Source organism: Mycobacterium sp. 663a-19, from assembly GCF_035616495.1.
In the GTDB taxonomy this organism is placed as follows: Bacteria; Actinomycetota; Actinomycetes; order Mycobacteriales; family Mycobacteriaceae; genus Mycobacterium.
This window is the reverse complement of record NZ_JAPJAV010000010.1, coordinates 107,886-163,414: the sequence shown is the minus strand read 5'-3', so window position 1 is coordinate 163,414 and position 55,529 is coordinate 107,886. Positions and strand designations below refer to the sequence as shown.

Annotated in this window: 53 protein-coding genes, 3 pseudogenes and 1 riboswitch (2 of these 57 cut by a window edge); of the genes and pseudogenes, 37 read left to right on the top strand and 19 right to left on the bottom strand. The window is 70.0% G+C overall.

Annotated features, from left to right (window positions below; genetic code table 11):
- Positions 1-729, bottom strand: the 5' portion of a protein-coding gene (locus OQ968_RS18725; protein ID WP_324680565.1) for a thioesterase family protein. Its footprint begins 105 nt before the window's first position; 729 of the gene's 834 nt are visible here — the first part of the coding sequence; the start codon lies at positions 727-729; its stop codon lies off the left edge, out of view.
- A gap of 33 nt (positions 730-762) precedes the next feature.
- Between OQ968_RS18725 and OQ968_RS18720 the strand changes: the two genes are divergently transcribed.
- Entirely contained in the window at positions 763-2,301 is a 1,539-nt protein-coding gene (locus OQ968_RS18720; RefSeq protein ID WP_324680564.1) for a class I adenylate-forming enzyme family protein, read from the top strand.
- The gene (locus tag OQ968_RS18715; RefSeq protein WP_324680668.1) at positions 2,298-5,510 is read left to right on the top strand and encodes an acetyl-CoA carboxylase family protein; all 3,213 of its coding nucleotides are present in this window, start codon (positions 2,298-2,300) and stop codon (positions 5,508-5,510) included. The genes OQ968_RS18720 and OQ968_RS18715 overlap by 4 nt, the downstream gene beginning before the upstream one ends.
- A gap of 21 nt (positions 5,511-5,531) precedes the next feature.
- Here OQ968_RS18715 and OQ968_RS18710 read toward each other — a convergent pair whose 3' ends face one another.
- Positions 5,532-5,861: a PE-PGRS family protein gene (locus tag OQ968_RS18710; protein ID WP_324680562.1), complete on the bottom strand. Its 330-nt coding sequence runs from the start codon at positions 5,859-5,861 to the stop codon at positions 5,532-5,534.
- Positions 5,862-5,993: 132 nt separating this feature from the next.
- On the opposite strand from OQ968_RS18710, the gene OQ968_RS18705 reads away from it, so the two are divergent.
- From OQ968_RS18705 to OQ968_RS18695, 3 genes are read left to right on the top strand one after another with little or no spacing between them, the layout of a single operon-like run.
- Positions 5,994-6,758, top strand: coding sequence for an SDR family oxidoreductase (locus tag OQ968_RS18705; RefSeq protein ID WP_324680560.1), 765 nt, complete (start codon positions 5,994-5,996; stop codon positions 6,756-6,758).
- Positions 6,755-7,960 carry an acyl-CoA dehydrogenase family protein gene (locus OQ968_RS18700; protein WP_324680558.1) on the top strand — a complete coding sequence of 402 codons (1,206 nt, stop codon included), beginning with the start codon at positions 6,755-6,757 and terminating at the stop codon, positions 7,958-7,960. Before OQ968_RS18705 ends, OQ968_RS18700 begins: the two co-directional genes overlap by 4 nt.
- Positions 7,957-9,066 (top strand): acyl-CoA dehydrogenase family protein, encoded by a 1,110-nt coding sequence (locus OQ968_RS18695; protein ID WP_324680556.1) that lies wholly within the window; start codon positions 7,957-7,959, stop codon positions 9,064-9,066. The genes OQ968_RS18700 and OQ968_RS18695 overlap by 4 nt, the downstream gene beginning before the upstream one ends.
- 13 nt (positions 9,067-9,079) lie before the next feature.
- Here the strand turns inward: OQ968_RS18695 and OQ968_RS18690 are convergent, their stop codons facing one another.
- The 3 genes and pseudogenes from OQ968_RS18690 to OQ968_RS18680 all read right to left on the bottom strand — a co-directional run bounded on the left by OQ968_RS18690 (position 9,080) and on the right by OQ968_RS18680 (position 11,984).
- Complete coding sequence (locus tag OQ968_RS18690; protein ID WP_324680554.1) at positions 9,080-10,444, bottom strand: HNH endonuclease signature motif containing protein; 1,365 nt, start codon at positions 10,442-10,444, stop codon at positions 9,080-9,082.
- A gap of 160 nt (positions 10,445-10,604) precedes the next feature.
- Positions 10,605-10,952, bottom strand: a pseudogene (locus OQ968_RS18685) (PAS domain S-box protein); the annotation flags it as partial.
- Between the two features lie 291 nt (positions 10,953-11,243).
- Positions 11,244-11,984 carry a dienelactone hydrolase family protein gene (locus tag OQ968_RS18680; protein ID WP_324680552.1) on the bottom strand — a complete coding sequence of 247 codons (741 nt, stop codon included), beginning with the start codon at positions 11,982-11,984 and terminating at the stop codon, positions 11,244-11,246.
- A gap of 42 nt (positions 11,985-12,026) precedes the next feature.
- Between OQ968_RS18680 and OQ968_RS18675 the strand changes: the two genes are divergently transcribed.
- From OQ968_RS18675 to OQ968_RS18645, 7 genes are all read left to right on the top strand, one after another.
- Positions 12,027-12,827: a thymidylate synthase gene (locus OQ968_RS18675; protein ID WP_324680550.1), complete on the top strand. Its 801-nt coding sequence runs from the start codon at positions 12,027-12,029 to the stop codon at positions 12,825-12,827.
- Positions 12,824-13,321 carry a dihydrofolate reductase gene (locus OQ968_RS18670; RefSeq protein WP_324680548.1) on the top strand — a complete coding sequence of 166 codons (498 nt, stop codon included), beginning with the start codon at positions 12,824-12,826 and terminating at the stop codon, positions 13,319-13,321. Before OQ968_RS18675 ends, OQ968_RS18670 begins: the two co-directional genes overlap by 4 nt.
- Positions 13,322-13,416: 95 nt before the next feature.
- The gene (locus OQ968_RS18665; protein ID WP_324680666.1) at positions 13,417-14,118 is read left to right on the top strand and encodes a cell division protein DivIVA; all 702 of its coding nucleotides are present in this window, start codon (positions 13,417-13,419) and stop codon (positions 14,116-14,118) included.
- Complete coding sequence (locus OQ968_RS18660; protein WP_324680664.1) at positions 14,115-15,338, top strand: winged helix-turn-helix domain-containing protein; 1,224 nt, start codon at positions 14,115-14,117, stop codon at positions 15,336-15,338. Before OQ968_RS18665 ends, OQ968_RS18660 begins: the two co-directional genes overlap by 4 nt.
- Positions 15,339-15,343: 5 nt before the next feature.
- Positions 15,344-16,096 (top strand): FAD-dependent thymidylate synthase, encoded by a 753-nt coding sequence (gene thyX, locus OQ968_RS18655; protein ID WP_324680546.1) that lies wholly within the window; start codon positions 15,344-15,346, stop codon positions 16,094-16,096.
- Positions 16,097-16,167: 71 nt separating this feature from the next.
- Entirely contained in the window at positions 16,168-17,070 is a 903-nt protein-coding gene (gene dapA / locus OQ968_RS18650) for a 4-hydroxy-tetrahydrodipicolinate synthase (protein WP_324680544.1), read from the top strand.
- Positions 17,071-17,074: 4 nt separating this feature from the next.
- Entirely contained in the window at positions 17,075-18,751 is a 1,677-nt protein-coding gene (locus OQ968_RS18645; RefSeq protein WP_324680542.1) for a ribonuclease J, read from the top strand.
- A gap of 92 nt (positions 18,752-18,843) precedes the next feature.
- On the opposite strand, the gene OQ968_RS18640 is transcribed toward OQ968_RS18645, so the two are convergent.
- Genes OQ968_RS18640 through OQ968_RS18630 form a run of 3 tightly spaced genes read right to left on the bottom strand, consistent with a single transcriptional unit; the run spans position 18,844 to position 20,860 of the window.
- On the bottom strand, positions 18,844-19,725 hold the full coding sequence (locus OQ968_RS18640) for an SAM-dependent methyltransferase (protein WP_324680540.1): 882 nt from the start codon (positions 19,723-19,725) through the stop codon (positions 18,844-18,846).
- A 2-nt stretch (positions 19,726-19,727) separates the two neighbouring features.
- A complete protein-coding gene (locus tag OQ968_RS18635) occupies positions 19,728-20,549 on the bottom strand; it encodes a mycofactocin-coupled SDR family oxidoreductase (protein WP_324680662.1) in 822 nt (273 codons plus the stop codon).
- Entirely contained in the window at positions 20,546-20,860 is a 315-nt protein-coding gene (locus tag OQ968_RS18630; protein WP_324680538.1) for a putative quinol monooxygenase, read from the bottom strand. The genes OQ968_RS18635 and OQ968_RS18630 overlap by 4 nt, the downstream gene beginning before the upstream one ends.
- Before the next feature lie 32 nt (positions 20,861-20,892).
- On the opposite strand from OQ968_RS18630, the gene OQ968_RS18625 reads away from it, so the two are divergent.
- The gene (locus OQ968_RS18625) at positions 20,893-23,490 is read left to right on the top strand and encodes a DNA translocase FtsK (protein ID WP_420715949.1); all 2,598 of its coding nucleotides are present in this window, start codon (positions 20,893-20,895) and stop codon (positions 23,488-23,490) included.
- Positions 23,491-23,538: 48 nt separating this feature from the next.
- Here OQ968_RS18625 and OQ968_RS18620 read toward each other — a convergent pair whose 3' ends face one another.
- Positions 23,539-24,054, bottom strand: coding sequence for an amino-acid N-acetyltransferase (locus tag OQ968_RS18620; protein WP_324680536.1), 516 nt, complete (start codon positions 24,052-24,054; stop codon positions 23,539-23,541).
- An 84-nt stretch (positions 24,055-24,138) separates the two neighbouring features.
- On the opposite strand from OQ968_RS18620, the gene pgsA reads away from it, so the two are divergent.
- The 4 genes from pgsA to pspM all read left to right on the top strand — a co-directional run bounded on the left by pgsA (position 24,139) and on the right by pspM (position 26,885).
- On the top strand, positions 24,139-24,699 hold the full coding sequence (pgsA, locus tag OQ968_RS18615; protein WP_324680534.1) for a CDP-diacylglycerol--glycerol-3-phosphate 3-phosphatidyltransferase: 561 nt from the start codon (positions 24,139-24,141) through the stop codon (positions 24,697-24,699).
- Between the two features lie 102 nt (positions 24,700-24,801).
- Entirely contained in the window at positions 24,802-25,140 is a 339-nt protein-coding gene (gene clgR / locus OQ968_RS18610; protein WP_324680532.1) for a transcriptional regulator ClgR, read from the top strand.
- 85 nt (positions 25,141-25,225) lie between these two features.
- Positions 25,226-26,056 (top strand): phage shock protein PspA, encoded by an 831-nt coding sequence (gene pspA / locus OQ968_RS18605; protein ID WP_324680530.1) that lies wholly within the window; start codon positions 25,226-25,228, stop codon positions 26,054-26,056.
- Positions 26,057-26,072: 16 nt separating this feature from the next.
- Positions 26,073-26,885: a phage shock envelope stress response protein PspM gene (gene pspM, locus OQ968_RS18600; protein ID WP_324680529.1), complete on the top strand. Its 813-nt coding sequence runs from the start codon at positions 26,073-26,075 to the stop codon at positions 26,883-26,885.
- 6 nt (positions 26,886-26,891) lie between these two features.
- Here pspM and OQ968_RS18595 read toward each other — a convergent pair whose 3' ends face one another.
- Both OQ968_RS18595 and OQ968_RS18590 read right to left on the bottom strand, forming a co-directional pair.
- Positions 26,892-27,290, bottom strand: coding sequence for a DUF5313 domain-containing protein (locus OQ968_RS18595; protein ID WP_324680527.1), 399 nt, complete (start codon positions 27,288-27,290; stop codon positions 26,892-26,894).
- Positions 27,291-27,295: 5 nt separating this feature from the next.
- On the bottom strand, positions 27,296-27,727 hold the full coding sequence (locus tag OQ968_RS18590) for a limonene-1,2-epoxide hydrolase (protein WP_324680525.1): 432 nt from the start codon (positions 27,725-27,727) through the stop codon (positions 27,296-27,298).
- Positions 27,728-27,770: 43 nt separating this feature from the next.
- On the opposite strand from OQ968_RS18590, the gene OQ968_RS18585 reads away from it, so the two are divergent.
- Both OQ968_RS18585 and OQ968_RS18580 read left to right on the top strand, forming a co-directional pair.
- Positions 27,771-28,937, top strand: coding sequence for a glycosyltransferase (locus OQ968_RS18585; RefSeq protein ID WP_324680523.1), 1,167 nt, complete (start codon positions 27,771-27,773; stop codon positions 28,935-28,937).
- A gap of 22 nt (positions 28,938-28,959) precedes the next feature.
- Positions 28,960-29,154: a DUF3046 domain-containing protein gene (locus OQ968_RS18580; protein WP_420715948.1), complete on the top strand. Its 195-nt coding sequence runs from the start codon at positions 28,960-28,962 to the stop codon at positions 29,152-29,154.
- A gap of 1 nt (position 29,155) precedes the next feature.
- On the opposite strand, the gene OQ968_RS18575 is transcribed toward OQ968_RS18580, so the two are convergent.
- Positions 29,156-29,845 (bottom strand): (2Fe-2S)-binding protein, encoded by a 690-nt coding sequence (locus tag OQ968_RS18575; RefSeq protein ID WP_324680519.1) that lies wholly within the window; start codon positions 29,843-29,845, stop codon positions 29,156-29,158.
- Positions 29,846-29,878: 33 nt separating this feature from the next.
- Positions 29,879-30,024: riboswitch (cobalamin riboswitch) on the bottom strand.
- A 166-nt stretch (positions 30,025-30,190) separates the two neighbouring features.
- Between OQ968_RS18575 and recA the strand changes: the two genes are divergently transcribed.
- From recA to OQ968_RS18545, 6 genes and pseudogenes are all read left to right on the top strand, one after another.
- A complete protein-coding gene (gene recA, locus OQ968_RS18570) occupies positions 30,191-32,332 on the top strand; it encodes an intein-containing recombinase RecA (protein WP_324680517.1) in 2,142 nt (713 codons plus the stop codon).
- Positions 32,304-32,819 (top strand): recombination regulator RecX, encoded by a 516-nt coding sequence (gene recX / locus OQ968_RS18565; protein WP_324680515.1) that lies wholly within the window; start codon positions 32,304-32,306, stop codon positions 32,817-32,819. Before recA ends, recX begins: the two co-directional genes overlap by 29 nt.
- Before the next feature lie 73 nt (positions 32,820-32,892).
- Positions 32,893-33,045: pseudogene (locus tag OQ968_RS18560) on the top strand (type II toxin-antitoxin system VapB family antitoxin); the annotation flags it as partial.
- 133 nt (positions 33,046-33,178) lie between these two features.
- Positions 33,179-33,527 (top strand): annotated as a pseudogene (locus OQ968_RS18555) (VapC toxin family PIN domain ribonuclease).
- A gap of 139 nt (positions 33,528-33,666) precedes the next feature.
- Entirely contained in the window at positions 33,667-35,172 is a 1,506-nt protein-coding gene (gene miaB / locus OQ968_RS18550; RefSeq protein WP_324680513.1) for a tRNA (N6-isopentenyl adenosine(37)-C2)-methylthiotransferase MiaB, read from the top strand.
- Complete coding sequence (locus OQ968_RS18545) at positions 35,169-35,801, top strand: hypothetical protein (RefSeq protein WP_324680512.1); 633 nt, start codon at positions 35,169-35,171, stop codon at positions 35,799-35,801. Before miaB ends, OQ968_RS18545 begins: the two co-directional genes overlap by 4 nt.
- On the opposite strand, the gene OQ968_RS18540 is transcribed toward OQ968_RS18545, so the two are convergent.
- Entirely contained in the window at positions 35,798-37,147 is a 1,350-nt protein-coding gene (locus OQ968_RS18540) for a DUF349 domain-containing protein (protein ID WP_324680509.1), read from the bottom strand. The genes OQ968_RS18545 and OQ968_RS18540 overlap by 4 nt on opposite strands.
- Before the next feature lie 352 nt (positions 37,148-37,499).
- Between OQ968_RS18540 and OQ968_RS18535 the strand changes: the two genes are divergently transcribed.
- The 7 genes from OQ968_RS18535 to OQ968_RS18505 all read left to right on the top strand — a co-directional run bounded on the left by OQ968_RS18535 (position 37,500) and on the right by OQ968_RS18505 (position 46,377).
- Positions 37,500-38,450, top strand: a complete 951-nt coding sequence (locus tag OQ968_RS18535) for a DMT family transporter (protein ID WP_324680507.1) — start codon at positions 37,500-37,502, stop codon at positions 38,448-38,450.
- A 28-nt stretch (positions 38,451-38,478) separates the two neighbouring features.
- On the top strand, positions 38,479-39,168 hold the full coding sequence (locus OQ968_RS18530) for a hypothetical protein (RefSeq protein ID WP_324680505.1): 690 nt from the start codon (positions 38,479-38,481) through the stop codon (positions 39,166-39,168).
- A 6-nt stretch (positions 39,169-39,174) separates the two neighbouring features.
- A complete protein-coding gene (gene miaA / locus OQ968_RS18525) occupies positions 39,175-40,095 on the top strand; it encodes a tRNA (adenosine(37)-N6)-dimethylallyltransferase MiaA (protein WP_324680503.1) in 921 nt (306 codons plus the stop codon).
- A gap of 4 nt (positions 40,096-40,099) precedes the next feature.
- Positions 40,100-40,984 (top strand): diaminopimelate epimerase, encoded by an 885-nt coding sequence (gene dapF / locus OQ968_RS18520; RefSeq protein WP_324680501.1) that lies wholly within the window; start codon positions 40,100-40,102, stop codon positions 40,982-40,984.
- 46 nt (positions 40,985-41,030) lie between these two features.
- Positions 41,031-42,485 carry a GTPase HflX gene (hflX, locus tag OQ968_RS18515; RefSeq protein WP_324680499.1) on the top strand — a complete coding sequence of 485 codons (1,455 nt, stop codon included), beginning with the start codon at positions 41,031-41,033 and terminating at the stop codon, positions 42,483-42,485.
- Positions 42,486-42,564: 79 nt separating this feature from the next.
- Positions 42,565-43,725 (top strand): acyl-CoA dehydrogenase family protein, encoded by a 1,161-nt coding sequence (locus OQ968_RS18510; RefSeq protein ID WP_324680497.1) that lies wholly within the window; start codon positions 42,565-42,567, stop codon positions 43,723-43,725.
- Positions 43,726-44,190: 465 nt separating this feature from the next.
- The gene (locus OQ968_RS18505; protein WP_324680495.1) at positions 44,191-46,377 is read left to right on the top strand and encodes a hypothetical protein; all 2,187 of its coding nucleotides are present in this window, start codon (positions 44,191-44,193) and stop codon (positions 46,375-46,377) included.
- A 44-nt stretch (positions 46,378-46,421) separates the two neighbouring features.
- Here OQ968_RS18505 and lexA read toward each other — a convergent pair whose 3' ends face one another.
- Positions 46,422-47,126: a transcriptional repressor LexA gene (gene lexA, locus OQ968_RS18500; protein ID WP_324680493.1), complete on the bottom strand. Its 705-nt coding sequence runs from the start codon at positions 47,124-47,126 to the stop codon at positions 46,422-46,424.
- Positions 47,127-47,452: 326 nt separating this feature from the next.
- On the opposite strand from lexA, the gene OQ968_RS18495 reads away from it, so the two are divergent.
- The 3 genes from OQ968_RS18495 (at position 47,453) to OQ968_RS18485 (ending at position 49,103) form a co-directional block, all read left to right on the top strand.
- Positions 47,453-47,947 (top strand): LysM peptidoglycan-binding domain-containing protein, encoded by a 495-nt coding sequence (locus OQ968_RS18495; RefSeq protein WP_324680491.1) that lies wholly within the window; start codon positions 47,453-47,455, stop codon positions 47,945-47,947.
- Positions 47,948-48,104: 157 nt separating this feature from the next.
- On the top strand, positions 48,105-48,569 hold the full coding sequence (gene nrdR / locus OQ968_RS18490) for a transcriptional regulator NrdR (RefSeq protein ID WP_324680489.1): 465 nt from the start codon (positions 48,105-48,107) through the stop codon (positions 48,567-48,569).
- Between the two features lie 48 nt (positions 48,570-48,617).
- Entirely contained in the window at positions 48,618-49,103 is a 486-nt protein-coding gene (locus tag OQ968_RS18485; protein WP_324680486.1) for a peroxynitrite isomerase, read from the top strand.
- A gap of 11 nt (positions 49,104-49,114) precedes the next feature.
- On the opposite strand, the gene OQ968_RS18480 is transcribed toward OQ968_RS18485, so the two are convergent.
- Genes OQ968_RS18480 through OQ968_RS18470 form a run of 3 tightly spaced genes read right to left on the bottom strand, consistent with a single transcriptional unit; the run spans position 49,115 to position 51,877 of the window.
- Positions 49,115-49,801, bottom strand: coding sequence for a PhzF family phenazine biosynthesis protein (locus tag OQ968_RS18480; protein WP_324680484.1), 687 nt, complete (start codon positions 49,799-49,801; stop codon positions 49,115-49,117).
- Between the two features lie 33 nt (positions 49,802-49,834).
- On the bottom strand, positions 49,835-50,866 hold the full coding sequence (locus OQ968_RS18475) for an alpha/beta hydrolase (RefSeq protein WP_324680482.1): 1,032 nt from the start codon (positions 50,864-50,866) through the stop codon (positions 49,835-49,837).
- Positions 50,867-50,902: 36 nt separating this feature from the next.
- Positions 50,903-51,877 carry a PAC2 family protein gene (locus OQ968_RS18470; protein WP_324680480.1) on the bottom strand — a complete coding sequence of 325 codons (975 nt, stop codon included), beginning with the start codon at positions 51,875-51,877 and terminating at the stop codon, positions 50,903-50,905.
- A 209-nt stretch (positions 51,878-52,086) separates the two neighbouring features.
- On the opposite strand from OQ968_RS18470, the gene OQ968_RS18465 reads away from it, so the two are divergent.
- On the top strand, positions 52,087-52,908 hold the full coding sequence (locus tag OQ968_RS18465; protein ID WP_324680478.1) for a trypsin-like serine peptidase: 822 nt from the start codon (positions 52,087-52,089) through the stop codon (positions 52,906-52,908).
- On the opposite strand, the gene sthA is transcribed toward OQ968_RS18465, so the two are convergent.
- Entirely contained in the window at positions 52,909-54,315 is a 1,407-nt protein-coding gene (sthA, locus tag OQ968_RS18460) for a Si-specific NAD(P)(+) transhydrogenase (protein ID WP_324680660.1), read from the bottom strand.
- A gap of 112 nt (positions 54,316-54,427) precedes the next feature.
- On the opposite strand from sthA, the gene OQ968_RS18455 reads away from it, so the two are divergent.
- A complete protein-coding gene (locus OQ968_RS18455; protein ID WP_324680476.1) occupies positions 54,428-55,492 on the top strand; it encodes a DUF4192 domain-containing protein in 1,065 nt (354 codons plus the stop codon).
- 24 nt (positions 55,493-55,516) lie between these two features.
- On the opposite strand, the gene OQ968_RS18450 is transcribed toward OQ968_RS18455, so the two are convergent.
- Positions 55,517-55,529, bottom strand: the final stretch of a protein-coding gene (locus OQ968_RS18450; RefSeq protein ID WP_324680474.1) for a metal-dependent transcriptional regulator. 677 nt of this gene lie beyond the right edge of the window; 13 of the gene's 690 nt are visible here — the last part of the coding sequence; its start codon lies off the right edge, out of view; its stop codon occupies positions 55,517-55,519.

The following is a 55,529-nucleotide window of genomic DNA, read 5'->3' as shown; positions in this document are numbered from 1 at the left end:
CACACCGGCCGTGCCGTAGTGGCTCTGGGCGGCAAGGCCTAGGAATTCGCCGTCGGGCAATCGGCTCGCGGTGACGGTGTAGTCGGCGTTGATGTAGCGCAATCCGCCTGTGCCCCAATGGGTCAGCGAGCTGGTGATGTCGCCGACGAACGCCAAACGGGTGAACGGGGTGAGCGGGTGTCCCTCCACCATGGGGCGGAACACCCGCGCCCAGGCGAACTTCTGCGAGTGGGACTGCTCCCACTCGCCCGCCGCGATGCCGGGACTGCCCTCGAGCGTGGCGCCGTACCCCCAGATGAGAAACGGCATGTCCGCTCCGAAGCCGTCGGAGTCCGCCGGCAGCGGCGGCATCTGGACCGGGGAGGACCAGACCCGCCCGTCGGGATGCTCGCCGCGCCTCAGGAACAGCGCGCTGGCCCGCGCGACGGTCGTCCCGTTCTGCACCAGCGCCCCGTCCACCAGCTTGATGCGCCGGCCCTCGCGCTGCACCGAGGTGCGGATCTGCACCGGCTCGAGCACCACCGGGCGCAACAGGTCGACCGTGAAGCGGGCGGGCTGAAACTCGGGGTCGATGCCGGATCGCTCTATCCCCCAACCCAACAGGCCGCCGACGTTCTGGCCGCCCATCGCCGCGCCCCAGGGCCCGCGCGTCAGCGGGCCCGGCAAATAAGAGTCGCCATCGACAGTGAAGAACGCCTCGGGCATGATGGCGGAATCCTCGATCGTCACCAGCATCACGATAGGACACCGGATCGTAAGGGCATGTCTGCAGTGATCGAAATTCCCAGTGACCGCAACCCCTTCCCGACGACAGGCGTCTCCCGCGACCCCGACGGCGTTCCGCACTACGCACGTCTGCCCGCGACGCTGCTGGACATGCTCGCCGAGCAGGTCGACAACCGCCCGAACGGCGAGGCCGTGGTCGAGCTCGGCGGAGGCCGGCTGACCTACCGCGAACTGTGGAACCGCGCGGCGCGGGTGGCCGGCGGGCTGCGGGCCGACGGGCTGGGCCCGGGCGATCGCGTCGCGGTGCGCTACCCGGCCGGCATCGACTGGGTGCTCGCGTTCTGGGGCACCGTGATGGCCGGTGGCGTTGCGGTGCCGGTCAATACGCGCTCCGCGCAGCCCGAGATCGAGTTCATCCTGTCCGACGCGGGCGCCCGGATGGATCTCGCGCCCGGCACCCCGCTGCCCGACGGCGAACCGCACGTGACCCACGGGCTCGGCCACGCCGACACGGCCGCGCTGTTCTACACGTCGGGAACCACCGGCCACCCCAAGGGCGTTCCGACCACGCACGAGGCGTTCCTGACCAACACCGAGAACATGCTGCGCTGCCTCGGGGAATCGGCCGACCTCGGCGACCGGCTGCGCACCCTCATCTCGGTGCCCCTGTTCCACGTGACCGGTTGCAACTCACAGCTGTTGATCGCCGCCCGCGTCGGGGGAGCGGCGGTGATCATGCCCGCGCTGAACCTCGACGAGTTGATCGCGACGCTGCCCGCCGAGCGGATCTCGTTCATGGTCACCGTGCCCGCGGTGTACTCGCTGTTGTTGCGGCACAAGGGCTTTGCCGCGGCCGACGTTTCAGGCGTGCGCTGGGTGGGATACGGCGGCGCACCGATCGCCCCGACGTTGGTGCGATCGGTGAAGGAGGCGTTCGGCCGGGCCACCGTGTTCAACGGGTACGGCATGACCGAGAGCGCCTCGCTGATGACGGTGCTGCCCGACCGCGACGCCGTCGAGCACGCCGACTCCGTCGGGTACGCCGTGCCCTCGGTGGATCTCGGCGTGATCCCGTTCGGCGAGGACGCCGGCGAGCTGACGGGCGAGCTGGTGGTGCGCGGCGCCAACGTGACCCGTGGCTACTGGAACCGGCCCGAGGCCACCGCGGCCACCATCGTGGACGGCTGGTTGCACACCGGCGACGTGGTCCGGGTCGACGATGCGGGCCGGGTGTACATCGTCGACCGGCTCAAGGACATTATCAACCGTGGCGGCGAGAACGTGTCCAGCGTCGAGGTGGAGGCCGCGCTGCTGGCGGCGCCCACCGTCGCGGACGCCTGCGTGCTGGCGGTGCCCGACGAGGTGATGGGGGAGAAGGTCGGTGCGGTGCTGTTCGGCGGCCAGGACCGGGTCGACGTGCCGGCCGTGCTCGAACACTGCCGCGCCGAGCTCGCCGACTTCAAGGTGCCGCAGTACGTCACGGTGGTCGACAGCCCGTTGCCGCGCAACCCCGGCGGCAAGCTGCTCAAGGGCAAGCTGCGCGAGCAGGTCCGGTGGGGCGACCCGCTGCGATGAGCCTGCTGATCGCCAACCGCGGCGAGATCGCGCTTCGAATCGTCCGCACCGCAACGGAACTGGGCCTGCAAACGGTCGCGGTGTACGCCGAGGACGACGCCGACAGCCCGCATGTGCACGCGGCCGACGAGGCGATCGGCCTGCCCGGCGCCGGCCCGCAGGCCTACCTGGATCACGCCGAGATACTGGCGGCCGCCAAGAAGTCCGGCGCCGGGCTGATCCACCCGGGCTACGGATTTCTGTCCGAGAACGCCGAGTTCGCCCGCGCCTGCCGGGCCGCCGGATACACGTTCGTGGGACCGGACGCCGACGTGCTCGAGCTGGCGGGCAACAAGTCGGCGGCCCGCGGCGCCGCGATCGCCGCCGGCCTGCCGGTGCTGCCCGCGACCGAGGGCCCCAGCACCGTCGACGACGTCCGGGCGTTCTTCGCGGCCCGGGACGGCGGGATCATGATCAAGGCGCTCGCCGGCGGCGGCGGGCGGGGAATGCGCAAGGTGCGCAGCGCCGATCGGATCGACGACGCCTACCGCCAGTGCGCCGCGGAGGCGCGGCTCGGTTTCGGCGATCCGGCGCTGTTCGCCGAGGCGCTCCTGGATGCTGCGCGGCACATCGAGGTGCAGGTGGTGGGCGCGCCGGCCGGGCACCAGACCCACGCGCTGGCCCTGGGCGACCGCGACTGCAGCATCCAGCGCCGCTACCAAAAGCTGGTCGAAATCGCGCCCGCGCAAGGCCTTTCGGAAACCCTGCGCCGCGAATTGCACCAGGCCGCCGCCCGGCTGTGCGCCAGGGTCGGCCTGCACGGGCTGGCCACGGTCGAGTTCCTGGTCACCGGCGACGATTACGTTTTCCTCGAAATCAACCCGCGAATCCAGGTGGAACACACCGTCACCGAGGAGACCACCGGGGTGGACCTGGTGGCCGTGCAGCTGGCCATCGCCGGCGGCGCGTCCTACTACAGGCTGGGCAACCAGCTGGGCCTGCCGGCCGGGATCGCCTCCGACGGCACCGAAGTCATCGGCGAACCGGCCGCGCGACGCGGCATCGCGATCCAGGCCCGGGTCAACATGGAGACCTTCGCCGCCGACGGGTCCGTCGTCCCGGCGGCGGGCACGCTGACGGTGTTCTCGCCGCCGACCGGGCCGGGGGTGCGCGTCGACAGCTACGGCCGTCCCGGCCTGGCCACCAGCCCGCGGTACGACTCGCTGTTGGCCAAGGTCGTCACGCACGTGCGGGGGTCGTCGTTCGCCGCGGCGGTGCGCAAGGCCCGCACGGCGCTGGACGAGTTCGCCATCGAGGGCGTTGGCACGAACGTCGGACTGCTGCGGGAGCTGTTGTCGGACAGCCAGATCCAGTCGGGTGTGGTGACGACGGGCTTCCTCGACGAGAGGCTGCCCGAACTTGCGGCCGCGGCGCTTTCCCACCAGCACGACGCCAGGGTGGCCGCGGTCGAGCTCTACCCGGGTGAGGAAGTGCTGCGCGCGCAGCTGGCCGGTACGGTGGTCGAGGTGGCCCCCGAGGGCGCGGAGTTCGGTCCCGGCGCCCAGCTGGTCGTGCTCGAGGCGATGAAGATGCAGCACGCGCTGGCGGCACCGGACGCGCTGCGGACCGCGCGCAGCCTGGTGACGCCCGGCCAGGTCGTCGGCACCGGGGACCCGTTGCTGGTCTTCACCCGGACCGGGGCCGGTGGCACCGGCGAATCTGCCGCGGCCACAACGGATCTCGATCGGCCCCGCGCCGACCTCGACGAGGTCCGCGAGCGCCACCTGCTCACCCTCGACGAGGGCCGGCCGGCCGCGGTCGCCAAGCGGCACCAGCAGGGCCGGCGCACCGCGCGGGAGAACATCGCCGACCTGGTCGACCCGGGCAGCCTCGTCGAATACGGCGCCTTGGCCATCGCCGCGCAGCGCAGCCGGCGTTCGGAGGAGGACCTGATCGCCAATACCCCGGCCGACGGCCTGGTCGCCGGTTTGGCGACCATTGGGGGCGCCGAGACGATAGTCGTGTCCTACGACTACACCGTGCTGGCCGGGACGCAGGGCATGCGCAACCACGCCAAGACCGACCGGGTCTTCGAGCTGGCCGCCCGAAAACGCTTGCCGGTGGTGCTGTTTGCCGAGGGCGGCGGTGGGCGGCCGGGCGACACCGACGTCGGCGGGCGGGCCGGGCTGGACGTGCCGACGTTCCGGATGCTGGCCGGCCTGAGCGGCCGGGTGCCGCTGGTGTCGATCGTCTCCGGCCGCTGCTTCGCCGGCAACGCCGCGCTGGCGGGGGTGTGCGACGTGATCATCGCGACCCCGGACGCCAACATCGGGATGGGCGGCCCGGCCATGATCGAGGGCGGCGGGCTCGGGGTGTACCCGCCCGAGGCGATCGGCCCGATCGACGTGCAGCGCCACAACGGCGTGGTGAGCCTGGTCGCCCGCGACGAGGCGCACGCGGTGTCGCTGGCCAAGCAGTACCTGTCGTACTTCCAGGGCGTCGTGAGCGATTGGGCAGCGCCGGATCCGCGGCTGGCCCGACATGTGGTGCCGCAGAACAGGTTACGCGCCTACGACGTGCACCGGGCGATCGAGTCGATCGTCGACATCGGCTCCGTGCTCGAGCTGCGACCCGACTACGGCGTCGGGATAGTCACCGCGCTGGTCCGCGTCGAGGGCGTGCCATATGGCTTGATTGCCAACAGCAGTCACCATCTCAGCGGCGCGATCGACGCCGAGGCGGCCGACAAGGCCGGCGACTTCCTGGCGCTGTGCGAGTCGTTTCGGTTGCCGGTGATCTCGCTGTGCGACACCCCGGGGTTCATGGTCGGGCCGGACGCGGAAAAGGAGGCGGCGGTCCGGCGGTTCGGCCGGATGTTCGTGCTGGGCGCCAGGCTGACGGTGCCGCTCGGAATGATCATCCTGCGCAAGGGTTATGGGCTGGGCGCGATGGCGATGGCCGGCGGCTCCTTCCGCGCGCCGCAATTCACCGTCGCGTGGCCGACGGGGGAGATCGGCGGCATGGGCCTGGAGGGGGCCGTGCGGCTGGGCTTCAGCAAGGAGCTCGCCGCGGCGGCCGATCCCGAGGAACGCCGGCAGTTGTTCGACAAGCTGGTGGCGGCGGCCTACGCGCACGGCAAGGCGCTGCGGGCGGCCACCACCTTCGAACTCGACGACGTCATCGACCCCGCAGACTCCCGGGCCTGGATCACCAGGCTGCCGGGAGGCTGAGGATCGAACCGGATCTAGCTGTTATGCGTGGCCGGAGCCGCAGCCGACGCCCGGCAGGCAACCCTGGCCGCCCGGCACGCCGCCGGGACCCGCGAACTGGCCGCCCGAGCCGCAGCCGACGCCCGGGACGCAGCCCTGCCCGCCCGGACCGCCGCCGGGGCCCTGGTTCTGGCCGCCGGAGCCGCAGTTGCCGTTGGCGTCACAGCCGCCGCCGCCCGGGTCGTCCTTGAACACGACGTGGGTGGGCGCGGGCCCCGTCGCCGCTGGTCCCACCACAAAAACGTCGGCGGTCGCCGTCGGCGCGGCGGCAATCGCCGCGGCAACCGCACCGGCCACCACCATTGGTTTCATGAGGGTCAATTTCGCTAACATGCGTGTCGCATACCACGCCAACACGTGTACAAAACATCTACAGGACACCGTGACCCTCCGAGCGCGGAGCCCGGCCACCACACAGTCACCAACGAGACAGAAGGCACACCGATGACCTCACTGGATCTGACCGGCCGCACCGCGATCATCACCGGCGCCTCGCGCGGAATCGGGCTGGCCACGGCGCAACAGCTGGCGGCCGCCGGTGCCAACGTGGTCCTCACCGCCCGCAAGCAGGAGGCGGCCGAGGCGGCCGCGGCGCAGGTGGGCGAGAAGGCGCTGGGCGTCGGCGCCCACGCGGTCGACGAGGACGCGGCCCGGCGCTGTGTGGAGCTCACGCTGGAGCGCTTCGGCAGCGTCGACATCCTGGTCAACAACGCGGGGACCAACCCCGCCTACGGTCCGCTGATCGATCAGGACCACGCCCGCTTCACCAAGATCTTCGACGTCAACCTGTGGGCGCCGCTGCTGTGGACCTCGCTCGTGGTCAAGTCGTGGATGGGCGAGCACGGCGGGTCGGTGGTCAACACCGCCTCCATCGGCGGCTTGCACCAATCGCCGGCGATGGGCATGTACAACGCCACCAAGGCCGCCCTGATCCACGTCACCAAGCAGCTGGCGCTGGAGCTGTCGCCGCGCATCCGGGTCAACGCGATCTGCCCCGGGGTGGTTCGCACCCGGCTCGCCGAGGCGCTGTGGAAGGACCACGAGGATCCGCTGGCCTCGTCGATCGCCCTCGGGCGCATCGGCGAGCCGACCGACGTGGCCGGGGCGGTCGCCTTCCTGGTTTCCGACGCCGCAAGCTGGATCACCGGCGAGACGATGGTGATCGACGGCGGCCTGCTGCTCGGCCCGGTGTTCGGGTTCCGGCAATGAGTTCCCAGGACTCCACCCAGGACTACGCCGCCGACCTGGACGCGCGGGTGCAGGCCCTGTTGGACGAACACGACCCCGCGACCAGCGACCCGCGCGAGTTCCTGGGCGCGCAATACGACGCGGGCATGGCCTGGGTGTACCTGCCGCGGGGTTTCGGCGGGCTGGATCTGCCGCGGAAGGCCCAGGAGCGCGTCGACGCGAAGCTGGCCGCCGCCGGCGCGCCGATCGGCGGCACCGTGAAGAACTACATCGGCATGGGCATGGCGGCGCCGACGATCGCGGCGTTCGGCACCGACGAACAGAAGCGAAAGTTTCTGCGCCCCTTGTTCACCGGCGAGCAGATCTACTGCCAGCTGTTCAGCGAGCCCGGTGCCGGATCCGACCTGGCCGGGGTCGCCACGCGCGCGGTCCGCGACGGTGATGACTGGATCGTCAACGGGCAGAAGGTGTGGACGTCGCAGGCGCAGCACGCGCAGATGGCGATCCTCGTCGCCCGCACGGACCCGACGGTGCCCAAACACTTTGGCCTGACCTACTTCCTGTGCGACATGACCCAACCCGGCGTCGAGGTGCGCCCGCTGCGCCAGATCACCGGCGAGGCGGAGTTCAACGAAGTGTTTCTCACCGACGTGCGGGTGCCGGATGCGAATCGGCTCGGGCCGGAGGGCGGGGGCTGGCGCGTTGCCACCACCACGCTCAACAACGAGCGGGTCGCGATCGGCACTCGCGCCGGAACGCCGCGGGAGGGCGGCCACATCGGCAAGGTCACCCGGGCCTGGCGAGACGAGCCCGCATTGCGCAATCCCGCCATGCACGACGAGCTGATGCGGCTGTGGGTCGACGCCGAAGTCCTGCGCCTGGCCGGCGAGCGGCTGCGGCAACAGGCGGTCGCCGGCCAGCCCGGACCGGAAGGCGCCGGCATGAAGGTGGCCTTCGCCAAACTGGCGCAGGCGATTTCGGGGTTCGAGATCGAGTTGCACGGCGAAGCGGGGCTGCGCTACGACGACTGGACCATGCGCCGGCCGGAAACCGTCGACCTGATCGGTCGCGAGCCCGGCTACCGCTACCTGCGAGCCCGCGGCAACTCGATCGAGGGCGGCACCTCGGAGATCCTGCGCAACACCATCTCCGAGCGGATCCTGGGCCTGCCGGGCGAACACCGGGTCGACAAGGACGTCGCGTGGAAGGACCTGGATCGATGAGCACCGGCGACCTGCTGTACTCCGACACCGAGGAGGCGCTGCGCGACAGCGTGCGCCACCTGTTCGCCGACCGCTGCCCAGTTGAAGCCGTGGTCAGCGCGTATGACCCGGTGCCGCAAGACTTTTCACCCGTGTGGCGGACGCTGTCCGCCGACCTGGGGGTGGCGGGTCTGCTGGTGCCCGAGTCCCTCGGCGGCGCCGGCGCGGGTGCCCGCGAGGCCGCCGTCGTCATGGAGGAGATCGGCCGGGCCGTGGCGCCGGTGCCGTTCCTGTCCAGCGGGGTGCTTGCGACGGTCGCGCTGTTGCGCGCCGGCGACACCGAGACCGTGCCCCGGCTGGCCCAGGGGTCGGCGACCGCCGCGCTGGTGGTGCCGCTGTCCACGGCCCCGGGAGATCCGATCGCGGGCGTCGGCGTCGCCGGCGACGGGCTCACCGGCTCGGTCACCAGCGTTGCCGGTGCCGCCGAGGCCGACGTGCTGGTGGTGCCGGTCGCGGCCCCGGACGGGCTCGAACTGCACACCGTCCCCTCCGACGCGCCCGGGGTCGAGGTGTCGCCGGTCCTGGCGTTGGACATGACGAGACCCCTTGCGAATGTGCGGTTCTCGGGGGCGGCGTCGTCGTCGATCGGGGCGCGGGTCGGGGCGGCCGACGCGGCCGTGACCGAGGCGCTGCAGACCGGGGCGGCCCTGCTCGCCTCCGAGCAACTGGGGGTGGCACAGTGGTGTTTCGACACCACACTCGCTTATGCCAAGCAGCGCAAGCAGTTTGGCCGCACCATCGGCTCCTATCAGGCGATCAAGCACCGGCTGGCCGACCTGTGGTTCGAGGTCGGGTCGGCGACGGCGGTGGCCCGCTACGCCGCCGACACCCGCGCCCGCGGGGACGAAGACGCGAACACCGCCGCGGCCATCGCGCAGGCCTACTGCAGCGGCGTGGCCGTGCACGCCGCGGAGGAGTGCGTGCAGCTGCACGGCGGCATCGGGATGACCTGGGAGTATCCGGCGCACCTGTATCTCAAGCGGGCCAAGAGCGACCAGCTGGCGTTCGGGTCCGCCTATCGTCACCGGGCCCGGCTGGCCGAGTTGGTGGGCCTGCCGCCGAGCTAGGCGAATCCCTGCGTCAATGGGGTTCGTCGTCGTCTTGGCCGCGCAGGAATCGTTCGGGGTGGTGGAAGCTGTTTGTTCTGGGTTGGCCGCGGTCGAGGTGTGGGGGTGGTATCCATTCGGTTTCGCCTCTTGTGTTGGTGCGGGTGGTCCAGCCCTTCTCGATGAGTCTGTTGTCCGGGCCGCAGGCCAGGCCGAGGTCGTCGATGTCGGTGCGCCGCGTGTTCGTCCATCCTTTTACGTGGTGCACTTGGCTGTGATAGGCCGGGGCATCGCAGCCGGGCTTGGTGCACCCGCGATCCTTGGCGTACAGCATGATTCGCTGGGCCGGGGAGGCCAGCCGCCTGGTGTGATACAAGGCCAGCGGCTTGGCGCCATCGAACAACGCGAGGTAATGATGGGCGTGGCCGGCCCAGCGGATCACATCCGACATGGGCACCAGGGTGCCGCCGGCGGTCAGCGCCTTGCCCGCGGCGGCCTCCAACTCCCGCAGCGTGGCGCTCACGATGATCGACACCGGCAACCCATTGTGCCGCCCCAACTCCCCGGAGGCGAACAAGCCACGCAGTGCGGCCAGCAAGGCATCGTGGTTGCGCTGGGCTGCGGTGCGGTGATCGCGGCGCACCGCCTCCTCATCCGGGGCCGCATCCACGATCGGGGTTTGGTCGTCGGGGTTGCAGGCGCCGGGGGCGGCCAGCTTGGCCAGCATGGCCTCGATCGCGGCCCGCAGCTCGGGGGTGATCATGCCGCTGATGCGCGACATGCCGTCGTATTCCTGCTTGCCCAGGATGATCCCGCGCTTGCGCGCCCTTTCCTGATCGCTGAAGTCGCCGTCGGGGTGCAGCCAGTCCATGATCCGCTGCGCGTAGCGGGCCAGCTCGTCGGGCCGGTAGTGGGCGGCGTGCTTGGCCAAATCGGCGTCGGCGGCCTCCCGGATAGACAAATCCACCTCGGCGGGCAGATGGGCAAAGAAACCGCGGATCACGCGCACGTGCCCGTCGCCGATGAGGCCCGCGCGTTGGGCGGTGGCGGTCGCGGCCAACCGCGGCGCCAACGGCTGCCCGGTCAGCGCGCGCCGCTCACCCAGGTCGTCGGCGTCGTCGATGCGCCGGGTGGCCTCGGCCCGGGTGATGCGCAGCCGGTCGGCCAGCGCGGTGCGCAGGCTGCCGCCCAACTCTTCGGCGCAGGCTTGGGCGCCGACTTGGTTGATCAGGGTGTGTTGCGGGGCGCGCAGCCGCCGCGCCGCGCATTCGAGCAGTTCCAGGGCCCGCAGTCGTTCCGGGGTCGTCAACACCTCAAAGGACAACTCGCCCAACCGGTCCAGGGCGGTGTCGAGCGCGCCGAAGACCTCGACGATCTCCTCACGACTGCTCGCACCCATACCCCCACTCTATCGAACACCTGTGCGAATCAACATCGCCAATCGCGCAATCTGTGGATAAAACCGCAACTGTGGACTAAATCGCGCCGCCGCCGCGGGTCACTCCCCGCGACGTCCGGGCCAGCGCCTCCTGCGGTAGTTCGAGGGCTTTGCGGCACAGCCAGAGCTCTTCGGTGAGGTCGTGGAAGCCGACCAGCGCGACGGTGTCGTCACGGCGCCGCATCGCCGACTTGCTCATGTTGGCCCACACCGTGTGGCCGTCCCGGTGCCGCAGCTCCACCAACCGCGGGCCGTCGGTTCCCGCCAGAGCGACCCAGTGGTCGTCGGCCGGCAGGCGGTGGAAGACGTCGTCGAAGTTCGTCGGTAGCCGCTCGTCGGACGAATAGCCGACCATCTCGCGGAACGCCCCGTTGGCGAAAAGGATGGTTCCGGCGCGGTCGACCGCCAGGGCCGGCGTGGGCAGCCGCTCCAGCACGACCAGCGCGGGCATGTCCCGCAGTGTTTCCATGGGCAGCTGACCCGGTGGCTTCGGCCGTCGTCGTTCGATGCGTTCGCCGTCCACAGTGGTGGGACCGTTGGTAGCCACGGCTCACTCCGTCATCGCGCCGACCATTCCGCTGGCAGCAAATGCTAGATTACGGCGCGTGCGAAAGTCCATAGTCCGATAGTCGAATTTGCTATTCGGCACGTGCGCAATTGTTTGCGGTGGCGGATAACGATATTGCGCGGGGCTTCTGGCGCATTTCGTTAGCTGACACAAGCGAAATTCGGTTGCTGCCGCTCTGCCACAGCAAACACGCTAGCGCGGTAGCGCCGAAGCGAAGAGGCCCGTCATCGCCGCCCAGTGCCGCTCGTCGGCCGCGGGGTCGTAGGGCGGGTTGTCCGGGACCGCGAACCCATGCGCCGCCGGGTACCACTCGATGGTGTGGGCCACCCCGGCGGCGGTCAGCGCCTTGTCGAGTTGCTCGGCGTCATCGGCCGTGAACGACGCGTCGTTCTCGGCGCCGCCGACGTACACGGTGGCGCTCATCCGGTCGGCCAGCAGGTGCGGGCTGTCTGCGCCGTCGGTCACCAGGCCGCCGCCGTGGAACGACGCCGCCGCCGCGACACGGTCGGGAACCCGGCCGGCAACCACCAACGACGTCCGCCCGCCCATGCAATAGCCGCACACACCGAACCGCTCCCCGGAAACCTCGGGGCGAGCGGCCAGGTAGTCGAAGAAGGCGGCGGCGTCGGCGGCCATCTTGTCCGGCGTGATGCTGCCGATCATGGCAAACAGCCGCCGGCGTTCCCGCTCGTCGCCGAACACGGTGGCCATGTCGAACGGGGCCCAGTCGCCGCTGCGGTAATACACGTCCGGCAGCAGCACCGCGTAGCCGAACCCGGCCAGCTTGGCCGCCATCTGGTGGAAGGTGTCGCGCACGCCGCCGGCGTCCGGGAACATCACCACGCCGGGCCGCGGGCCCGGGCCGTCGGGAGTGAACAGGTGGACGGTGCAGGTGCCGTCGTCGGTGGTGACGGCGTCTTCGATGTTCGGCATGGCACCCGTTCTACTCCTGCCGATCGACGCTAAGCTGGCCGCGTGCCGGTTCCCACACCCTACGAGGACCTGCTGCGCCTGGTGCTCGAGCGCGGCGCGGCCAAGCCGGACCGCACCGGCACCGGCACCCGAAGCCTGTTCGGCCAGCAGCTGCGCTACGACCTGTCGGCCGGCTTCCCGCTGCTGACCACCAAGAGGGTGCATTTCAAATCGGTTGTCTACGAGTTGTTGTGGTTCCTGCGCGGCGACTCCAACGTCGGCTGGCTGCGCGAGCACGGAGTCACCATCTGGGACGAATGGGCAGACGCCACAGGCGATCTCGGGCCGATCTACGGCGTGCAGTGGCGATCCTGGCCCACGCCGACGGGTGAGCACATCGACCAGATCAGCGCCGCGCTGCAGCTGCTGCGCACCGACCCGGACTCGCGGCGCATCATCGTGTCGGCGTGGAACGTCGGCGAAATCTCGCGGATGGCGCTGCCGCCGTGTCACGCGTTCTTCCAGTTCTACGTCGCCGACGGGCGGCTGAGCTGCCAGCTCTACCAGCGCAGCGCCGACCTGTTCCTGGGGGTGCCGTTCAACATCGCCAGCTACGCGCTGCTGACCCACATGATGGCCGCCCAGGCGGGGCTTTCCGTCGGCGAGTTCGTCTGGACCGGCGGTGACTGCCACATCTACGACAACCACGTCGACCAGGTGCGGCTGCAGCTGAGCCGCGAGCCGCGGCCATACCCGGAACTCTTTCTGCGCCAACGGGATTCGATCTTCGACTACACCTACGACGACGTCGTCGTGAAGAACTACGACCCGCATCCCGCGATCAAAGCCCCCGTCGCTGTATGAGCACCCTGGGCCTGGTGTGGGCTCAGTCGACGTCCGGTGTGATCGGGCGCGGCGGTGACATCCCGTGGCGGGTGCCCGAAGACCTGGCGCGCTTCAAGCAGGTGACCATGGGCCACGCGGTGGTGATGGGCCGGCGAACCTGGGATTCCCTGCCGGCGAGGGTCCGGCCGTTGCCGGGCCGCCGCAACGTCGTCCTGTCCCGCCAAACCGGCTTCGCGGTCGACGGGGCCGAGGTGTTCGGTTCGCTGGAGGCGGCCCTGGCCGCTCTCCAGACCGAGCCCGAGACGTGGGTGATCGGCGGCGCGCAGATCTACTCGCTCGCGCTGCCGCACGCCAGCCGGTGCGAGGTGACCGAGGTCGAGATCGACCTGCCGCGCGACGACGACGACGCGCTGGCCCCGGTGCTCGACGGAGCGTGGCGGGCCGAGACCGGCGAGTGGCTGCTCAGCCGCTCGGGGCTGCGGTACCGGTTTCACAGCTACTCTCGGCGGTGAGTGCTCGTGTCCGCGCCCATGGCCTGACCTGACATACTCGACGTCGGGGTCGGTCTACCGGGTTTACCAGGAGCTTCCAGGAGGGGAATTTGGCAGTGATCACCGAACCCACAAAGACGTTCACTCGCATGTTCCGGGGCTACGACCCGGCCGCGGTCGACGCCCACATCGAGGTGTTGACCACCAAGCAGAAGCTGCTGCTCGACGACGTGGAGAGTTTGCGGGCCCGGCTGAAGGAATCGGGCGATGAGGCGGCCGCGCTGCGCAAGGAGGTTGCCGTCCTCACCGACACCTCACCGTCGCCGCACGCGATGCAGAAGCGGATGGCGAAGATGCTGCGGCGCGCGGTCGACGAGGTGTCCGAGATGCAGGCCGAGGCGCAGGCCGAGGCGGAGGCACTGATCGCGGCCGCCGAGGCCGAGGCCGAGGCCACCCGGCAAAAGCGCGACGAGATGTTGGCCGACATGGCCGCCCAGCAAAAGGCCCTCGAGGCCGAGTACCAGGAAACCAAGGCGAAGCTCGAGGCCGAGTTGGCCAGCCTGCGCGACGACGCCGAGCAGGCCCGCGAGCGGCTCCTGGCCGAGGCGCGACAGCGAGCCGACCGGGATCGTGAGGAGGCCCGCCGCGCGGTGAACGCGGCGAGCCAGCAGCGGATCAAGATCCTGGAGCAACTGATGGGCGTGTACCGCGACCTGGAAGCGGTCCCGGGCGCGCTCGAGGCGGCGTACCAGGAACGCGACGACCTGCCCGACGGCAGCGCCGTGGTGCCGCTGGACGAGAAAGTCAGCGCCGGCTGAGCGCGCGGCTGACCGCCGCGCAGGCCCGGCGGATAGCCGTTGCGGCCCAAGGATTTAACGAACCGCGGCCCACGGGCCCGGTGACGCGTGCGCACCTGAAACGGCTCATTTCGAGAATCCAAGTGCTGCAACTGGATTCGGTGTCGGTGGCGGTGCGCGCACACTACGCGCCGGTGTTCAGCCGGCTCGGCCCGTACGACCGCGACGTGCTGGACCGCGCGGCGTGGGGCCCGCGCCGGGCGCGGTTGCTGGCCGAGTACTGGGCGCACGAGGCCGCGCTGATGGCCGTCGACGACTGGCCGCTGCTGCGCTGGCGGATGCGGCAATACCCGCACGGCCGCTGGGGCACCCATATCGTCAAGGCCAACCCGCGGCTGGCCGACGAAATCGTCGCCGCCGTGGCGGAACTCGGGCCCAGCACCGCCGGGCAGATCGAGGCGCACCTGGCCGGCGGCCCGCGCGGCCCCAGGGGAAGCTGGTGGGGCAGCCGCAGCGACACCAAGTGGGTGGCCGAGGCGCTGTTTTCCTCCGGGGTGCTCACCACGGCCACCCGGGTCGGCTTCGCCCGCCACTACGACCTGGTGGAGCGGGTGCTGCCGGCCGACGTGCTGGCCCGCCGGGTGGACGACGACGAGGCCATCCGCGAGCTCACGCTGCGGGCCGCCACCGCGCTGGGCGTGGGCACCGAGGCCGACATTCGCGACTACTTCCGGCTGCCCGCGCCGCGGGTCAAGCCGGCGATCGGCGACCTGCTGGCGGCCGGGGAGATCGAGCGGGTCAGCGTCGACGGCTGGTCCGCGCCGGCGTACCTGCGGGCCGGGCGGACGGTGCCGCGCGCGGACCGCGGCACCGCGCTGCTGTGCCCGTTCGACCCGTTGATCTTCTTCCGGCCCCGGGTGGAGCGGCTGTTCGAATTCGCTTATCGCATCGAGATCTACACCCCGGCAGCCAAGCGCAAGTACGGCTATTACGTGTGGCCGTTCCTGCTGGACGGCCGGCTGGTCGCGCGCGTGGACCTCAAGGCCGACCGCGGCGCCGACTCCCTTCGCGTGGTGGGCGCTTTCGGCGAGCCCGACATCTCGCGGCCCCGGGTCGCCGCGGCGCTGGCCGGCGAGCTGGAGTCCATGGCGTCGTGGCTGGGACTGGGCGGGCTCAGCGTTTCCGGGCAGGGCGATCTGGCCCCGGCGCTGCGCGCGGCCGCGCGGCACGCCTTAAGGTGAGCGCCGTGGCCGAGCTGGCGCCGATGCGCGTGCGACTGATCGCCAAGACCGAGTTCCTGGCACCCCCCGACGTGCCGTGGAGCACCGACGCCGACGGCGGTCCCGCGCTGGTGGAGTTCGCCGGCCGGGCCTGCTACCAGAGCTGGTCGAAGCCCAACCCCAAGACCGCGACCAACGCCGGCTACATCCGGCACATCATCGACGTCGGCCACTTCTCGGTGCTCGAGCACGCGAGCGTGTCGTTCTACATCACCGGCCTGTCCCGGTCCTGCACGCACGAGCTGATCCGGCACCGGCACTTCTCCTACTCGCAGCTCTCGCAGCGCTATGTCCCGGAACGGGACTCGCGGGTCGTCGTGCCGCCGGGCATGGAGGACGACCCCGAGCTGCAGGCGATCCTGGCGGCCGCCGCCGACGCCAGCCGCGCGACCTACGCCGACCTGCTGGCCAGGCTGGAGGCCAAGTTCGCCGATCAGCCCAACGCGATCCTGCGCCGCAAGCAGGCCCGCCAGGCCGCGCGCGCGGTGTTGCCCAACGCGACGGAAACCCGCATCGTGGTGACCGGCAATTACCGGGCGTGGCGGCACTTCATCGCGATGCGGGCCAGCGAGCACGCCGATGTGGAGATCCGGCGGCTGGCCATCGAGTGCCTGCGGCAGCTCGCCGGGGTCGCGCCCGCGGTGTTCGCCGACTTCGAGATCTCCACCCTGGCCGACGGCACCGAGGTCGCCACCAGCCCGTTGGCTACCGAAGCCTGAGGCTGCTCACCGGGACACGGCCGGGGCGGCGGGTACCAAATGGCTTGCCGCCGCCAGGTAGCCTGAACACCGTGAGTACCGTCGGATTCGACGCCCCGGCGCGCCTGGGAACTCTGCTGACCGCGATGGTGACGCCGTTCGGCGCCGACGGGACGGTCGACCTCACCACCGCCGCCCGGCTGGCGAACCACCTGGTGGAAGCCGGGTGCGACGGCCTGGTGATCTCCGGAACCACCGGCGAGTCGCCGACCACCACCGACGACGAGAAGCGCGACCTGTTGCGCGCCGTGCTCGAGGCGGTGGGGGACCGCGCCCGGGTGATCGCCGGCGCCGGCACCTACGACACCGCGCACAGCATCCGGCTGGCCAAGGCCGCCGCGGCCGAGGGCGCCCACGGCCTGCTGGTGGTCACCCCGTACTATTCGAAGCCGCCGCAGAGCGGGCTGATCGCGCATTTCACCGCCGTCGCCGACGCGACCGAGCTGCCGGTGCTGCTCTACGACATTCCGCCGCGCTCGGTGATACCGATCCAGACCGAGACCATCCGCGCGCTGGCCGCGCACCCGAACATCGTCGGAATCAAGGACGCCAAGGGGGATCTGCACGCCGGGGGCCAGATCATGGCCGAGACCGGGCTGGCCTACTACTCCGGCGACGACGCGCTGAACCTGCCGTGGCTGGCGATGGGCGCCACCGGCTTCATCAGTGTGATCTCGCATCTGGCGGCCGGTCAGCTGCGAGAGTTGTTGTCCGCCTTCGGTTCCGGCGACATCGCCACCGCCCGCAAGATCAACGTCGGGCTCGCCCCGCTGTGCGATGCCATGGCCCGGCTGGGCGGGGTGACGATGTCCAAGGCGGGCCTGCGGCTGCAGGGCTTCGACGTCGGTGATCCGCGGCTGCCGCAGCTGGCGGCGACGCCGGAGCAGAACGACGCGCTGGCCGCCGACATGCGTGCGGCCTCGGTGCTCAGGTGAGCAAGTGGATGTAGACCTCACCCCACCAGGTCCGCTGACCGCGGGTGGGTTGCGGGTCACCGCGCTGGGCGGCATCAGCGAAATCGGTCGCAACATGACGGTTTTCGAGCACCTGGGCCGGCTGCTGATCATCGACTGCGGCGTGATGTTTCCCACCCACGACGAGCCCGGGGTCGACCTGATCCTGCCCGACCTGCGCCACATCGAGGACCGGCTCGACGACGTCGAGGCGCTGGTGCTGACCCACGCGCACGAGGACCACATCGGGGCGATCCCGTTTTTGCTCAAGCTGCGGCCGGACATCCCCGTCGTCGGGTCGAAGTTCACCCTGGCGCTGGTCGCCGCGAAATGCCGCGAGCACCGCATCAAGCCGGTGTTCGTCGAGGTCAAGGAGGGGCAAAGCACCCGCCACGGCGTGTTCGAGTGCGAATACTTCGCCGTCAACCACTCCATCCCGGACGCGTTGGCGATCGCCGTATACACCGGCGCGGGAACGGTTTTGCACACCGGCGACATCAAGCTGGACCAGCTGCCCCTCGACGGCCGCCCCACCGACCTGCCCGGCATGTCCCGGCTCGGCGACGCCGGCGTGGACCTGTTCCTGTGCGACTCAACTAATTCCGAGCTCCCCGGCGTCGGGCCGTCGGAAAGCGAGGTGGGCCCGACGCTGCACCGGCTGATCCGGGGCGCGGAGGGGCGCGTCATCGTGGCATGCTTCGCCTCCAACGTGGACCGGGTGCAGCAGATCATCGACGCCGCCCTGGCGTTGGGCCGGCGGGTGTCGTTCGTCGGGCGATCCATGGTGCGCAACATGGGGATCGCCCGCGAACTGGGTTTTCTGCGGGTGGCCGATTCCGACGTGATCGACATCGCGGCCGCCGAGATGATGCCGCCCGACCGGGTGGTGCTGATCACCACCGGCACCCAGGGCGAGCCGATGTCGGCGTTGTCGCGGATGTCGCGCGGCGAGCATCGCAGCATCACGCTGACGTCGGGCGACCTCATCGTGTTGTCGTCGTCGCTGATCCCCGGCAACGAGGAGGCGGTCTACGGCGTGATCGATGCGCTGTCCAAGATCGGCGCCCGGGTGGTCACCAATGCCCAAGCGCGGGTGCATGTTTCGGGTCACGCCTACTCCGGCGAGCTGCTGTTCCTCTACAACGGGGTGCGCCCGCGCAACGTGATGCCGGTGCACGGCACCTGGCGGATGCTGTGTGCCAACGCCAAGCTCGCAGCCAGCACCGGGGTGCCGCCGGAGTCGATTCTGTTGGCCGAGAACGGTGTCAGCGTCGACCTGGTCGCCGGCAAGGCCTCCATCGCCGGGGCGGTGCCGGTTGGCCAGATGTTCGTCGACGGGCTGATCACCGGCGACGTCGGCGACATCACCCTGGGCGAAAGGCTCATCCTGTCTTCGGGTTTCGTCGCGGTCACCGTGGTGGTCAAGCGTGGCACCGGGCGCCCGGTCGCCGCGCCGCACCTGCATTCGCGCGGATTCTCAGAGGACCCCAAGGCGCTCGAGCCCGCCGCCCGCAAGGTCGAGGCGGAGCTGGAATCCCTGGCCGCCGCCGACGTGACCGACCCCAACCGCATCGCGCAGGCGGTGCGGCGCACCGTCGGCAAGTGGGTGGGCGAGACCTACTGCCGGCAGCCGATGATCGTGCCGACCGTCATCGAGGTCTAAACGGTCTTGGTTCGCGAAACTGTAACTGCCGACACGTTTCCCGAGAGGGAACGTCGGCAGTTACAGTCTCGCGGAGCGTTAGGTCTTTTCCGTCAGATCTTCTCCGCGTAGGCCGACCATTCCAGCTGCGACGCGGTGAGCTTGCGGCCCGCGGGCTCGACGTAGCGACTAAGAAACTCGTCGGGCCCGGCCTGCTCCACCAGCCGCCAGCCGTAATCGCCGATGAATCCGGCGACCTCGTCGGGCTGCAAGCCGAAGCGCCACAGTTGTTGGCGCTCACGGACATTGCGGTACAGGGTGCGGGTGCCGTAGCGATTCGTCCCGTCGATGAAGTCCCGGCGGACATAGGTGAACACCAATCGGCTGCCCGGGGCGGCTGCGCGCAGCCCCTCCAGGGTCCGCCGGACGCCGTCCTCGGTGAGGTATTGGGTGACGCCCTCGCAGATGAAGAACGCGCGGTAATCGGGGCGATAGCCGTGCTCGGCCAGGGCGGTGAGCAGGTCGTCGCGTTCGAAGTCCAGTGCCACCAACCGAACCGACAGCGGCGGGGCGCCGAGCGCCCTCCGGACGGCCTTGATCTTCCTGGCGATGTTGACCGGCAGGTCCACCTCGAACACCGGGATGCGGACCCGTCGGGTCAGCCGGTAGGGGCGGGTGTCGAACCCGGCGCCCAGGATCACGACCGCGTCGATGGCGTCGCCGTCGCCGAGCGCTTCGGCGAGCTTGTCCTCGATGAAGCGCTTGCGGCAGGCCATGTTGACCCACAACCCTGGGCCGGTGAACTCCGAGCCGCGAATCATCAGGCGGCGCACCGGCGCCACCCGGGTCGCGGCGACCAGCCAGCGCAGCGGGGCCGGCAGGAACAGGTCGGCCAGGTCGTCGTCGACCAGGCGGCGTCCGGGCGGCTCGTTCTGTTCCACGGCCGCCAACACCATGGGGCCGAAGGCCGTCTGCGCCACGGGGTTTCGCGCCATGGCTACTTCTTGTTCAGGAAGCCCGCATCGACCGGCAGCGTGACGCCGGTGATGTAGCGGGCCTGGTCGGACACCAGCCATGCCACCGCGTTGGCGATGTCGTCGGATTGCATCACCTGCACCGGGAGCGCGTTGCCCATGTCGGGCGGCGAATCGGAGTCGGCGACCAGCTGGGCCAGCCACTGCCGGGTGAACTCGTTGTTGATCATCGGGGTGTCGACGCCGGACGGGTGTATCGAGTTGACCCGGATATCGTGCCGGGCAAGCAGATTCGCGTACACGCGCATTAGCCCGACCACGCCGTGCTTGGCGGCGGTGTAGCCGACGGAGCCGGCATCGGCGCTGCCGATGCCGGCCAGCCCGGCGGCCGAACTGATCAGCACGATCGAACCGCCGGTGCCCTGGGAGGTCATCGTCGGTATCGCGGCCTCGACGGTGTGGTACACGCCGGTGAGGTTGACGTCGATGACGTCGCGCCAGCCGTCGGCCGATTGCATCGGGGCGATGCCGGCGTTGGCCACCACGATGTCGAGCCGGCCGAACTCGTCGAGGCCGGCCGCCAAAGCGGCCGACAGCGATTCGGGATCGCGGACGTCGCCCTGCCTGGCGACGATGCGGGCGCCGGTGTCCTCGACGAGCTTGACCGTGGCCGCCAGGTCGTCCGCGGTGGCCAGGGGGTAGGGGACGCTGGCGATCTGCTCGCACAGGTCGACGGCGATGATGCTCGCCCCGTCGGCGGCCAGCCGCACGGCGTGCGCGCGGCCCTGACCGCGCGCGGCGCCGGTGATGAACGCGACCTTCCCGTCGAGTGGCCGGCCCATCAGGCGCGCAGCTGCCCCTTGCCGGGGTCGCCCGCGGGCACCGGCTGCAGCATCTTGATGTCCGGCGCCCCGGCCAGGTGCTCCCCGGCCGCCGCGAACATCTTGCCGATCGCGGGCGCGGTGCTGTGCGCCTTGAGCGCCTCGGGGTCGGCCCATTGCTCGACGAACACGAACGTCTCGCCCGTCTCGTGCAGCGAGTAAAGCTGGCAGCCGGGCTCGTCGTGCACCTCCTCGACCGCGCGGATGAGGATGTCGCGGACGGTGTCGACCGATTCGGGTTTGACGGTCATGGTGGCGACGACGACGACGGGCATGCTAGGGCCTCCTGGGCGGGGTGGGTGGCGGCATGACTTTGATCACCGTCCGTCACCCTACCCACGCGTTCCGGGGGCGGCCGCGGCGCCCGCCGCAGAGGATCGGCGTTACCAGTGTGGCGGGTGGTGCAGATGATGTGTTTACGACTACCCTTGCCCCCATGGCTAGTAAGACCGCCGCCCGCTCTCGAACCCGAACGAGCAGGTCAAAGGCCGCTTCGCGGGGCAGGTCCCGGGGTGCGAAACCGGCAGCGCCCCGCCGCAGGGTGGGCAGGCCCGCCAAACGGCGCAACCGATCGCTGCTGGTGGCCGCGGGACTGACCTGCGGCCGGGCCGCCCGCGCGACCTGGCTGATGGCGGCGCGCGGCACCGGCGGCGCGGCGCGGTCGATCGGACGGGCCCGCGACATCGACCCCGGGCATCGTCGCGACGGCGTCGCGCTGGTGCTGCTCGGCCTCGCCGTCGTGGTCGCGGCCAGCTCCTGGTTCGACGCCGCCCGGCCGATCGGCGCCTGGGTCGACGTCGTGATCCGGACGTTCATCGGGTCGGCCGTCCTGGCGCTGCCGGTGGTCCTGGCCGGCGTGGCGGTGGTGCTGATGCGGACCCAGCCCAACCCCGAGGCGCGGCCCCGGCTGATCCTCGGCGCGAGCCTGATCGCCCTGTCGGTCCTCGGCCTGCGCCACCTGTGGTCGGGTTCCCCGGCCGATCCCGAATTGCGTCGTCGCGCAGCGGGATTCATCGGCTTTGCCATCGGTGGTCCGCTGTCGGACGGGCTGACGGCCTGGATCGCCGCGCCGCTGCTGTTCATCGGCTTCATGTTCGGCCTGCTGCTGCTGACCGGGACCACGATCCGGGAGGTGCCCGACGTGGTGCGCGCCATGATCGGAACCCGGCTGGTCGGCGACGAAGCCGACTACGACGGTGACTACGACGAACCCGCATACGACTACGCCGACGAGTTCGAGGACGAGGCGCCTTTCGACCCGGAGCCGCAGGCGTGGGCGTCGGAGGGCGCCGGGGACGACACGTATGACGAGACCCCCACCGTGCCCGAACCCGCCTTTCGCCAGGCCGTCACGCGCAGCCGGCGCGGCTCCCGCAAGCAGACCCCGGCCACCGACCGCGTCGTCGAGGGCCCCTACACGCTGCCGTCGCTGGACCTGCTGGTCGCCGGCGACCCGCCCAAGAAGCGCAGCGCGGCCAACAACCACATGGCCACCGCCATCGGCGAGGTGCTCACCCAGTTCAAGGTCGACGCGGCCGTCACCGGCTGCACCCGGGGGCCCACCGTCACCCGCTACGAGGTTGAGCTGGGGCCCGGGGTCAAGGTGGAGAAGATCACGGCCCTGCAGAAGAACATCGCCTACGCGGTCGCCACCGAGAGCGTCCGGATGCTGGCCCCGATCCCGGGCAAGTCGGCCGTCGGCATCGAGGTGCCCAACACCGACCGCGAAATGGTCCGCCTGGCCGACGTGCTCACCGCGCCCTCGACCCGCCGCGACCACCACCCGCTGGTGATCGGGCTGGGCAAGGACATCGAGGGCGATTTCATCTCGGCCAACCTGGCCAAGATGCCGCACCTGCTGGTGGCCGGCTCCACGGGTTCCGGCAAGTCGAGCTTCGTCAACTCCATGCTGGTGTCGCTGCTGACCCGGGCCACCCCGGAGGAGGTCAGGATGATCCTGATCGACCCGAAGATGGTGGAACTGACGCCGTACGAAGGCATTCCGCATCTGATCACCCCGATCATCACCCAGCCGAAGAAGGCGGCGGCCGCGCTGGCGTGGCTGGTCGAGGAGATGGAACAGCGCTACCAGGACATGCAGGCGTCGCGGGTGCGTCACATCGACGACTTCAACGCCAAGGTGCGGTCCGGCGAGATCACCACGCCGCTGGGCAGCCAGCGCGAGTACCGGCCGTACCCGTACGTGGTGGCGATCGTCGACGAGCTGGCCGACCTGATGATGACCTCGCCGCGGGACGTCGAGGACGCCATCGTGCGGATCACCCAGAAGGCCCGCGCCGCGGGCATCCACCTGGTGCTGGCCACCCAGCGGCCGTCGGTGGACGTGGTCACCGGGCTCATCAAGACCAACGTGCCGGCCCGGCTGTCGTTTGCGACGTCGTCGCTGACCGATTCCCGGGTGATCCTGGACCAGGCCGGCGCCGAGAAGCTGATCGGGATGGGCGACGGCCTGTTCCTGCCGATGGGGGCGAGCAAGCCGCTGCGGTTGCAGGGCGCCTACATCACCGACGAGGAGATCCACGCCGTCGTCAACGCCTGCAAGGACCAGGCCGAGCCCGAGTACACCGAGGGCGTGACCACCGCCAAGCCCACCAGCGAGCGCACCGACGTCGACCCCGACATCGGCGACGACATGGACGTCTTCCTGCAGGCCGTCGAGCTGGTGGTGTCCAGCCAGTTCGGCTCCACCTCGATGCTGCAGCGCAAGCTGCGGGTCGGCTTCGCCAAGGCGGGCCGGTTGATGGACCTGATGGAGACCCGCGGCATCGTCGGGCCCTCCGAGGGATCCAAGGCGCGCGACGTGCTGGTCAAGCCCGACGAGCTGGCCGCGACGCTGACCGCGATCCGCGGTGCCGATGCAGACGGTTGCGGCGAGCAGACGTAAAAGCCCGCAATTCCTTGGCGTGTCGGGGGCGTTTGCGTCTGCTCACGCTTACAAAATCAACAGCATCCGGGAGTTGCCCAGGATGTTGGGCTTGACGTAGCTCAGGTCCAGGAATTCGGCGACACCGATGTCGTAGGAGCGGCACATCTCCTCGAACACCTCGGCGGTGACCGGCGTGCCCTCGATCTCGGTGAACCCGTGCCTGCCGAAGAACTCGGTCTCGAAGGTCAGCACGAACAGCCGCTGCAACTGCAGCTCGCGGGCGACCTCGAGCAGCCGGTCCACGATCGCGTGGCCGATGCCGCGGCCGGTCACGGCCGGGTCGACCGCGACGGTGCGGATCTCGCCGAGGTCCGACCACAGCACGTGCAAAGCGCCGCAACCGACCACTTTCCCTGCGAGTTCGGCCACCCAGAATTCCTGGACCGCCTCATAGAGGGTGACCAGGTTCTTCTCCAGCAGGATCTTTCCGGCATAGGTGTCGACGAGCTGTTTGATCGCCGGGACATCGGAGGTTCGCGCGCGCCGGACCACCGGCCGGTGATCCTGTTGGCTTTCGGTCACGGGTCAACAGTATTGACATCGGGGACGGCCGCGCTGGTCAACCGTTATTCTGTTGCGGTGTCGGGGCAGCCGCAAACACCTCCGATGGTCCGACGCGCCCGAATAGCCAACCTCGCGAACATCCTCACGCTGCTGCGGCTGGTGCTGGTCCCGATCTTCCTGCTCGCGCTGTTCGCCGGCGACGGCCACGAAATCGCCGGGCGCATAGTCGCTTTCGTGATCTTCACGGTTGCCATCATCACCGACCGGCTGGACGGCCTGCTGGCCCGCAACTTCGGCATGGCGACCGAGTTCGGCGCGTTCGCCGACCCCGTCGCCGACAAGACGCTGATCGGGGCGGCGCTGATCGGGTTGTCGATGCTGGGCGACCTGCCGTGGTGGGTCACCGTGCTGATCCTGACCCGCGAGCTCGGGGTGACCCTGTTGCGGTTGGCGGTGATTCGGCGCGGGGTCATTCCGGCCAGTTGGGGCGGCAAGCTCAAGACCGTGGTCCAGGCGGTGGCGATCGGGTTGTTCGTGCTGCCGCTGTCGGGACCGTTCCTGGTGGCGGCGTCGGTGGTGATGGCCGTGGCGATCGTGCTCACGGTGGTGACCGGCATCGACTACGTCGCCTCGACCGTCCGGGAAGTCCGTCAGACGACCTGACCGGGAACCAGGGCACCGCCGCCGGCGTTCACCTAATGAGGCCCATGGTGATTCGGGCCCATTTCGTGTCGAGCAGGGCCGATTGGACGAAGGAGAGCGGGGATGCCGCCATTGGTTCGCGAGGTCATCGGCGACGTGTTGCGCCTGGCCCGGACGACGCAGGGACGGACGTTGCGCGAGGTGTCGGATTCGGCCCGGGTGAGCCTCGGGTACCTGTCCGAGGTGGAGCGCGGCCGCAAGGAGCCGTCCAGCGAGCTGCTCAACGCGATCTGCGACGCGCTGGACGTCCCGCTGTCGACGGTGCTCACCGACGCGGGTGAGCGGATGGCGAGCGAGGAGCGCGCCGCCCACCGCGAGCCGGACGCCGTGGTGAGCGCACCCGCCATCGACCCCGCCACCAAGGTCGTCATTCCGCCGGTGGCGTCGCTGGCGGTCGTCTGAGCGCCCCACTAAATTGAGCGGCAGGGTTCCCACGAGCCCATCCGGGGCCCACCCGGCCCACGAGTAGCGAAGGCGGAGCTGACAGATGGCTAACCCGTTCGTCAAAGCGTGGAAGTACGTCATGGCGTTGTTCAACGCGAAAATTGACGAGCACGCCGACCCCAAAGTCCAGATCCAGCAGGCCATCGAGGAAGCCCAGCGCACCCACCAGGCGCTGACCCAGCAGGCGGCGCAGGTGATCGGCAACCAGCGCCAGTTGGAGATGCGGCTCAACCGGCAACTGGCGGACATCGAGAAACTGCAGGTCAATGTGCGCCAGGCGCTGACCCTGGCCGACCAGGCCACCGCGTCCGGCGACACCGCCAAGGCCACCGAGTACAACAACGCCGCCGAGGCGTTCGCGGCCCAGCTGGTGACCGCCGAGCAGAGTGTCGAGGACCTCAAGACGCTGCACGACCAGGCGCTGTCCGCCGCGGCCCAGGCCAAGAAGGCCGTCGAGCAGAACGCGATGGTGCTGCAGCAGAAGATCGCCGAGCGCACCAAGCTGCTCAGCCAGCTCGAGCAGGCGAAGATGCAGGAACAGGTCAGCGCGTCGCTGCGGTCGATGAGCGAGATCGCCGCCCCGGGCAACGTCCCGAGCCTCGACGAGGTGCGCGACAAGATCGAACGCCGGTACGCCAACGCGATCGGCGCGGCCGAGCTCGCGCAGGGTTCGGTGCAGGGACGGATGCTCGAGGTCGAGCAGGCCGGCGTGCAGATGGCCGGTCACTCCCGGCTGGAGCAGATCCGCGCGTCGATGCGCGGCGAGGCCCTGCCGGCCGGCGGGTCCGCCGCCGCGCCCGGAGCCACCCCGGCCACCCCGGCCCCCGCCGAGACCAGCGGGCAAGCCGCCGAGAAACCCTTCGGCCAGTCCTGAGCCGCGACGGTCCGAAATGGCGGTGAACACGACCCAGCGCGGGTCCCTGCGAGCGCTGTTGCAGCGGGGTCTGGACACCGCCGCCGACCTTTCCGACCTGGTGGCCCGCAAGATCAGCGCCGCCGCGGACCCCCGTGCGCGGCTGCTGCGCCGCCGCCGTCGCGCGCTGCGGTGGGGTCTGATATTCGCCGCCGGGTGCGTGTTCTGGGCGGTGCTGACGGCGGTGCTGGCCGCCTGGGGCTGGTTCGCGCTGCTGCTGGAGATCACCGGCGCCGTCGCGGTGGTGCTCGCGATCCCGGCGACGCTGTTGGTGCTGCGCTACCGGTGGCTGCGGTCGGAGCCGCTGCCGGCGAGCCGGCCCGCCGGCCCCCGCCGGCTGCCGCCGCCCGGTTCGGCCGCCCGGCCCGCGATGTACGCGCTCGGCGCCTCGGAACGCGGCTTCTTCTCGCTGCTGGGTGTGCTGGAGCGCGGCGCGATGCTGCCGGCCGACGAGATCCGCGACCTGACCGCGGCGGCCAACAAGACCTCGGCGGCCATGGCGGCCACCGCGGCCGAGGTGGTGTCCATGGAGCGCGCGGTGCAGTACTCGGAGTCGTCGCGGTCTTACCTGGTGCCCACCATCAACGCGTTCACCGCGCAGTTGAGTGCGGGCGTCCGTCAGTACAACGAAATGGTCACCGCCGCAGCGCAATTGGTGTCGTCGGCCAACGGCGGCGCGGGGTTGGCCGCTTCGCAGCAGCGCTACCGCGCCGAGCTGGCCGAGGCCACCGACCGCCTGACCGGCTGGGCCCAGGCGTTCGACGAACTCGGCGGGCTGGCCGGGCGCTGAGCCGGACTAGTCGTCCGGTCGCGGGCCGTAGCGTTCGATGTAGGACCGATGGATGTGGGCGTCGCGCTCGCGGGCGCGTTCGTCGACCAGCTCGGGATCGAGGCCGTGCACGGCCAGCATGTGCCGGCGCCACACCTTGTTCAGCGCGTGCGAGAAATACACGAACGGAATGAGGATCGGCAGCGTCATGCTCAGATGGACGTCCAGCGTCGTCGGGATGAACCAGAACGGAATGAGCACCAGCACCGCCAGCACCGCCACGCGCAACATCATCCGGGCGACGGCGCCCTTGCCCGCCAGGTCATTTCGCACCCAGTCCCGCATCGAGTCGGGCAGCCGCCGTCCGTAGCAGTAGCGGATGTATTGCCACGCGTTGGGTTTGGTACGCGCCGTGTCTTTGGTCATGCCCATTAGAACGTCGCCTTCAGCGACGGCACCACCAACGCGGCCAGGCCGCGCACGGTCGCCTTGAGCATGTCGTAGACGTCGACGTAGTCGCGCCACAGGGTGATCCGCCCGTTGTGGACCTCGAAGATCCCGCACGCCCAGAACTGAATTCGCAGCGGGCCGAAGATCAGCGCGTCGGTGCGCTCGGTGAGCACCGCGCCACCGTCGGCGGCGATGCGGTGGATCTTCACCTCGAATCCGACGCGGCCTTGCATCCTGCTCAGCAGCTTCGCCGTTCGTCGCCCGCCGCGGATCCTCGAAAGTCCGACATTTTCGTAGACGAGGTCGTTGTCGAACAACGATTCAATGGTTTCGAAGTCCTCCTCCTGCAAGGCGTTCAGGAAAGCCTCGACCGTGCGGGTGTTCTCGGCGGTTGTCTGTGTCAGCTCGGTCATGGTGGCCAGCGTATTCGAGCGTGGCTGTGGCAGGGTAGGGCGGATGCGCGTGGCCGTGGTCGCCGGGCCGGATCCCGGGCACTCCTTTCCGGCGATCGCGCTGTGCCTGCGCTTCCGCGAGGCAGGGGACGAGCCCACCCTGTTCACCGGCGGGCAGTGGGTCGAGGCGGCCCGAGCCGCCGGCGTCGACGCGGTCGAGCTGGAGGGGCTCGCGGCGCTGGACGACGACGTCGACGCCGGGGCCAGGATCCACCGGCGCGCCGCGCGGATGGCGGTGCTCAACGTGCCCGCGCTGCGCGACCTGGCGCTCGACCTGGTGGTATCCGACGTCATCACCGCGGGCGGGGGGATGGCCGCCGAGCTGCTCGGCATTCCGTGGATCGAGCTGAACCCGCATCCGCTGTATCTGCCGTCCAAGGGATTGCCGCCGATCGGCAGCGGCCTCGCGCCCGGCACCGGCGTCCGCGGCCGAATGCGCGACGCCACGATGCGCGCGCTGACCGCGCGATCCTGGCGCGCCGGCATCAAGCAGCGCGGCGCCGTGCGGCTGCAGATCGGGTTGCCCGCCGTCGATCCCGGGCCGCTGCGTCGGCTGATCGCCACGCTGCCCGCAGTCGAGGTGCCGCGCCCGGACTGGCCCGACGAGGCCGTCGTCGTCGGCCCGTTGCACTTCGAGCCGACCGAGCGGGTGCTCGAGGTTCCCGCGGGCCCCGGTCCGGTGGTGGTGATCGCGCCGTCGACCGCCCTGACCGGGACCGCCGGCCTGGCCGAAGTATCGCTGGATTGCCTGACGCCGGGCGACACGTTGCCGGCGGGGTCGCGCCTGGTGGTGTCGCGGCTGGGCGGGGCGGACCTGACCGTGCCGCCGTGGGCGGTGGTGGGGCTGGGGCGCCAGGACGAGCTGATGGCGCATGCCGACGTGGTGATCTGCGGTGGCGGTCACGGAACCGTGGCCAAGGCGCTGCTGGCCGGGGTGCCGCTGGTGGTGGTCCCCGGCGGGGGAGATCAGTGGGAGATCGCCAACCGGGTGGTACGGCAGGGGAGCGCGCGGCTGGTTCGTCCGTTGACCGCCGGCGCGCTGGCCGCCGCGACGAACGACGTGCTGTCCTCGCCCGGCTACCGCGAGGCCGCCCGGGAAGCCGCCGCCGGCATCGCCGGGGTCGCCGACCCGGTGCGGGTGTGCCACGACGCGCTGGCCCTTGCGGGCTGAGCGACTGGGTATGTTGGCTGGCGTGCGGCTGACGGAGTTCAACGACAGGGTGGTGCTGCGGTTCGGCGCTACCTATGGGGCATCGGTCCTGGTGGATCACGTGCTGACCGGTCTCGACGGCCGGACCGCCGCCCAGGCAATCGAGGACGGCATCGACCCGCGCGACGTGTGGCGGGCGTTGTGCGTCGACTTCGACGTGCCCCGCGACCAGTGGTGACTCAGCGGCGGTTGGATCGCGGTGTCCGCCGCGGTGTCCGCCGAAAGACGCAGTCGTGGCAGACCGCCCGGCCGGGAACGCGATAGAACAGGCAGCAGCTGCGGCGCCGGAAGCCCAGATGCGGGCCGGTGACGACGCCGGATCCGGCCAGCATGCCGGTGTCCAGCAGCGAGTTGGTGATCTCGACGATGGGGCGGCGCAGGTCCGGCCGGGCAGAAAGCAGGGCCCGGGACGCCCCGACGAGCGCGGACGCGATGTTGCCCGCGAGCAGGGCCGGCGCGAGCTTGACCCGCAGTCCGGCGGCGAACGGTTTCATGTGCTGTTTCACGACGACGCGGTACAGCAGCTTCGCCGACGGCGGGTCGACGGCGTGCCCGACGGGTTCGGGCATCCGCAGTTGCGCCCCGCCGTCGGCGCGTTGCAGGTCCTTGAGATCGGGAACGACGCCGTGGGCCAGCGCGCACGCGAGCACCGGCGACCACAGCCGGGTGGCGTGGCCGAGATGCACCAGGGAGGCGCCGATCCGCAAGTCCGTCGTGCGGTAGCGCCGGGCGGTGGCCTCGACCAGATCGGCGCAGCCGTCGGCATAGGACTGCCTCACAGGATGCCATCCCGCCGCGTCACCGCCCACGGTCAGCGCGAAAAAGCCCTTGTAGGAAGATATTTCGGCCAGCGCAACAGAGATGTCCATGCTCACCCTCTCTGGGGAGATCCGCCCCAGTTGTGTCGAGGAGGCGCCGACGGTGAGTATCTGGCTCTCGGGTTGGGACATGCCCAGCCCGATCACAGTGGCGGGACCGCACCGGATTCGCACCGGTTTCCTCAGGCCTTGTCGGATTTCCTGAAGGCCCCGTCGGCGCCTTTCGGTAGCCGATGTTGCCACACCCGGTCCGCTGCGGCGTGTCGAACTTGAATCGAACAGGTGTTCGGCTACTGTGGTGAGCGTTCGGAGATGTGGACTTGTCGGTGGCCATCTCTAGTGTCACGGCCAACCGACCGATACCGGTCACCGAAACACCGACCAAGGAGAGGCACCATGACGCAAGCCCCCGACCGCGAGAAGGCTCTCGAGCTGGCGATGGCCCAGATCGAGAAGAGCTACGGGAAAGGCTCGGTGATGCGTCTCGGCGACGAGGCGCATCAACCAATCTCGGCAATACCGACCGGATCCATCGCACTGGACGCGGCCCTGGGCATCGGCGGCCTGCCGCGCGGCAGGGTTGTGGAGATCTACGGCCCGGAGTCCTCGGGTAAGACCACCGTCGCGCTGCACGCGGTGGCCAACGCCCAGGCCGCCGGCGGCGTCGCGGCGTTCATCGACGCCGAGCACGCCCTGGACCCCGACTACGCCAAGAAGCTCGGCGTCGACACCGACTCGCTACTGGTCAGCCAGCCCGACACCGGTGAGCAGGCGCTGGAGATCGCCGACATGCTGATTCGCTCCGGCGCGCTGGACATCCTGGTCATCGACTCGGTGGCGGCGCTGGTGCCGCGCGCGGAGCTCGAGGGCGAGATGGGCGACAGCCACGTCGGCCTGCAGGCCCGGCTGATGAGCCAGGCGCTGCGGAAAATGACCGGCGCGCTGAACAATTCGGGAACCACGGCGATCTTCATCAACCAACTGCGGGAAAAAATCGGAGTCATGTTCGGCTGCATGAACTATTCGACTCGAGTGACCCTTGCTGACGGCTCCACCGAAAAGATCGGCAAGATCGTCAACAACAAGATGGACGTCGAGGTGCTGTCCTATGACCCGGAGACGGACCGGATTGTGCCTCGCAAGATAGTGAACTGGTTCAATAACGGGCCGGCCGAACAGTTCCTGCAGTTCACCGTCGAGAAATCCACCGGCAACGGCAAATCGCAGTTCGCCGCCACGCCCAACCATCTGATCCGCACACCCAGTGGCTGGACCGAAGCGGGTGACCTCAACACCGGTGACCGGGTGCTGGCCACCGAACCGCGTCTGCTCAGCGACCAGCAGTTCCAGGTGGTGCTGGGATCGCTGATGGGCGATGGGAACCTCTCGCCCAATCGGCACGATCGCAACGGGGTTCGTTTCCGGCTGGGTCACGGCGCCAAGCAGGTGGAGTACCTCAAGTGGAAGACCGCGTTAATGGGCAACATTCCGCATACGGCGCGAGAGAACGCCAAGGGCGCGGGCTTCGTCGACTTCACCCCGCTGCCGGAACTCGCTGAGTTACAGCGCGCGGTTTATCTCGGGGATGGCAAGAAGTTCTTCTCCGAGGAATATCTCAAGGCGCTGACACCGCTGGCTTTGGCTATTTGGTACATGGATGACGGGTCATTCACCTTGCGTTCCAAAGGATTGCAGGAGCGTACGGCCGGTGGTAGCGGGCGCATAGAGATCTGCGTCGAAGCCATGACCGAAGGCACCCGTGCACGGTTGCGCGACTACCTGTGCGACACGCACGGCTTGGATGTGCAGCTGCGGCACCCTGGCTCAGCCGGTAAGGCGGTGCTGGTGTTCTCCACCGCCGCCTCGGCGAAGTTTCAGGAGCTGGTCGCGCCGTACGTGGCGCCGTCGATGGAGTACAAGCTGTTGCCGCGGTTCCGTGGCAAAGGGACGGTGACACCACAGTTCGCCGAACCCGCGCAACAATTGGTACCGGCTCGCGTTCTCGATGTGCATGTCAAACCGCAAACCCGGTCAATGAATCGGTTCGACATCGAGGTCGAGGGCAATCACAACTATTTCGTCGACGGGGTTATGGTGCATAACTCACCCGAAACTACAACGGGTGGAAAGGCTTTGAAGTTCTACGCGTCGGTGCGCATGGACGTGCGCCGGATCGAGACGCTCAAGGACGGCACCAACGCGGTCGGCAACCGCACCCGGGTCAAGGTCGTCAAGAACAAGGTGGCGTCCCCCTTCAAGCAGGCCGAGTTCGACATCCTCTACGGCCGGGGCATCAGCCGGGAGGGTTCGCTGATCGACATGGGTGTGGATCAGGGCTTCATCCGCAAGTCCGGTTCCTGGTTCACCTACGAGGGCGAGCAGCTCGGTCAGGGCAAGGAGAACGTCCGCAACTTCCTGATGGAAAACGCCGACGTGGCCAACGAGATCGAGAAGAAGATCAAGGAGAAGCTCGGCATTGGCGCGGTCGTGACCGATGACCCCTCCGGCGATGTCCTCCCCGCTCCCGTCGACTTCTGAGCCATCGCGCGAGGAGCAGGCGCGGGCGTTGTGCCTGCGCCTGCTCACCGCGAGGTCGCGCACCCGCGCCGAGTTGTCCGGTCAGTTGTCCAAACGCGGCTACCCCGACGACGTCACCGCCCGGGTGCTGGACCGGCTGGCCGCCGCCGGCCTGGTGGATGACGCCGACTTCGCCCAGCACTGGGTGCACTCCCGGCGGGCCAACGTGGGGAAAAGCAAGCGCACCCTGGCCGCGGAGCTGCGCACCAAGGGCGTCGACGACGACGTGATCACCGCGACGCTGGCCGGGATCGACGCCGGCGCCGAGCGAGACCGGGCCGAGCAGCTGGTGCGGGCCAGGCTGCGACGGGAGACGCTGAGCCAGGACGACGCGAGGGTGAGCCGCCGGCTGGTCGGCATGCTGGCGCGGCGGGGCTACGACCAGAACCTGGCGTGCGAGGTCGTGCTGGCCGAGTTGGCCGCCGAGCGGGAGCGCCGACGCGTCTGAGGAGCGTGTTGGCGATATATGCTGAATTCATACATCACCAACAATCCATACATCACCAACGTTGGAGGCTGTCGTGTCGGTGACGCAAATCGACCTCGACGACGACGCGCTGGCCGAAGTCATGCGAATCGCCGGAGTGCATACCAAAAAGGAAGCAGTGAACCTCGCGATGCGGGACTACGTCGAGCGATTTCGGCGCATCGAGGCGCTGGCCCGGTCTCGCGAGCACGCAAAGGGTTGGGATTATGAAGGCTGGCTCGCGGCACGCGCCGACGAGAAGGCCATTGGGTCTTGATCTCCTTTCTTGTGGATTCGTCTGCGGTTTGGCGCCTCCAACGACAGCCTGAACTCAGCGAGGAATGGAGTTTTTCGCTTCTCAGTGGGGCTGTCGGATCGTGCCAACCGCAACGGGCCGAGTTTTGTCGGTCGGCGCGGAATGCAGAAGAGTTCGACCAGATGAGTCAGATGTTTGGTGACGTCTATCCCGATGTGCCTGTGCCGAAATCCGTATGGCGGTGGATAGATTCGGCGCAGCGACGGCTCGCAGAAGTGGGTGCGGTGCGGGCCTTGTCGGTCGTCGATCTGCTGATCTGCGGCACCGCGGCGGCTAAGGGTCTAGTGGTCCTCCACGATGACGCCGATTACGAACTCGCAGAGCGCCACCTGCCCGACGTCAGGGCGCAACGCGTGGTTCGCGCGGAACTATAGCCGTGGCTCGGGCGGTCGGCACGGCGCCGCGGCGACGTGGAGGCTACCTCGCTTCGACACCAGCGTGCTTCCGTCGTTCGGGCTACCGCGATCGCTCCCGGGCCGCTAGTCAGCTTCCCGACCGCCGTACCATGGGCCCGTGACATCGACGGCGGCGCATGATGTGGCCCGCACCTACCAGGTGCGCACCTACGGCTGCCAGATGAACGTCCACGACTCCGAGCGGCTGGCGGGGCTGCTGGAGGCGGCCGGCTACCGGCGGGCCGCGGACGGCTCAGACGCCGACGTGGTCGTGTTCAACACCTGCGCCGTGCGGGAGAACGCCGACAACAAGCTGTACGGCAACCTCAGTCATCTGGCGCCGCGCAAGCGCGGCAACCCCGAGATGCAGATCGCGGTCGGCGGTTGCCTGGCGCAAAAGGATCGAGACGCGCTGCTGCGCAAGGCGCCGTGGGTCGACGTCGTCTTCGGCACGCACAACATCGGATCGCTGCCCACGCTGCTCGACCGGGCCCGGCACAACAGGGTCGCCCAGGTGGAAATCGCCGAGGCGCTGCAGCAGTTCCCCTCGTCGCTGCCCAGCGCCCGCGAATCCGCCTACGCCGCTTGGGTTTCCATCTCCGTCGGCTGCAACAACAGCTGCACCTTCTGCATCGTCCCGTCGCTGCGCGGCAAGGAGGTCGACCGCAGCCCGGCCGACATCCTCGCCGAGGTGCAATCGCTGGTGGACGACGGCGTCCTCGAGGTCACGCTGCTGGGCCAGAACGTCAACGCCTACGGGGTATCCTTCGCCGACCCCGAGCTGCCGCGGAACCGCGGCGCCTTCGCCGGGCTGCTGCGGGCCTGCGGCCGCATCGACGGGCTGGAGCGCGTGCGGTTCACGTCGCCGCATCCGGCCGAGTTCACCGACGACGTCATCGAGGCGATGGCGCAGACCCCGAATGTCTGCCCCGCCCTGCACATGCCGCTGCAGTCGGGATCCGACCGGGTGCTGCGCGCGATGCGCCGGTCCTACCGCGCCGAGCGTTACCTCGGCATCATCGACCGGGTTCGCGCGGCGATGCCGCACGCCGCGATCACCACCGACCTGATCGTCGGGTTTCCCGGCGAGACCGAGGAGGACTTCGCGGCCACGCTCGACGTGGTGCGGCAGGCCCGGTTCGCGGCCGCGTTCACCTTCCAGTATTCGAAGCGGCCCGGCACCCCGGCCGCCGAACTCGGCGGACAGATTCCGAAACCCGTTGTGCAGGAACGCTACGAGCGGCTGGTCGAGCTGCAGGAGCAGATCTCGCTCGAGGGCAACCGGGCGCTGATCGGGCGGACGGTCGAGCTGCTCGTCGCCACCGGTGAAGGACGCAAGGACGCCCGCACGTCGCGCATGACCGGCCGCGCGCGCGACGGCCGGCTGGTGCACTTCGCCGTCGACGCACCCGGGGACGTCAGGCCCGGTGACATCGTCACCACGGTGGTCACCGACGCCGCGCCGCACCACCTGATCGCCGACGCCGGGGTGGCGACCCACCGCCGCACCCGCGCCGGCGACGCCCATGCCGCCGGGCAGCGGCCGCGCGGTGTCGTCCTCGGCATGCCCGGTGTCGGGCCCTCGGTCGCGGGACCGGTCGAGCCGCTCGGGTGCGCCCAATGAAGAAACAACAGAAGAAAGAGCACGTCGACATCGACGCCCTGCGTTCCGAGATCGAGGCCGCGGAACGCCGCGTCGCACGCGAGATCGACCCCGGCCCAAGGGGATTCGTCGTCGCCATCCTGGTGTTCGTGTTGCTGGGCTCGTTCATTCTGCCGCACACCGGCGCCGTGCGCGGCTGGGATGTGCTGTTCAGCAGCCACGGCGCCGGTGCGGCCGCGCTGGGCCTGCCGTTGCGGGTGTTCGAGTGGCTGGCGCTGGTGTTCGGCGTGGGATTCTCGATGGTGGCGTTGCTGACGCGGCGATGGGCGCTGGCCTGGGTCGCGCTGGCGGGCTCGGCGATCGCCAGCGCCGCCGGCCTGCTGGCGGTGTGGTCGCGCCAGACCGTGGCCGCCGGTCATCCGGGCCCCGGTGTGGGGCTGATCGTCGCGTGGATCACCGTGATCGCGTTGAGCTTTCACTGGGCCCGCGTGGTGTGGGCGCGCACCGTCGTGCAGCTCGCCGCGGAGGAACAGCGGCGCCAGGCCGCGGCACGGCAGCAGTCCAAGACACTGCTGGACAGCCTGCAAGCCGACGACACGCCCGACGAACCGGTCGACAAACCGGACGAGCCCGAAAACCCCGAAAACTAGGACCTGCGGGTCAGCGCCTCGGCGGCCGCGTCGGCCCACTGCCGCCACTGCTCGGCGTTGGCCTTGGCCTCCTCGGCCTCCTTGGTGCGGCCGGCCGCCTCGGCCTTGCGGGCCTGCTGCTCGTACTGCTCGGCGCGGGTCGCGAACTGCTCGGCGCGCGCCTGCGCCTGGGGGTCGGACCAATCCGCGTCGCCGGCGTCGCGCACCCTTTTCTCGACCGCGCGCAGCCGCCGCTCCAACTCGGCGGACCGTTCCCGGGGCACCCGGCCGATCGCGTCCCACTTCTCGACGATCGACCGCAGCGCCGCCCGGGCCGCGTCCTCATTGCCGGTGTCCAGCTTCTCCGCCTCGGCCAACAGCGCCTCCTTGGCGGCGGCGTTGGCCCGCAACTCCGCGTCCTTCTCCGCCGTCGCGGCGTTGCGCGCGGTGAAGAAGGTGTCCTGAGCGGCCTTGAAGCGGCGCCACAGGGCATCGTCGACGTCCCTCGAGGCCCGTCCCGCGGCCTTCCATTCGCTGAGCAGCTTGCGGAATTCCGCGCTCGTCGCCGTCCAGTCCGTCGAACCGGACAGCTCCTCGGCCCGTTCGCAGAGCCGTTCCTTGGACTCCCGAATGCCCGATCGCTCGCGGTCCAGCTCGGCGAAGTGGGCCCCCCGCCGCCGGTTGAACGCTTCCCGCGCCGCGGAATAGCGCTTCCACAGCGCGTCATCGACCTTTCGGTCCAGGCCGCTGATCGTCTTCCACTCGTCCAGGATTGCCCGCAGTCGGTCGCCGGCGGCCTTCCATTGCGTCGAGTTGGCGGCCAGGTCCTCGGCCTCGGCGGCCAGCGCCTCCTTGCGGGCGGTCTGGACGGCACGATGCTCCTCGCGCCGGGACTTGTCGGCGGCGACCGTCGCCTCGGCGTGCTCGAGAACGGTCGTCAGCCGGCGCGCGAGCGCGTCGATGTCACCGAGCACGCACGCCGTGGGTAACGATTCGGCAAGCTCGGCCGCGTGGGCCTTCATCTTGCGGGCATCGCCGGTGCCCGACGCCAGCCGCTCCTCCATGAGGGTGATCTCGGTGCTCAGGTCCTCGAAGCGCCGGCCGAAGTGGGCGAATGCGGCCTCGGCGTCGCCGGCCTGCCAGGACCCAACGACGCGTTCGCCGGCCCCGCTGATCAGCCACACCGTGCCGTCGTCGTCGACGCGCCCGAACCGGTGCGGATCGCTGGACAGGGGCGCGGGCACCGGGTGGGGGACGGGCCGGGCCCCCGAGCTGACAGGCCGGGGACCGGGACGCGGTCCGGGACGCGGCGACGGCTTGGGTGAATCTTTGGGTGAATCTTGGCCCCGGGGTTCGTCAGCCGTCATCGCTCGTCACCTGCCCTGCCGCGCGTAGCGGCGCCCATACAGCTCTTTCCTAACCGTTTCCAACAGTATTCAAGCAGCTTGCCGGGCGGCGCGCCGCCACCTTGGTCGGTGCCCACCCGTGGCCGCATGCGAGCCCCCGCTATGGTGGTTGCCGGCATTGCGCAAAGCCGGCCGGTGCACAGGTTCGAGGCGTAACTGGCGTAACAATCGACAAAATTGGCGTAACGATTGATCGGTCACCGCCTCCCGGCCGGGGTCGAGGGGGCCGCTGTCGAACTACAGTGGGCGTGAACTCGTAGAAAACGGCACGTGTACGCAAAGCTTTTCGGGGAGCGCTGGTGAGGGGGTGCCCATGTCCAAAGTGGACATCGCGGCTTTGATCGCGTTGTGCGCCGCGCTGTCCTCCGCCGTCGGCGATGTGATCCGGCAGCGCTCCGCACAGGAAATCACCGACAAAAAAGTCGGACACCTCGAGCTGTTCCGCATGTCACTTCGTGACAAGCGGTGGTGGTTGGGTGGTGCGGCGGCGATCGTCAACTACAGCCTGCAGGCCGGCGCTCTGGCGTGGGGTTCGGTGGTGCTGGTGACGGCGCTGCAGGTGACGGCGCTGCTATTCGCCCTGCCCATCTACTCGCGGCTGACCCGGCACCGGGTGACCCGCTGGGAATGGGTGTGGGCGATCGTGCTGGCCGGCGCGTTGGCGGTGGTCATCATCGTCGGCGACCCGAAGTCCGGCCTGCAGCGAGCCCCGGTGTCCACCTGGATCATCGTGGGCTCGGTCATGGGCCCGGCGTTGGTGCTGTGCGTGCTGGGGGCCCGGGTCTGGTCGGGCCGTCCCGTCGCCGCGGTGCTGCTGGCCCTGGTTGCCGGGTCGTCGTTGGCGCTGTTCGCGGTGCTGACGAAGGGGCTCGTCGAGGTGCTCGAAGACGGCCTCGGGGCCGCGCTGACTTCGCCGGAGTTCATACCGTGGCTGGTGATGATGCTCGCGGGGATGATCTTCCAGCAGTCGGCGTTCCGCGCCGGCGCGCTGACCGCATCGCTGCCGACGATGACCGTGGCCAAGCCGGTCGTCGCCGGCGTGCTCGGAGGGATCCTCCTCGGCGAGACGTTCGACGTTGCAGGGCCCGAGGTGATCGTCCTGATCGGGGCGGTGGCTCTGGTGATCATCGCCACGGTTGGGCTGGCTCGCGGGGAGGCCGCGACGATGGCGGCGGGAACGGGGCAAGACGTCCCACGCGACGAGCAGCACGAACCGGCCGCAGTGTCCCCGGCCGAGCCCGAGGAAACCCCGACCGTCACGTAGTGCGGTTGGCCCGCGTTAGTTTGGTGGCGTGTTGAGCGCCATCGCGATCATTCCCTCCGCGCCGGTGCTGGTCCCCGAGCTCGCCGGCGCGGCCGCCGCCGAGCTGGCCGACTTGTCCGCGGCGGTGCTGGCCGCGGCCGCCGTGCTGCCGCCGCGCTGGATCGTCGTCGGGACGGGCCGCGCTGACGACGTGCTGGGCCCCGACGCCACAGGCACCTTCGCGGGCTTCGGGGCGGACGTGCCGGTCCGGCTCTCGCCCCGGCCCGGGGACGGCCCGCCGGTCGAGATGCCGCCCTGCGCGCTGATCGCCGCCTGGGTCCGTGGCCGGCTCATGCCCGAGGCCGACGCGCGCGTCCACGTCTACCGCGGCGACCATGACGCCGGCACCGCGCTGGCCGAGGGCAGGCGACTGCGCGCCGATATCGACCGCGCGCCCGATCCGATCGGCGCGCTGATCGTCGCCGACGGCGCCAACACCCTGACGGCGAGCGCGCCCGGCGGGTACCACCCCGGCGACGCCGACGCCCAGCTGGACCTCGACGACGCGCTGGCCAACGGCGACGCCGCCGCGCTGAGCGCGCTGCCCCCTCAGATCCTGGGGCGGGTCGCGTTCGGTGTGCTGGCCGGGCTGGCCGAGCCCGGGCCGCGGTCGGCCAAGGAGCTCTACCGGGGCGCGCCCTACGGGGTGGGCTACTTCGCCGGCGGCTGGCAGCTCTAGGCAGCGATGAGACCGCTCGCGATCATCGGCCCCACCGGCACCGGCAAGTCGCAGCTGGCGCTGGACCTTGCCGAACGGGTCGAGCGGCTCGGCATCCGGGCCGAGATCGTCAACGCGGACGCGATGCAGCTCTACCGCGGGATGGACATCGGGACCGCCAAGCTGCCCGTCGAGGCGCGCCGCGGCATCCCGCACCACCAGCTCGACGTGCTCGACGTCACCGAGACCGCGACCGTCGCCCGCTATCAGCGCTCCGCCGCCGCCGACATCGAGGCGATCGCGGCCCGCGGCGCGCTGCCGGTGATCGTGGGCGGTTCGATGCTCTACATCCAGTCGCTGCTCGACGACTGGTCGTTTCCCGCCACCGATCCCGCGGTGCGCGCGCGCTGGGAGCGGCGGCTCGCCGAGGTCGGGGCGGGGCCGCTGCACGCCGAGCTGGCCCGGCGCGACCCCGCGGCCGCCGCGGCGATCCTGCCCACCGACGGCCGGCGCACGGTGCGCGCGCTCGAGGTGGTCGAGCTCACTGGCCGGCCCTTCGCGGCGTCCGCGCCCCGCATCGGCGCCCCACGCTGGGACACGGTCATCGTCGGATTGGACTGCGACACAACGCTTCTCGACGAGAGGCTGGCGCGCCGCACCGACACGATGTTCGACCGGGGCCTGGTCGACGAGGTGCGCGCGCTGCTGCGGCGGGGCCTGCGCGAGGGGGTCACCGCGTCGCGCGCGCTGGGCTACGCCCAGGTGATCGCCGACCTCGACGCGGGCGGAAACGGCGAGGCGCGTGAGCAGACCTTCGTGGGCACCCGTCGCTACGTGCGCCGGCAGCGCTCCTGGTTTCGCCGGGACCACCGGGTGCACTGGCTGGACGCCGCCGATCCGGCCGGCCTCGTCGATGGCGTTACGCGAGCGTGGCGCCCCGTATCCTGAGCAGGTGATCTTCGCCAAGGGCCACGGCACCCAGAACGATTTCGTGCTGCTGCCCGACGTCGGCGCCGAACTGTCCCTCACCCCGGCGCGGGTGGCCGCGCTGTGCGACCGGCGCCGCGGACTGGGCGCCGACGGGGTGCTGCGGATCACCACCGCGGACGCCGCGGTGAGCGCCGGGGTGCTCGCGCGCCTGCCCGACGGCGTCGAACCGAGCGACTGGTACATGGACTACCGCAACGCCGACGGGTCGACCGCCCAGATGTGCGGCAACGGCGCGCGGTTGTTCGCGCATTACCTGCGCGCCAGCGGTTTGGAGTCCCGCGACCAGTTCGTGGTCGGGTCGCTGGCCGGACCCCGGCCGGTCACCCTGCACCATGCCGACGCCACCGGCGCCGACATCACCGTCGACATGGGCAAGGCCAACCGGCTGGGCAGCGGCGGGCCGGCCTTCGAGGTCGTGGTCGGCGGGCGGCGGTTCACCGGGCTGGCGGTCGACGTGGGCAACCCGCACCTGGCGTGCGTGGCCGCCGACCTGAGCGTCGACGACCTCGCGGCCCTGGACGTGGGCGCGTCCGTGCAATACGACCGTGCGCAGTTCCCCGACGGGGTCAACGTCGAGATCCTCACGCGGGCGGACGGCGGGCTGGTGCGGATGCGCGTGCACGAGCGCGGCGTGGGCGAAACCCGCTCGTGCGGCACGGGAACGGTCGCGGCCGCGGTCGCCGCGCTGGCCGACGCCGGCGCCGACACCGGCACGCTCACGGTCCGGGTGCCGGGCGGCGACGTCGTCGTCACCGTCACCGACGCCACCAGCTACCTGCGCGGGCCGTCGGTGCTGGTGGCCCGCGGCGAGATCAGCGAGGAATGGTGGTGCGCGCAGGAGCGTTAAATCAAGTGCGCTGCACCGATTTGGCGTGCACCATTGCTAATTGCCTATGACTCATCCCGAAACTCCCTTTCACGATCACCCGGATCCAGAGCCCAGTGCGGGCGAGCTCGCCCTCGAGGACCGATCGGCGCTGCGCCGCGTCGCCGGGCTGTCGACCGAGTTGGCCGACATCTCCGAGGTCGAGTACCGCCAGCTGCGGCTGGAGCGCGTGGTGCTGGTCGGGGTGTGGACCGAGGGCAGCGCGGCGGACAACCAGGCCAGCCTGGCCGAGCTCGCCGCGCTGGCCGAGACCGCCGGCTCGCTGGTGCTCGAGGGACTCATCCAGCGCCGCGACCGCCCCGACCCGTCCACCTACATCGGGTCGGGCAAGGCCGCCGAGTTGCGCGAGGTGGTCGTGGCGACCGGCGCCGACACCGTCATCTGCGACGGCGAGCTGTCCCCGGCGCAGCTGACCGCGCTGGAGAAGGCGGTGAAGGTCAAGGTCATCGACCGCACCGCGCTGATCCTCGACATCTTCGCCCAGCACGCCACCAGCCGGGAGGGCAAGGCGCAGGTTTCGCTGGCCCAGATGGAGTACATGCTGCCCAGGCTGCGCGGCTGGGGCGAGTCCATGTCGCGGCAGGCCGGCGGCCGCGCCGGCGGCAGCGGCGGCGGGGTGGGCCTGCGCGGTCCGGGCGAGACGAAGATCGAGACCGACCGGCGGCGCATCCGGGAGCGGATGGCCAAGCTGCGCCGCGACATCAAGGCCATGAAGCAGGCGCGCGACACCCAGCGCAGCCGTCGGCTCGGCAGCGACATCCCGTCGATCGCCATCGTCGGCTACACCAACGCCGGCAAGTCCAGCCTGCTCAACGCGCTGACCGGGGCCGGGGTGCTGGTGGAGGACGCGTTGTTCGCCACGCTGGACCCCACCACCCGGCGCGCCGAGTTCGACGACGGGAGGCCGTACGTCCTCACCGACACGGTCGGGTTTGTGCGGCACCTGCCCACCCAGCTGGTCGAGGCGTTCCGCTCCACGCTGGAGGAGGTGGTCGACGCGGATTTGCTGGTGCACGTCGTCGACGGCTCCGACGTCAACCCGCCGGCCCAGATCGACGCGGTCCGGCAGGTGATCTCCGAGGTCGTCTCCGACTATGGGGCCGACCACGATGGCGACCCGCCGCCCGAGCTGTTGGTGGTGAACAAGGTGGATGCCGCGAGCGATCTGATGCTGGCCAAGCTTCGGCACGGGCTGCCCGGCGCGGTGTTCGTCTCCGCCCGCACCGGCGAGGGGATCGACGCCCTGCGCCGCCGGATGGCCGAGCTCACGACGCCCGCCGATACCGCCGTCGACGTGGTGATCCCCTACGACCGCGGCGACCTGGTGGCCCGGGTGCACGCCGACGGGCGGGTGCAGCAGACCGAGCACAACCCGGAGGGGACCCGCCTGCGGGCCCGGGTCCCGGTGGCGCTGGCCGCCAGCCTGCGCGAGTTCTCCACCGACGGCGACCCGACGCAATAGCCGACGTGCCCAGCCGCCGACCAACCGTCTGGTTGGTATATGTTGGGCGGCAGAGTTCCCGTTCGCCCGGAGGTCAGCCATGAGCAGTGCCGTCAAGTACCAGCGCACTCTTTTCGAGCCCGAGCACGAATTGTTCCGCGAGTCCTACCGCACCTTTCTCGAGCGCCACGTCGCGCCGTATCACGAGGAATGGGAGAAGGCCAAGATCGTCGACCGCGGCGTGTGGCTCGAGGCGGGCAAACAGGGCTTTCTCGGCATGGCGGTGCCCGAGGAATACGGCGGCGGCGGCAACCCCGACTTCCGGTACAACACGATCGTCACCGAGGAGACCACCGCCGGGCGCTACAGCGGGATCGGGTTCGGGCTGCAGAACGACGTGGTCGCCCCGTACCTGCTGCGGCTGGCCACCGAGGAGCAGAAGCAGCGCTGGTTGCCCAAGTTCTGCAGCGGGGAGCTGATCACCGCGATCGCGATGACCGAGCCGGGCACCGGCAGCGACCTACAGGGCATCAAGACCCGCGCCGTCAAGCAGGGTGATCACTACGTGCTCAACGGCTCAAAGACGTTCATCACCAACGGGATCAACTCGGACTTGGTGATCGTGGTGGCGCAGACCGACCCGGACCAGGGGGCACACGGCTTTTCGCTGCTCGTCGTCGAACGCGGCATGAAGGGCTTCGAACGCGGACGGCACCTGGACAAGATCGGGCTCGACGCCCAGGACACCGCCGAATTGTCGTTCACCGACGTGCACGTTCCAGTCGAAAACCTGCTCGGCGAGGAGGGCAAGGGCTTCATCTACCTGGTGCAGAACCTGCCGCAGGAACGGATCTCGATCGCCATCATGGCGGCCGCCGCGATGGAGGCCGTGCTGGAGGACACGCTGCGATACACCAAGGAGCGCAAGGCCTTTGGCAAACCCATCGGCAGCTTCCAGAACAGCCGCTTCGTGCTGGCCGAGCTGGCCACCGAGGCCACCGTGGTGCGCGTCATGGTCGACGAGTTCATCCGGCTGCACCTCGAGGAGAAGCTGACCGCCGAACAGGCCGCGATGGCCAAGTGGTACTCCACCGAGAAGCAGGTCCACCTGATCGACCGCTGCCTGCAGCTGCACGGCGGGTACGGCTACATGCGCGAATACCCGGTCGCGCGTGCCTATCTCGACGCCAGGGTGCAGACGATCTACGGTGGCACGACCGAGATCATGAAGGAGATCATCGGGCGCAGCCTCGGGGTCTAGCCTCCGCGGCGGCCCCGTCGGCGCGCCGTTGGCGAACGCAATCGTGTTGACAGGCAACGACTCCGTCGTCGCGTCGTTTGGTCCGCGGCAAATTCGCGGGCAAATTCAACCGTGCGCCGATCGGTGTTTTGGCCGGGTATATCCAGCTTCGATCGACGGCCTCGCGTACCGTCGGCGCATGCGTTTTGCTGCCCGCACTCCGGCGATGCCGCGCGACCTGTGGACCGAATGGTCGCGACATGGCTGTGGCCCCGCATCATTTCGACATCGGAGTGATATCCGTTTTCGTAAAATTCGTGATTTGGCTTCGAATTCTCCGGTTGCTGGAGCAAAGTTATGCGAGCCCGGCGATAACGCGTACCGATGCGGGTTGCCAACTCGCGGTGGGGGTATCACCCGCTCGCAGGGTCTGCAGGGTGCGGGCATGGCCGCAACAAGGGGCATATCCGTCGGCTGGGAGGCTTGGTGAAACCGCAGAGAGGTCCACTGCGCAGGCTGTTCGGGCGCGCGCTGGTGAGCATGGCGGCCGCGGTGGTGGCCGCGGCGTTCCTGGCGCCCACGGCCTCGGCGTCCCCGATCGGCGACGCCGAGGCGGCCATCATGGCGGCGTGGGAGAAGGCCGGCGGCGACAGTTCACCCCTGGGCCCCAGGAAGGGCGACGTCTACCCGGTCGGCGACGGGTTCGCGCTGGACTTCGGCGGCGGCAAGATGTTCTACACCACCGACACCGGCGCCAAGTTCGTCTACGGGCCGATCCTGGACAAATACGAGGCGCTCGGCGGCCCGGCCAACAGCGACCTGGGATTTCCGACCATCAACGAGGTCCCCGGCCTCGCCGGGCCGGACAGCCGGGTGGCCACGTTCTCCGCCAGCGACAAGCCGGTGATCTTCTGGACGTCCGAGCACGGCGCCTTCGTGGTGCGCGGCGCGATGAACGCCGCGTGGGACAAGCTCGGCAGCTCGGGCGGCGTGCTCGGCGCCCCGGTCGGCGACGAGACCTACGACGGCGAGGTCACCTCGCAGAAGTTCACCGGCGGCCTGATCTCCTGGAACCGGAAGACCAAGGACTTCAGCACCACCCCGCCGGTGCTGGCCGACCAGCTCAAGGGCCTGCAGGTGGCGACCGATCCCACCGCGGCGATCAACATGGCGTGGCGCGCCGCGGGCGGCGCCTCGGGTCCGCTGGGCGCCAAGCAGGGCGGCCAATATCCCATCGGCGGCGACGGGATCGCCCAGAACTTCGCCGGCGGCAAGGTGTTCTTCAGCCAGGCCACCGGCGCGAACGCCGTCGAGAGCGACGTGCTGGCCAAGTACGAGTCGCTGGGCGGGCCGGTCGGCAGCGACCTGGGCTTCCCGATCGCCAACGAGTCCGACGGCGGCGTCCCCGGCAGCCGGGTCTCCGCGTTCGCCGCGGCCGATAAGCCGGTGATCTTCTGGACGTCCCAGCACGGCGCGTTCGTCGTGCGCGGCGCCATGAAGGCGGCCTGGGACAAGCTTCGCGGCCCCGGCGGCAAACTGGGCGTGCCGGTCGCCGATCAGGCGGTGGACGGCGACGTGATCTCCCAGAAGTTCGCCGGCGGCAAGATCTCGTGGAACCGCGCGAAGAACACGTTCGCCACCGAGCCGTCCAACCTGGCGCCGCTGCTGTCCGGCCTGCAGGTGTCGGGCCAGAACCAGCCCAGCGGCGCGGCGATGCCTCCCCACGCCAAGAAGTTCGCCTGGAACTGGTGGTACCTGCTGGCGCTAATTCCGATCGCGGCATTGTTCGCGGTGTTGGGGTATGTGGTGGTCGGGGCGCGCCGCCGTCGCACGGCCCGGGAGCTCGCCGCCTACGAGTTCGACCGCGACGTGGACGTCGGTGGCTACGACGCCGACGACAGCTGGGGCCACGAGGAAGCCGATGTCGCCGCCGAGCACTATGGCTTCGGCGAGCCGCGGCCCTCCGAGGAGGAGCCGGTGGGCGCCGGGTCGGCGCGGGTCAGCTGGTCGCGGGGCGACGAGGCCGGGGACGAATACGGCGGCGAATGGCCGTCCGGGTCCAGGGAGGATGAGCAGGAGGACCCCGACGCGGTCGACACCGATTCCATACCCGTTGTCGCGGAAGGTGTTGTGGCGCAGGGTGTTCGGGCCGAGCCCGAGCATCCCGAAGCCGCCCCCGAAGACGTCCTGGAAGCCGCCTACCCCGATGAGGAGTACCCGGAGGCCGCCGACATCGAGGCCGCCTACCCGGACGTGGCCGTTCCGCATGCCCCCGCGGATGCCGCCCATCCGGACGAGGCCTACCCCCCGGCGGCGCCCGAGGCGGTCGATTCGGGCGCCGGGTACCCGGACGTCGCGGTTCCGCACACGGCGCCGGATGTCGCAGCGCCGGGCGCCGTCACGCCCGCCGCCGCCCCGCGGTCCGGGCGGCACGCGGCCGTCGACACCGAGGAGGAACCGGCCGGCGCGGGACTGGGCTCACCCGGGCGCCCGACCATCCACCTGCCCCTGGACGACCCGTATCAGGCGCCCGAGGGATATCCCATCAAGGTCAACGCCAGCTTCGGCCTGTACTACACCCCCGACAGCGGGCTCTACCAGGACACGCTGGCCGAGCTCTGGATGTCCAGCGAGGAAGTCGCCCAGGTCAACGGCTTCACCAGGGCGGACTGACCCGCGAACGTCTCAATCTCGTTGCCGCACAATAAGATTCCGCGTCAGATCTTGCGAATCACCGTGACGACCTTGCCGAGCACGGTCGCGTCGTTGCCCGGGATCGGATCGAACGCCGGGTTGTGCGGCATCAGCCACACCTGACCGCCCGCGCGCTTGAACGTCTTGACGGTGGCCTCGCCGTCGATCATGGCGGCGACGATGTCGCCGTTGTCGGCGACATTCTGCTGCCGCACCACAACCCAGTCGCCGTCACAGATCGCGGCCTCGACCATCGAGTCGCCGACGACCTTGAGCAGGAACAGCGCGCCCTCGCCGACCAGCTCACGGGGCAGCGGGAAGACGTCTTCGACCGCCTCCTCGGCCAGGATCGGCCCACCGGCCGCGATGCGCCCGAGCACGGGCACGAAGGTGGGTTCCGGCAGGGCGTCCGAGCCGGCGACGTCGGTGACGGGCACCGCGACGGCCGGGGTGTCCTCGACACCGCGGACGTCGACGGCCCGGGGACGGTTCGGGTCGCGGCGCAGGTACCCCTTGCGCTCCAGGGTGCGCAGCTGGTGGGCCACCGAGGACGTCGACGTCAGGCCGACGGCGTCACCGATCTCCCGGATGCTGGGCGGATAGCCGCGGCTGGTCACCGACTGCCGGATGACGTTGAGGATGGTGCGCTGCCGCTCGGTAAGCGATGGATCCACGGAATGCAACCGGCCGGCCGCGCCGGCGGCTGAAGTGTCGTTGCTGTCGCTCATGGCACTGAATGTAGCCGCCCGGCGGCCGATAATCAAACATGTGTTCGAGTCGCGTGTCGCCCGGGCCGACACCGGGCCGGAACAAGGCCTAAAGACCCTAGGGATGGTGCGTCAAGACCCTACGGCGGGTGAATTACACGTGTGTAACTTTTGCGGGTATCGGGTATTTGTGCTGCATGTCAGGAGGAGGCACCGACGCGGTTTGTCGGTGGTGTGGTTTAGCGTTTGGCTCGTCCGACACGCTTCGCTCAAATGTTCGGGTTTCGAACGGGTGAGCGAATATAGTCGAACACACGAGCGAGGACCAGTTGACCGGAGGAACGCACATGACAGTCATCCACACACTCTCGCCGCGCACCAGCGGCATCCGGCGCCCGGCCGGGGCGCCGGCCGACGGGCCTCGCCACCAGGGGGAGCGCCCGGTCCGGCCCCGCCGTCCGGGCAGCTCACGGCCCGCCGGGGCGCCGCTGCGCTACCACGGCACCGGCGTCGCGATGTCGGTCGCGCCGCATCGCAGGCGGCCCGTCACGATGCTGACCACGGTCGGGCTGGCGCTGCTCGCCGGCGCGATCACGCTGTGGCTCGGCCTGGTCGCGAACCTCGGCCAGCTGGCCAACGGCGACTCCGGCGGTTCGGCCGCCCCGGTGCCCGACAAGCTGGCCGTCGTGCGCGTCGAGGCCGGGGAGTCCCTGCAGGACGTCGCGCACCGGGTGGCGCCGGACGCGCCCGCTCGCCAGGTTGCCGACCGGATCCGCGAACTCAACGACCTGAACTCGCCGGCGCTGGCCGCCGGGCAGACGCTGATCGCCCCGGTCGGCTGACGGCGCCCCGGTGCACTGCGAAAGCCGCAGCGGGCCAAGGCCGCTCGGTCCTCGCGGCGACGGGCGCGCGCGCACCGCGGTTGCGTTGGCCTCCCGGGGCGGCGCACGGGTACGCTCGGACTGTTCCGCGAGGTGTCAGCACGGCGAAGGAGCGGCCATGCACTGCCCGTTCTGCCGGCATCCCGACTCCAGGGTGATCGACTCGCGGGAAACCGATGAGGGCCAGGCCATTCGGCGCCGCCGGTCCTGCCCCGAATGCGGCCGCCGGTTCACCACCGTGGAAACCGCGGTCCTGGCCGTGGTCAAGCGCAGCGGGGTGACCGAGCCGTTCAGCCGGGAGAAGGTCATCAAGGGGGTCCGCCGCGCCTGCCAGGGCCGCCAGGTGGACGAGGACGCACTCAACCTGCTGGCCCAGCAGGTCGAGGACACCGTGCGGGCCGCCGGTTCGCCGGAGGTCCCCAGCCACGAGGTCGGCCTGGCCATCCTCGGGCCGTTGCGCGACCTGGACGAGGTGGCCTACCTGCGATTCGCGTCGGTGTATCGGTCGTTCTCGTCGGCCGACGATTTCGAGCGCGAGATCGAGGCGCTGCGCGCGCACCGCAAGGTGTCCACGCCGAGCTGACCCACCGGCGTCCCGGGGGCCAGTGCCCGCCGGACTACGCTGTTTTTCATGCCTGCCGACTTGCATCCCGATCTCGAGGCCCTGGCGCCACTGCTCGGCACCTGGGCCGGTCGAGGCGCCGGCGAATACCCCACGATCCAGCCCTTCGAGTACCTCGAGGAGGTCGTGTTCTCCCATGTGGGCAAGCCGTTTCTGGCCTACGCGCAGAAGACCAAGGCGGTGGCCGACGGCAAACCCCTGCACGCCGAGACCGGCTATCTGCGGGTGCCGCAGCCGGGTCAGGTCGAGCTGGTGCTGGCCCACCCCAGCGGCATCACCGAGATCGAGGTGGGCACCTATTCGGTGACCGGCGGCGTCATCGAGGTCGAGTTGTCCACCACCGACGTCGGATTGACCCCGACCGCCAAAGAGGTGTCCGCGCTCGGACGCTCCCTGCGGATCGACGGCGACGAGCTGTCGTACTCGGTGCGGATGGGCGCCGTGGGGCAACCCATGCAGCATCACCTCTCCGCGACGTTGCACCGCAAGGCCTAAACCGCGCGCGCTCAATTCACCTGTGTCACACCGTCGTTGACGACGCGCCCGGCCACCCGCACCCAGCCCTCGGGACTCCAGATGGTCTCGATCCTCGACCCCTTGCCCTGCGTGATGTGCAGGTCGCGGCTGAGGTGGTCGGTGATGCGGATCGCCGCGGAGCCCGTCGCCTCGTCTTCCGGCACACCGAGATTCGCGGCGAACATGCGGGCGCGCAGTGACCCGGCGGATTCGTCGGTCCACGCCCACAGGTAGTGGGCGGTGTCGTCGGGATAATCGGCGGGGTCGGCGGCCAGCAGCTCGTCAACCGAATCGAGTTCGTGGACGAACAATTCGGGGGCCCACTCCGAGCGCGCGCTGATGACCGTGAGGTCGCCCTCGTAGCCGACCTGCACCACGCCGGCCGGCACCCGCAGCGTGTTGATCGGCGTGCCCCGGTCGCGCAGCCACCAGGAAACGCCGACGGTCGGATGTCCCGCGAACGGGATCTCGGTTCGCGGCGTGTAGATCGTGGCGTGCGCGGTGGTGGAGCCGGCGGCGGGCAGATCGACGAATATCGTTTCGCTGTAGCCCAATTGGGTGGCCAGCCGCTGCCGGTCGCGGGGCTCGACCTGGGCCGCGTCCACCACGCCGAGCGGATTGCCGAAGTTGCGGTCCGGATCGGTGAACACGCGCAGCACAGTCACGTCGATACCCATGGACCGACTGTACGACCCAGGGGCAAGCGATGATCAGGTGGCGCTGCGTTCGTCGGAGCCCATGGCGTTGAGGACCGCGACGCGGGTGCCGGCGGGACCGGTGACGGTCCGCTCGCCGCTGCCGGTGCGGAGCAACTCGCGCAGCGCGGCCGGGTCGTATTCGGCGGGCTCGGTGGTGTCGACGAAGCGCTGCACGACGTCGATGAAACGGGCCGGGTCGTCGTGGAAGGGGAAGTGGCCGGAGCGCTGGAAGATCTCCAGCCGGGAGCCGGGCATCGCGGCGTGCGCCATGTGGGCGTGCCGGACGGGGACGACGACGTCGCGGCTGCCCCAGATGATCTGCACCGGGATGGCTTCGGTCAAATAACATCGGTCCAGCATGGTGACGATCTGTCCCCGCCAATCCACCACGGCCCGCAGGGTGCGGCTGAACGCCGCCGAGGCCGTCGGCTCGGGCAGGTCGTCCAAGATCCGCAGCACGTTGGGCAGGTCACGCCCCAGGTCGGTCGAGCCGATCGCCAGGCCCGCCAGCCGCCCCGCCAGCTGAACTGCCGGCAGCACCAGGGGCAGCCGCAGCAGGGCCAGGGCCTCGCTGCCCATCGGCAACGAGGCCAGCCGGAAGACGACGTTGACGTCCTTGGTGACCCCGCCCGCGGCGACCAGGATCAGCCGGTCGACCAGATGCGGGAACTGGTAGGCGAATTGCATCGCCACCCCGCCGCCCAGCGAATGACCCACGATGGTAACCCGCTCGATGTCCAGCACGGACAGCAAGTCGCGCATCCCGTTGGCGTAGGCGGCAACCGAGTAGTCGGCGCGCGGCTTGTCGGACTGCCCGTGCCCGAGCAGGTCGGGGGCGATCACCGTGAACCGCTGGGCGAGCTTGGCCTGCACGGTGTTCCAGGTGGTCGAGTTGTCGCCGATGCCGTGGATCAACAGCAGCGCCGGCCCGGACCCGGCGACCCGGAACGCCCGCTTGTACCCGTGGATGGTCCGGAACTGCAGGGTCGGCGCGGTCACTTCCCGCACCGGGCGAAGATTGCTCTTGCGTTTCCGCTCAGTCATCCCCGCCCACCTAGTCGTCGAGCCGGTTGCGAGCGGTCAGGCCGAGTCGTCGTCCTCGGACCTCTTCTCGGCCTGCTGGGCCAGGAACCGCTCGAACTCTGCGCCAATCTCGTCGCCGCTAGGCAGGTCCTCGTCGCGAGTCAGTAACGACCTGTTCGCCTGAGCGTCGATGAAGGCATCGTACTGGCGCTCGAGGGCGGCCACCACTTGGGCCACCTCCGCGCTGGCCTCGACCTGCTCGTCGATCTTGGCTCGGATCTCCGCCGCCGCCTCGGTCAGCGCCGACAGCGGGAGTTCCAGCGACCCGGTCTTGGCCACCTGCTCGAGCAGCGCCTGCGCCGCGGCGGGGTAGTCGGTCTGCGTCAGGTAGTGCGGCACGTGCACGGTGAACCCGACGACCTCGTGACCGTGCTGGGCCATCCGGTATTCGAGCAGGTTCGACGCGCTGCCGGGGACCTGGATCTCGGAGATCCACGGCTGGAAATCGGCGATCAACTCCCTGTGGTTGGAGTGCGCGGTCAGGGTGATCGGCCGGGTGTGGGGGACCGCCATCGGGACGGTGCCCAGGCCGATGGTCTGCCGCACGCCGAGGCGCTCGGCCAGCAGGCGCACCGCGGTGACGAAACGCTCCCACTTGAGGTCGGGCTCCATACCGGCCAGCAACAGAAACGGGGTGCCGACGCTGTCGCGCAGGGCGTACAGGCTCAGCTCCGGATCGTCGTAGTCGGTGAAGTGATCGGTCTTGAATGTCATCAGCGGCCGCCGCGAGCGGTAGTCCAGCAATTCGTCGATCGCAAATGACGCGACCAGCTCGGTGTCCAGCGCCGCCTTCAAATGGGTGGCGGCCAGCCGTATCGCGTGTCCGGCGTCGGAGAACCCTTCCAGGGCATGGACCAGCACCGGGCCGCGGCCGTCGGACGTCGACAACTGCGGTGCCGGGAACTCGAGCTCGTACATGCCGGGCTGCCCTGGCTGGTACAGCCCGTCGTCCCGGTTTTGATCGTGGGCCATCGGGTTGCCTCCTTTCGGGGGTTTCTCCAGGGTGCCCCTACCAGTGTCCCCCAAGTCGATGGGCACCAATAAACGAAACGCAGTGGCGCCGGAACGTAATCTCGGCGGCACGCGCGCGCCCCGCGCGGAGTTTGCCGGCAAATCTACCAACACCCGGCGTCGCGTCGAATTGTGCTTGCCAGTGCGCCGTCAGGCATGATTGCAGTCAAATGCGCGTGCCGATTGTGTTGCTGTGTCCGGTGATCGGGGTGGCGGCGTTGCTGACGTCGTGCAGCCGTCCCGCCGACCCCGCGGCGAAACCGACCGTGTCCGTGCCCGTGGCCACCGGGCCGTTGGTGCAGCGGCTCAGCCAGCCCCAACAGAAGTCCGTCGCGGCCCAGGTGGACCCGGACCGCCGGGTGGGGGCCGTCTTCATCGACAAGGGGCCGCTGCATGTGTGCACCGGGTCGGTCGTGCACTCGGCGACCGGGAACCTGATGATCACTGCGGCGCACTGCCTGGCCGGGGCCGCCCAGCTGTCCTTCGCGCCCGGCCTGATGGGCGATCCCGCGCCCGCGAACGTGTGGAAGGCCGACGCCGTCTACCTCGATCCGCGCTGGCTGGCCAGCAAGGACCCGCACGCGGACTACGCGATCGCGCGGGTCAGCAACGACGCCGGCGTCTCCGTCGAGTCCCACGTCGGCCTGGCGCTGACGCTGGGCACCGCGCCGCCGCCCGGCAGCCACGTCACGGTGATGGGCTATCCGGCCGGCGTGGGCGGCTCGCCCATCGGCTGCCAGGCCACCACGTCGATCAACGACGCCGGGTTCCCCTCGCTGGTGTGCGAGGGGATGGTCGACGGCACCAGCGGCGCGCCGTGGGTCAGCGGCACCACGCTCACCGGGCTGATCGGTGGTTTCGAGCGCGGTGGCTGCGCGGCGAACGTGTCGTACTCGGCGCCGTTCGACGCGCAGACCACGCAACTGCTGGCCCGCGCCGAGGCGGGCGGGCCCGGTGACCCGGTGCCCAACGACCTCGACGACAGCTGCTGATCAGCGGCGGAACTGGGACAGCTCCCGCATCTTGTTGGTCACGTCGAGCGCGGCGACCTTGTAGGCCTCCGAGAACGTCGGATAGTTGAACACCGCGTCGACGAGGTAGTCGACCGTCCCGCCGCAGCCCATCACGGCCTGCCCGATGTGCACCATCTCGGTGGCGCTGGTGCCGAAGATGTGCACCCCCAACAGTTTTCGGTCGTCGGTGGACACCAGCAGCTTGAGCATGCCGTAGGAGTCCCCGGCGATCTGGCCGCGGGCCAGCTCCCGGTACCGGGCCACCCCCACCTCGTAGGGGATCGCGTCCTTGGTCAGCTCCACCTCGGTGGCCCCGACGTAGGAGATCTCGGGAATCGAGTAGATGCCGATCGGCTGCAGCTCGGTGATGCCGTCGCATGCCTCGCCGAACGCGTGGTAGGCGGCCAGCCGCCCCTGTTCCATCGACGTCGCGGCCAGCGCCGGGAAGCCGATCACGTCGCCGACGGCGTAGATGTGCTCCACCTTGGTCTTGAACCTGTCGTCGACCCAGATCCGGCCGCGCCCTTCGACTTCCAGGCCGGCGTTGTGCAGGTCGAGGTGGTCGGTCTGGCCCTGGCGCCCCGCGGAGTACATGACCGTCTCGGCGGGAATCTGCTTGCCGCTGGCCAGGGTGGTGACGGTGCCGGCGGAGCCGACGTCGACCGCGGTCACCTCCTCGCCGAACCGGAACGTCACCGCCAGGTCGCGCAGGTGGAACTTCAGCGCCTCGACCACCTCGGGGTCGCAGAAGTCGAGCATGTTGTCCCGCTTTTCCACGACGGTGACCTTGGTGCCCAGCGCGGCGAACATCGACGCGTACTCGATGCCGATCACACCCGCGCCGACGACCACCATCGAGGCCGGCAGCGACTTGAGGTCGAGGATCCCGTCGGAGTCCAGCACCCGCTCCTCGTCGAACTCGACCCCGGACGGCCGGGCCGGCCGGGTGCCGGTGGCGATGACGATGAATTCGCCTGTGACGGTGGTCATTTCGCGGCGGCCCGGGTCTTCGATGACGATGGTGTGCGGGTCGACGAATCGGCCATGCCCGAGCAGCAGGTCGATTCGGTTGCGCATCAACTGGTTGCGCACCACGTCGACCTCCTTGCCGATCACGTGCTGGGTGCGGGCCAGCAGGTCGGCCGGGGTGATCCGGTCCTTCACCCGGTAGCTCGCCCCGTAGAGCTCGCGCTGGTTCATCCCGGTGAGGTAAAGCACCGCCTCGCGCAACGTCTTCGACGGGATCGTGCCGGTGTTGACGCAGACGCCGCCGAGCATGCGGCCGCGTTCGATGATCGCCACGGATTTGCCCAGCTTGGCCGAGGCGATGGCGGCCTTCTGGCCGCCGGGTCCCGACCCGATGACGACGATGTCGTACTCCTGCATCGAACCCATGGATAGACGATAAGGCTCACAGTCGAGACTTTCTCCACAGACGGCCGGCTCGGTCACCTCCGGCGCGCACGGCCCGACGGTGGTGGCCGCCAGCGTTGGGCCCATGACGACGCATGGACGAGATTTCGACCTGAACCTGAACCACCCCGGCGCGCTGATCGCCGCGCTGCCGGCCGTTCTCGGCTTCGTGCCGGAGAATTCGTTGGTCCTGGTGTCGGTGAGCGACGGCGAGCTGGGGTCGGTGCTGCGGGTCGACCTGTCCGAGAAGCTCGCCGACCGAATCGCGCACCTCGCCGAGGTCGCCGCTGCGGCCGCGCCCCAGGCCGCGGTCGCGGTCATCGTCGACGCCGAAGGCGCGCACTGCCCGCAGTGCAACGAGGACTATCGGCAGCTGAGCGCGGTGCTCACCGAGGAGCTGTCGCGGCACGACATCGTCGTGTGGGCGGTGCACGTGGTGGACCGGGTGGCCGCGGGCGGGCGCTGGCGCTGCGTGGACGGCTGCGGTTCGGCCGGCGCGGTGGACGACCCGACGGCCTCCCCGCTGGCGGCCGCGGCGGTGCTCGACGGCCGGCGGCTGTATCCGCGCCGCGCCGACCTGCAGGCCGTCGTCGCGGCCGACGAGCGGGCGCAGCGCCCCGAGCTGGCGGCCTCGGTCGCCGAGCGGGCGACCGCGCGCCGGGCCGCTCACGACGCCGATCCCGCGGGGCGCACCCGTTGCGACGTGGAGAACGCAATGGCCGCGGCCGCCCGGGTGGCCGGCGGTCAGCCGCTCCCCGACGCCGACCTGGCCGAGCTGGGCTGCGCGCTGAGCGACCCGGAGGTGCGCGACATCCTGTACGCCCTCGCGGTCGGCGAGAACGCCGGGGAGGCCGAGTCGCTGTGGGCGGCGCTGGCGCGCGCCCTGCCGCTGCCGTGGCGCGTCGAGGCGCTGGTGTTGCTGGCGTTCAGCGCCTACGCGCGTGGCGACGGGCCGCTGGCCGGGGTGTCGCTGGACGCCGCGCTGCGCTGCGCGCCGGACCACCGGATGGCGGGCATGCTGGACATGGCGTTGCAGTCCGGGTTGCGGCCCGAGCAGATCCGTGAGCTCGCGGTCACCGGGTACCGGCTGGCGAAGCGGCTCGGCGTGCGGCTGCCGCCGCGGCGGGGCTTCGGCCGGCGCGCGGGATAGCCGCTCGGCGTGAACCGGTGCGCGTCAGACCTTCTCG

Excerpts from the sequence above, each read along its gene's own strand:
- nrdR (WP_324680489.1), top strand. The coding sequence starts at position 48,105 with ATGCACTGCCCGTTCTGCCGGCATCCCGACTCCAGGGTGATCGACTCG.
- pgsA (WP_324680534.1), top strand. The coding sequence starts at position 24,139 with ATGGTCCGACGCGCCCGAATAGCCAACCTCGCGAACATCCTCACGCTG.
- OQ968_RS18690 (WP_324680554.1), bottom strand. The coding sequence starts at position 10,444 with ATGGGTGCGAGCAGTCGTGAGGAGATCGTCGAGGTCTTCGGCGCGCTC.
- pspM (WP_324680529.1), top strand. The coding sequence starts at position 26,073 with ATGGCGGTGAACACGACCCAGCGCGGGTCCCTGCGAGCGCTGTTGCAG.
- OQ968_RS18680 (WP_324680552.1), bottom strand. The coding sequence starts at position 11,984 with ATGCCGAACATCGAAGACGCCGTCACCACCGACGACGGCACCTGCACC.
- OQ968_RS18465 (WP_324680478.1), top strand. The coding sequence starts at position 52,087 with ATGCGCGTGCCGATTGTGTTGCTGTGTCCGGTGATCGGGGTGGCGGCG.
- clgR (WP_324680532.1), top strand. The coding sequence starts at position 24,802 with ATGCCGCCATTGGTTCGCGAGGTCATCGGCGACGTGTTGCGCCTGGCC.
- OQ968_RS18670 (WP_324680548.1), top strand. The coding sequence starts at position 12,824 with ATGAGCACCCTGGGCCTGGTGTGGGCTCAGTCGACGTCCGGTGTGATC.
- OQ968_RS18510 (WP_324680497.1), top strand. The coding sequence starts at position 42,565 with ATGAGCAGTGCCGTCAAGTACCAGCGCACTCTTTTCGAGCCCGAGCAC.
- OQ968_RS18640 (WP_324680540.1), bottom strand. The coding sequence starts at position 19,725 with ATGGCGCGAAACCCCGTGGCGCAGACGGCCTTCGGCCCCATGGTGTTG.
- pspA (WP_324680530.1), top strand. The coding sequence starts at position 25,226 with ATGGCTAACCCGTTCGTCAAAGCGTGGAAGTACGTCATGGCGTTGTTC.
- OQ968_RS18495 (WP_324680491.1), top strand. The coding sequence starts at position 47,453 with ATGACAGTCATCCACACACTCTCGCCGCGCACCAGCGGCATCCGGCGC.
- sthA (WP_324680660.1), bottom strand. The coding sequence starts at position 54,315 with ATGCAGGAGTACGACATCGTCGTCATCGGGTCGGGACCCGGCGGCCAG.
- hflX (WP_324680499.1), top strand. The coding sequence starts at position 41,031 with ATGACTCATCCCGAAACTCCCTTTCACGATCACCCGGATCCAGAGCCC.
- OQ968_RS18455 (WP_324680476.1), top strand. The coding sequence starts at position 54,428 with ATGACGACGCATGGACGAGATTTCGACCTGAACCTGAACCACCCCGGC.
- OQ968_RS18545 (WP_324680512.1), top strand. The coding sequence starts at position 35,169 with ATGAAGAAACAACAGAAGAAAGAGCACGTCGACATCGACGCCCTGCGT.
- OQ968_RS18540 (WP_324680509.1), bottom strand. The coding sequence starts at position 37,147 with ATGACGGCTGACGAACCCCGGGGCCAAGATTCACCCAAAGATTCACCC.
- OQ968_RS18575 (WP_324680519.1), bottom strand. The coding sequence starts at position 29,845 with ATGGACATCTCTGTTGCGCTGGCCGAAATATCTTCCTACAAGGGCTTT.
- OQ968_RS18700 (WP_324680558.1), top strand. The coding sequence starts at position 6,755 with ATGAGTTCCCAGGACTCCACCCAGGACTACGCCGCCGACCTGGACGCG.
- OQ968_RS18590 (WP_324680525.1), bottom strand. The coding sequence starts at position 27,727 with ATGACCGAGCTGACACAGACAACCGCCGAGAACACCCGCACGGTCGAG.
- OQ968_RS18720 (WP_324680564.1), top strand. The coding sequence starts at position 763 with ATGTCTGCAGTGATCGAAATTCCCAGTGACCGCAACCCCTTCCCGACG.
- OQ968_RS18585 (WP_324680523.1), top strand. The coding sequence starts at position 27,771 with ATGCGCGTGGCCGTGGTCGCCGGGCCGGATCCCGGGCACTCCTTTCCG.
- OQ968_RS18715 (WP_324680668.1), top strand. The coding sequence starts at position 2,298 with ATGAGCCTGCTGATCGCCAACCGCGGCGAGATCGCGCTTCGAATCGTC.
- OQ968_RS18695 (WP_324680556.1), top strand. The coding sequence starts at position 7,957 with ATGAGCACCGGCGACCTGCTGTACTCCGACACCGAGGAGGCGCTGCGC.
- OQ968_RS18470 (WP_324680480.1), bottom strand. The coding sequence starts at position 51,877 with ATGGCCCACGATCAAAACCGGGACGACGGGCTGTACCAGCCAGGGCAG.
- recX (WP_324680515.1), top strand. The coding sequence starts at position 32,304 with ATGTCCTCCCCGCTCCCGTCGACTTCTGAGCCATCGCGCGAGGAGCAG.
- OQ968_RS18485 (WP_324680486.1), top strand. The coding sequence starts at position 48,618 with ATGCCTGCCGACTTGCATCCCGATCTCGAGGCCCTGGCGCCACTGCTC.
- OQ968_RS18480 (WP_324680484.1), bottom strand. The coding sequence starts at position 49,801 with ATGGGTATCGACGTGACTGTGCTGCGCGTGTTCACCGATCCGGACCGC.
- OQ968_RS18710 (WP_324680562.1), bottom strand. The coding sequence starts at position 5,861 with ATGAAACCAATGGTGGTGGCCGGTGCGGTTGCCGCGGCGATTGCCGCC.
- OQ968_RS18475 (WP_324680482.1), bottom strand. The coding sequence starts at position 50,866 with ATGACTGAGCGGAAACGCAAGAGCAATCTTCGCCCGGTGCGGGAAGTG.
- OQ968_RS18535 (WP_324680507.1), top strand. The coding sequence starts at position 37,500 with ATGTCCAAAGTGGACATCGCGGCTTTGATCGCGTTGTGCGCCGCGCTG.
- lexA (WP_324680493.1), bottom strand. The coding sequence starts at position 47,126 with ATGAGCGACAGCAACGACACTTCAGCCGCCGGCGCGGCCGGCCGGTTG.
- recA (WP_324680517.1), top strand. The coding sequence starts at position 30,191 with ATGACGCAAGCCCCCGACCGCGAGAAGGCTCTCGAGCTGGCGATGGCC.
- miaA (WP_324680503.1), top strand. The coding sequence starts at position 39,175 with ATGAGACCGCTCGCGATCATCGGCCCCACCGGCACCGGCAAGTCGCAG.
- OQ968_RS18630 (WP_324680538.1), bottom strand. The coding sequence starts at position 20,860 with ATGCCCGTCGTCGTCGTCGCCACCATGACCGTCAAACCCGAATCGGTC.
- OQ968_RS18595 (WP_324680527.1), bottom strand. The coding sequence starts at position 27,290 with ATGACCAAAGACACGGCGCGTACCAAACCCAACGCGTGGCAATACATC.
- OQ968_RS18625 (WP_420715949.1), top strand. The coding sequence starts at position 20,893 with ATGACTTTGATCACCGTCCGTCACCCTACCCACGCGTTCCGGGGGCGG.
- OQ968_RS18705 (WP_324680560.1), top strand. The coding sequence starts at position 5,994 with ATGACCTCACTGGATCTGACCGGCCGCACCGCGATCATCACCGGCGCC.